This window comes from Acidipropionibacterium timonense (assembly GCF_900605005.1).
Lineage (GTDB): Bacteria > Actinomycetota > Actinomycetes > Propionibacteriales > Propionibacteriaceae > Cutibacterium > Cutibacterium timonense.
In genome coordinates, this window is record NZ_LR027558.1 from 777,078 (window position 1) to 819,128 (window position 42,051).

General features: G+C 68.7%; 36 protein-coding genes and 2 pseudogenes (1 of these 38 cut by a window edge). 16 read left to right on the plus strand and 22 right to left on the minus strand.

Annotated features, from left to right (window positions below; translation table 11 throughout):
- On the minus strand, window positions 1-1,349 hold the 5' portion of the coding sequence (locus E0E30_RS03725) for an alpha-amylase family protein (protein WP_130865152.1). Its footprint begins 565 nt before the window's first position; only the first 1,349 of its 1,914 coding nucleotides appear in the window; the start codon lies at window positions 1,347-1,349; the stop codon falls past the left edge of the window.
- An 83-nt stretch (window positions 1,350-1,432) separates the two neighbouring features.
- On the opposite strand from E0E30_RS03725, the gene lepA reads away from it, so the two are divergent.
- Genes lepA through menD form a run of 3 tightly spaced genes read left to right on the plus strand, consistent with a single transcriptional unit; the run spans window position 1,433 to window position 5,807 of the window.
- Window positions 1,433-3,274, plus strand: coding sequence for a translation elongation factor 4 (gene lepA, locus E0E30_RS03730; RefSeq protein ID WP_130865153.1), 1,842 nt, complete (start codon window positions 1,433-1,435; stop codon window positions 3,272-3,274).
- A complete protein-coding gene (locus E0E30_RS03735) occupies window positions 3,271-4,281 on the plus strand; it encodes an o-succinylbenzoate synthase (RefSeq protein ID WP_130865154.1) in 1,011 nt (336 codons plus the stop codon). Before lepA ends, E0E30_RS03735 begins: the two co-directional genes overlap by 4 nt.
- Complete coding sequence (gene menD / locus E0E30_RS03740) at window positions 4,278-5,807, plus strand: 2-succinyl-5-enolpyruvyl-6-hydroxy-3-cyclohexene-1-carboxylic-acid synthase (protein ID WP_245306489.1); 1,530 nt, start codon at window positions 4,278-4,280, stop codon at window positions 5,805-5,807. The genes E0E30_RS03735 and menD overlap by 4 nt, the downstream gene beginning before the upstream one ends.
- A 70-nt stretch (window positions 5,808-5,877) precedes the next feature.
- Here the strand turns inward: menD and E0E30_RS03745 are convergent, their stop codons facing one another.
- Together E0E30_RS03745 and E0E30_RS03750 are read right to left on the minus strand one after the other, a co-directional pair.
- On the minus strand, window positions 5,878-7,062 hold the full coding sequence (locus tag E0E30_RS03745; RefSeq protein ID WP_130865155.1) for an isochorismate synthase: 1,185 nt from the start codon (window positions 7,060-7,062) through the stop codon (window positions 5,878-5,880).
- 39 nt (window positions 7,063-7,101) lie between these two features.
- Window positions 7,102-8,346, minus strand: coding sequence for an MFS transporter (locus tag E0E30_RS03750; protein WP_130865156.1), 1,245 nt, complete (start codon window positions 8,344-8,346; stop codon window positions 7,102-7,104).
- A gap of 176 nt (window positions 8,347-8,522) precedes the next feature.
- Between E0E30_RS03750 and E0E30_RS03755 the strand changes: the two genes are divergently transcribed.
- A complete protein-coding gene (locus E0E30_RS03755) occupies window positions 8,523-9,830 on the plus strand; it encodes an ISL3 family transposase (RefSeq protein WP_130865157.1) in 1,308 nt (435 codons plus the stop codon).
- Between the two features lie 120 nt (window positions 9,831-9,950).
- Here the strand turns inward: E0E30_RS03755 and E0E30_RS03765 are convergent, their stop codons facing one another.
- Together E0E30_RS03765 and E0E30_RS03770 are read right to left on the minus strand one after the other, a co-directional pair.
- Window positions 9,951-10,991: a nucleotidyl transferase AbiEii/AbiGii toxin family protein gene (locus E0E30_RS03765; RefSeq protein ID WP_167853875.1), complete on the minus strand. Its 1,041-nt coding sequence runs from the start codon at window positions 10,989-10,991 to the stop codon at window positions 9,951-9,953.
- Window positions 10,988-11,602 (minus strand): type IV toxin-antitoxin system AbiEi family antitoxin domain-containing protein, encoded by a 615-nt coding sequence (locus E0E30_RS03770; RefSeq protein ID WP_130865001.1) that lies wholly within the window; start codon window positions 11,600-11,602, stop codon window positions 10,988-10,990. Before E0E30_RS03770 ends, E0E30_RS03765 begins: the two co-directional genes overlap by 4 nt.
- Window positions 11,603-11,731: 129 nt before the next feature.
- Here E0E30_RS03770 and E0E30_RS03775 point away from each other — a divergent pair, with 129 nt between their 5' ends.
- The 3 genes from E0E30_RS03775 to E0E30_RS03785 all read left to right on the plus strand — a co-directional run bounded on the left by E0E30_RS03775 (window position 11,732) and on the right by E0E30_RS03785 (window position 13,546).
- Window positions 11,732-12,658, plus strand: coding sequence for a hypothetical protein (locus tag E0E30_RS03775; protein ID WP_130865000.1), 927 nt, complete (start codon window positions 11,732-11,734; stop codon window positions 12,656-12,658).
- Between the two features lie 6 nt (window positions 12,659-12,664).
- Window positions 12,665-13,174: a hypothetical protein gene (locus tag E0E30_RS03780; RefSeq protein ID WP_130864999.1), complete on the plus strand. Its 510-nt coding sequence runs from the start codon at window positions 12,665-12,667 to the stop codon at window positions 13,172-13,174.
- 111 nt (window positions 13,175-13,285) lie between these two features.
- On the plus strand, window positions 13,286-13,546 hold the full coding sequence (locus E0E30_RS03785) for a nitrilase-related carbon-nitrogen hydrolase (RefSeq protein ID WP_130864998.1): 261 nt from the start codon (window positions 13,286-13,288) through the stop codon (window positions 13,544-13,546).
- Here E0E30_RS03785 and E0E30_RS03790 read toward each other — a convergent pair.
- The 4 genes from E0E30_RS03790 to E0E30_RS03805 form a co-directional block, all read right to left on the minus strand.
- Complete coding sequence (locus tag E0E30_RS03790; RefSeq protein ID WP_130864997.1) at window positions 13,524-14,825, minus strand: ISL3 family transposase; 1,302 nt, start codon at window positions 14,823-14,825, stop codon at window positions 13,524-13,526. The two genes, E0E30_RS03785 and E0E30_RS03790, sit on opposite strands and share 23 nt — an antisense overlap.
- A gap of 351 nt (window positions 14,826-15,176) precedes the next feature.
- Window positions 15,177-16,358: an AMP-binding protein gene (locus tag E0E30_RS03795; RefSeq protein WP_210115768.1), complete on the minus strand. Its 1,182-nt coding sequence runs from the start codon at window positions 16,356-16,358 to the stop codon at window positions 15,177-15,179.
- Between the two features lie 9 nt (window positions 16,359-16,367).
- The gene (locus E0E30_RS03800; protein ID WP_130865159.1) at window positions 16,368-17,348 is read right to left on the minus strand and encodes a 1,4-dihydroxy-2-naphthoyl-CoA synthase; all 981 of its coding nucleotides are present in this window, start codon (window positions 17,346-17,348) and stop codon (window positions 16,368-16,370) included.
- Between the two features lie 35 nt (window positions 17,349-17,383).
- Window positions 17,384-17,911 carry a rhomboid family intramembrane serine protease gene (locus E0E30_RS03805; RefSeq protein WP_130866725.1) on the minus strand — a complete coding sequence of 176 codons (528 nt, stop codon included), beginning with the start codon at window positions 17,909-17,911 and terminating at the stop codon, window positions 17,384-17,386.
- Window positions 17,912-18,108: 197 nt separating this feature from the next.
- Between E0E30_RS03805 and acs (E0E30_RS03810) the strand changes: the two genes are divergently transcribed.
- Together acs (E0E30_RS03810) and acs (E0E30_RS03815) are read left to right on the plus strand one after the other, a co-directional pair.
- Window positions 18,109-19,995: an acetate--CoA ligase gene (gene acs / locus E0E30_RS03810; protein WP_130865160.1), complete on the plus strand. Its 1,887-nt coding sequence runs from the start codon at window positions 18,109-18,111 to the stop codon at window positions 19,993-19,995.
- 42 nt (window positions 19,996-20,037) lie between these two features.
- Window positions 20,038-21,927 carry an acetate--CoA ligase gene (gene acs, locus E0E30_RS03815; protein WP_167853876.1) on the plus strand — a complete coding sequence of 630 codons (1,890 nt, stop codon included), beginning with the start codon at window positions 20,038-20,040 and terminating at the stop codon, window positions 21,925-21,927.
- A 32-nt stretch (window positions 21,928-21,959) separates the two neighbouring features.
- On the opposite strand, the gene E0E30_RS03820 is transcribed toward acs (E0E30_RS03815), so the two are convergent.
- From E0E30_RS03820 to E0E30_RS03840, 6 genes are read right to left on the minus strand one after another with little or no spacing between them, the layout of a single operon-like run.
- Window positions 21,960-23,552, minus strand: coding sequence for an ABC transporter permease (locus E0E30_RS03820; RefSeq protein ID WP_130865161.1), 1,593 nt, complete (start codon window positions 23,550-23,552; stop codon window positions 21,960-21,962).
- Window positions 23,549-23,716 carry a hypothetical protein gene (locus tag E0E30_RS13975; RefSeq protein ID WP_342588106.1) on the minus strand — a complete coding sequence of 56 codons (168 nt, stop codon included), beginning with the start codon at window positions 23,714-23,716 and terminating at the stop codon, window positions 23,549-23,551. The genes E0E30_RS03820 and E0E30_RS13975 overlap by 4 nt, the downstream gene beginning before the upstream one ends.
- Complete coding sequence (locus tag E0E30_RS03825) at window positions 23,713-24,444, minus strand: ABC transporter ATP-binding protein (protein ID WP_342588107.1); 732 nt, start codon at window positions 24,442-24,444, stop codon at window positions 23,713-23,715. The genes E0E30_RS13975 and E0E30_RS03825 overlap by 4 nt, the downstream gene beginning before the upstream one ends.
- Before the next feature lie 22 nt (window positions 24,445-24,466).
- On the minus strand, window positions 24,467-25,300 hold the full coding sequence (locus E0E30_RS03830) for a carbohydrate ABC transporter permease (protein ID WP_130866727.1): 834 nt from the start codon (window positions 25,298-25,300) through the stop codon (window positions 24,467-24,469).
- 2 nt (window positions 25,301-25,302) lie between these two features.
- A complete protein-coding gene (locus E0E30_RS03835; RefSeq protein ID WP_167853877.1) occupies window positions 25,303-26,259 on the minus strand; it encodes a carbohydrate ABC transporter permease in 957 nt (318 codons plus the stop codon).
- The gene (locus E0E30_RS03840; protein WP_130865162.1) at window positions 26,256-27,554 is read right to left on the minus strand and encodes an ABC transporter substrate-binding protein; all 1,299 of its coding nucleotides are present in this window, start codon (window positions 27,552-27,554) and stop codon (window positions 26,256-26,258) included. Before E0E30_RS03840 ends, E0E30_RS03835 begins: the two co-directional genes overlap by 4 nt.
- 84 nt (window positions 27,555-27,638) lie before the next feature.
- Here E0E30_RS03840 and hemW point away from each other — a divergent pair, with 84 nt between their 5' ends.
- The 4 genes and pseudogenes from hemW to E0E30_RS03860 all read left to right on the plus strand — a co-directional run bounded on the left by hemW (window position 27,639) and on the right by E0E30_RS03860 (window position 31,934).
- Entirely contained in the window at window positions 27,639-28,820 is a 1,182-nt protein-coding gene (hemW, locus tag E0E30_RS03845) for a radical SAM family heme chaperone HemW (protein ID WP_130865163.1), read from the plus strand.
- Window positions 28,817-30,259, plus strand: coding sequence for a DUF2079 domain-containing protein (locus tag E0E30_RS03850; RefSeq protein WP_130865164.1), 1,443 nt, complete (start codon window positions 28,817-28,819; stop codon window positions 30,257-30,259). The genes hemW and E0E30_RS03850 overlap by 4 nt, the downstream gene beginning before the upstream one ends.
- Before the next feature lie 19 nt (window positions 30,260-30,278).
- A complete protein-coding gene (locus E0E30_RS03855) occupies window positions 30,279-31,145 on the plus strand; it encodes a DUF3097 domain-containing protein (RefSeq protein WP_130866729.1) in 867 nt (288 codons plus the stop codon).
- A pseudogene (locus tag E0E30_RS03860) lies at window positions 31,142-31,934 on the plus strand (inositol monophosphatase family protein). Before E0E30_RS03855 ends, E0E30_RS03860 begins: the two are co-directional and overlap by 4 nt.
- Window positions 31,935-32,127: 193 nt before the next feature.
- On the opposite strand, the pseudogene E0E30_RS03865 reads toward E0E30_RS03860, so the two are convergent.
- Window positions 32,128-32,739, minus strand: a pseudogene (locus E0E30_RS03865) (MBL fold metallo-hydrolase); the annotation flags it as partial.
- Window positions 32,740-32,817: 78 nt separating this feature from the next.
- Here E0E30_RS03865 and hrcA point away from each other — a divergent pair.
- Genes hrcA through E0E30_RS03880 form a run of 3 tightly spaced genes read left to right on the plus strand, consistent with a single transcriptional unit; the run spans window position 32,818 to window position 35,751 of the window.
- Window positions 32,818-33,834: a heat-inducible transcriptional repressor HrcA gene (hrcA, locus tag E0E30_RS03870; RefSeq protein WP_130865166.1), complete on the plus strand. Its 1,017-nt coding sequence runs from the start codon at window positions 32,818-32,820 to the stop codon at window positions 33,832-33,834.
- 7 nt (window positions 33,835-33,841) lie between these two features.
- Window positions 33,842-35,011: a molecular chaperone DnaJ gene (gene dnaJ, locus E0E30_RS03875; protein ID WP_130865167.1), complete on the plus strand. Its 1,170-nt coding sequence runs from the start codon at window positions 33,842-33,844 to the stop codon at window positions 35,009-35,011.
- Window positions 35,008-35,751, plus strand: a complete 744-nt coding sequence (locus E0E30_RS03880) for a 16S rRNA (uracil(1498)-N(3))-methyltransferase (RefSeq protein ID WP_130865168.1) — start codon at window positions 35,008-35,010, stop codon at window positions 35,749-35,751. The genes dnaJ and E0E30_RS03880 overlap by 4 nt, the downstream gene beginning before the upstream one ends.
- Here E0E30_RS03880 and E0E30_RS03885 read toward each other — a convergent pair.
- From E0E30_RS03885 to E0E30_RS03910, 6 genes are all read right to left on the minus strand, one after another.
- On the minus strand, window positions 35,735-36,781 hold the full coding sequence (locus E0E30_RS03885; protein ID WP_130865169.1) for a zinc-dependent dehydrogenase: 1,047 nt from the start codon (window positions 36,779-36,781) through the stop codon (window positions 35,735-35,737). The genes E0E30_RS03880 and E0E30_RS03885 overlap by 17 nt on opposite strands.
- Window positions 36,782-36,784: 3 nt before the next feature.
- The gene (locus tag E0E30_RS03890; protein ID WP_130865170.1) at window positions 36,785-38,662 is read right to left on the minus strand and encodes a PTS mannitol transporter subunit IICBA; all 1,878 of its coding nucleotides are present in this window, start codon (window positions 38,660-38,662) and stop codon (window positions 36,785-36,787) included.
- 213 nt (window positions 38,663-38,875) lie between these two features.
- Entirely contained in the window at window positions 38,876-39,286 is a 411-nt protein-coding gene (locus E0E30_RS03895; RefSeq protein ID WP_130865171.1) for a DoxX family protein, read from the minus strand.
- A gap of 72 nt (window positions 39,287-39,358) precedes the next feature.
- Entirely contained in the window at window positions 39,359-40,552 is a 1,194-nt protein-coding gene (locus E0E30_RS03900) for a UDP-N-acetylglucosamine pyrophosphorylase (protein WP_130865172.1), read from the minus strand.
- 75 nt (window positions 40,553-40,627) lie between these two features.
- Window positions 40,628-41,191 carry a hypothetical protein gene (locus E0E30_RS03905; RefSeq protein ID WP_130865173.1) on the minus strand — a complete coding sequence of 188 codons (564 nt, stop codon included), beginning with the start codon at window positions 41,189-41,191 and terminating at the stop codon, window positions 40,628-40,630.
- 130 nt (window positions 41,192-41,321) lie between these two features.
- A partial coding sequence (locus E0E30_RS03910; RefSeq protein ID WP_130866730.1) for an ISL3 family transposase occupies window positions 41,322-42,051 on the minus strand: 730 nt, incomplete at its 5' end.

Below are 42,051 nucleotides of genomic sequence, written 5' to 3' on the forward strand. Positions count from 1 at the left end.
AGCCCGGCCAGGCTGGCCAGGGAGCCGGAGATCCGCCGGTCCCCGGTGGCCGGATTCGCCTGGAAGACGAGCCCGCGGGCGAACGAGCCGGGGAACTGCCCGGAGTAGAAGTCCGAGAGGAACCGGCGGTGGGCGTACGGGTCCATCCCCGCGTCCCAAGCGTCGGGGTCGTCGATGGCCCAACCGATGTCGTCGTGGCAACGCACGTAGGTGCCCCAGGTCGTCGACGTCGGCTTGTCGGGGAACTTGCGCAGCGCGGTCTCCATGAGGGTGCAGTCGCGCGAGGCCAGGGTGCTCCACAGGTGCACCATGAGGGCGTTGTGGTAGGCCATGTCGGACACCTTGCCGGCGTGCCGCCCGCGGCCGAGGTAGGAGATGAGGTCGCCGGGCCCGACGATGGCCTCGGCCTTGAAGGCGACCGCCGGGGCGAGGATGCGCAGGGCCTGGCGCAGCGACTGGGTGATGTCGTGCACCGGTGGCTCGTTCTGGCAGTCGGTGCCCATCTGCTTCCAGATGAAGGCGATGGCGTCGAGTCGGAACACCTCCACCCCCTGGTTGGCCAGGTAGGCGATGAGGTCGACGAACTCGCAGAAGACGTCCGGGTTGGCCCAGTTGAGGTCCCACTGGAAGGAGTTGAAGGTCGTCCACACCCAGCCGTCGAGCTCGTCGTTCCACGTGAAGTTCCCCGGCGCGAAGTCGGGGAAGACCTCCGGCAGCGACCTCTCCCAGGCGTCCACCTGGTCGCGGTCGTCGAGGATGTGGAAGTACTCGCGGTACCGCGGATCGCCGGCGCAGGCCCTGCGCGCCCACTCGTGCTCGGCTGCGACGTGGTTGAGGACCAGGTCCATGACGAGGCTGATGTGTCGGCGACGCAGCTTGCCGGTGAGCTCGGCCAGATCGTCCATCGTCCCCAGATCGGGGCGCACCCTCCGGTAGTCGGCGACGGCGTAGCCGCCGTCGGACTCGCCGGGGCGCGGTTGCAGCAGCGGCATGAGGTGCAGGTAGCTCACGCCGAGGTCAGCGAGGTGGTCGAGGTGCTCACCGACCCCGGACAGGGTGCCGGCGAACCGGTCGGCGTAGGCGACGTAACCGATCTGCTGGGGCTTCTGCAGCCAGTCGGGCTCGAGGAGCCGGGCCTCGTCCAGCCGCCGCAGCTCGGCCGACCGCTCGGCCAGTCTGGCGAGGATGATCGACCTCACCCGGGCGATCGTCTCATCGGCACGGTCGCGGTAGACCTTGCGGATGCCGACCTCGAGGTCGGGCAGGTAGCGTTCCCAGCGCAGGTCGAAGGACTGTCGGGTGGCGGCGTCCAGCTGTGGCTCGTCGTCGGGCACGGGGTGCGAGGACATGACCCCAGCGTAGATCACCGACCTCGTGAAAGACTGGGATGCCGAGTCGGCGATCCGACTCCACGACGACACCGAGGGAGCAGATGTCAGCGTCCAGCCCGCAGCCCGGAGCCACCGCCCAGTCGGTCATCCGCAATTTCTGCATCATCGCCCACATCGACCACGGCAAGTCCACCCTGGCCGACCGGATGCTGCAGATCACCGGCGTGCTGTCCGAGCGGGACGCCCGGGCCCAGTACCTCGACCGGATGGACATCGAGCGCGAACGCGGCATCACCATCAAGTCCCAGGCGGTGCGCATGCCGTGGGCGGCCGGCGGCGTCGACCACGTCCTCAACATGATCGACACCCCCGGGCACGTCGACTTCACCTACGAGGTGTCGCGGTCCCTCCAGGCCTGCGAGGGGGCCGTCCTCCTCGTCGACGCCGCCCAGGGCATCGAGGCGCAGACCCTGGCCAACCTCTACCTGGCGCTGGAGGCCGATCTCGAGATCATCCCCGTGCTCAACAAGATCGACCTGCCCGGGGCCGAGCCCGACAAGCATGCCGAGGAGATCGCCGGGATCATCGGCTGCGACCCGGCCGACGTCCTGCGGGTCTCGGCCAAGACCGGGGTCGGCGTCACCGAGCTGCTCGACGCCATCGTCGCCCGGGTCCCGGCGCCAACCGGCACCCCGGACGCCCCGGCCCGGGCCCTCATCTTCGACTCGGTCTACGACACCTACCGCGGCGTCGTCACCTATGTGCGGGTCGTCGACGGGAGGCTGGCGGCCCGCGACAGGATCCTCATGATGAGCACCCGGGCCACCCACGAGATCCTCGAGATCGGCGTCATCTCGCCCGAGATGGTGCCATCCGCCGGGATCGGCGCCGGGGAGGTCGGCTACCTCATCACCGGCGTCAAGGACGTCCGCCAGTCGCGGGTCGGCGACACCGTCACCCTGGCGTCCGCACCGGCCGCCAGCGACCTGGGCGGGTACCAGCACCCGCGGCCCATGGTGTACTCGGGACTGTTCCCCATCGACGCCCAGGACTTCCCCGAGCTGCGTGACGCCCTCGACAAGCTCCAGCTCAACGACGCCGCCCTCGTCTACGAACCGGAGACCTCCACCGCCCTGGGATTCGGCTTCCGGGTCGGCTTCCTCGGCCTGCTCCACATGGAGATCGTCCGGGAACGGCTCGAGCGGGAGTTCGACCTCGACCTCATCAGCACCGCACCCTCGGTCGTCTACCGCGTCGTCATGGAGGACGGCTCCGAGGCGACCGTGACGAACCCCTCCGAGTACCCGACCGAGGGACGGATCGCCGAGGTGTTCGAGCCGGTCGTCGACGCGACGATCCTGGCCCCGGCCGAGTTCATCGGCACCATCCTCGAGCTGTGTCAGCAGCGCCGTGGGGTGCAGCAGGGCATGGACTACCTGTCGGCCGACCGGGTCGAGATCCGGTACCGGCTGCCCCTGTCGGAGATCGTCTTCGACTTCTTCGACCAGCTCAAGTCGCGCACCAAGGGCTACGCCTCCCTCGACTACCACGAGTCCGGGGAGGAGGCGTCCGACCTCGTCAAGGTCGACATCCTCCTCAACGGCGACCCGGTCGACGCCTTCAGCTCCATCGTCCACCGCGACAAGGCCTACGCCTATGGCGTCGCCATGGCCGCCAAGCTCAAGGAACTCATCCCGCGCCAGCAGTTCGAGGTGCCCATCCAGGCGGCCATCGGGGCCCGGGTCATCGCCCGCGAGACCATCCGTGCGGTCCGCAAGGACGTCCTGGCCAAGTGCTACGGCGGCGACATCTCGCGCAAGCGCAAGCTGTTGGAGAAGCAGAAGGCCGGCAAGAAGCGGATGAAGATGGTCGGCTCGGTCGAGGTGCCCCAGGAGGCCTTCGTCGCCGCCCTGAGGACCGGCGAGGGTTCCGAGAAGAAATGAGCGGGGCGTTGCGGCTGCACCGGCTGGCCGTGCCCGCCGCCCTCGCCGACCGGGGGATCGACGAGCTTGGCGTCTGGTCGGTGCCGCTCACCGTACGGTTCCGGCGCATCGAGGTGCGCGAGGGGATGGTGCTGCACGGGCCGGCCGGCTGGGCGGAATGGTCACCCTTCTGGGACTACGACCCGGTCGAATCGGCCTCGTGGCTGCGCGCAGCCCTCGAGGGGGCGACCGAGGAGCTGCCCGACGCCGTCCGTGACGAGGTGCCGGTCAACGTCACCGTGCCCGTCGTGCCGGCTGCAGTGGCCCATGAGCTCGTCGCGGCGTCGGGATGCCGCACCGCCAAGGTCAAGGTCGCCGACCCGCGCAGCGACCTGGCCGACGACGTGGCCCGCGTCGAGGCGGTGGCCGACGCCCTGGGGCCGGGTGGGCGTGTGCGCGTCGACGCCAATGCGGCCTGGGACGTCGAGACGGCGGTGCGGGCCATCGGGCGGCTCGACCGTGCCGCCGGCGGGCTGGAGTACGTCGAGCAGCCCTGCCCGGGCGTCGACGAGCTCGCCCGGGTGCGGCGTCGGGTCGAGGTGCCCGTGGCCGCCGACGAGTCCGTGCGCCGCGCCGAGGACCCGGTGGCGGTCGCCCGCGCCGGGGCCGCCGACCTCATCGTCGTCAAGGTGCAGCCCCTGGGCGGGGTGCGGCGGGCGCTCGAGGTCGTCGAGGCGGCCGGGTTGCCGGCCGTCGTCTCCTCGGCCCTCGACACGAGCATCGGCATCGGGCTGGCCACCCGGCTGGCCGGAGCCCTGCCCCGTCTCGACCACGCCTGCGGACTGGGCACCGTGCGACTCTTCCGGGGGGACGTCGCCGCCTCCTCCCTGCTGCCCACCGGAGGGGTCCTGCCGGTGCGACGGGCCGACGTCGACCCGTCGGCCTTCACCGACGAACCCGACGCCGACCTGGCCAGGCGCTGGCTCGGCCGACTGGAGGCCAGCTGCGCTGCCCTGGAGGGACGATGAACGAATCGACCGAGCTGGCCCGACGCCTCGTGCTGGCCCTCGTGGCCGCCGGGGTCGAGCACGTCGTCCACTGCCCGGGATCGCGGGACGCCCCCGTGGCCTATGCCCTCCACGACGCCGCGGCGGCAGGCCTGCTGAGCCTGCACGTGCGCCTCGACGAGCGGGCGGCGGCCTTCGTCGCCCTGGGGCTGGGGCGTGGCGGTCATCCGGCCGCGATCGTGACGACCTCGGGCACCGCGGTGGCCAACCTTCACCCGGCCGTCCTCGAGGCCGACGCGGCCGGGGTGCCCCTCGTCGTCATCTCGGCCGACCGCCCGGCCGAGATGTGGCACACCGGAGCCAACCAGACGACGATCCAGACCGGGATCCTCGGTCCTTCGCCCCATCTGCGCACCGACGTGCCCGCCGGGTTCCCAGCCGACGAGCGGCTCGACGCGCTCGTCCTGCGCGCGGTGACCGCGGCGACCGGGGCGTTGAGCCGCGACCCCGGACCGGTGCACCTCAACGTGAGCTTCCGCGAACCACTCGTGCCCGATGACCCGTGGGCTCCCGCACCACCGGCACGGCGTCGGGTGGATCCAGCACGCACCGCGCCGACGCCGCTGGTCATGCCCGCCCGGACCGTCGTCGTCGCCGGGGACGGGGCCGGACCGCTCGCCCGCCAGCTCGCCGAGGAGGGCAGGTGGCCGCTGCTGGCCGAACCGACCTCCGGGGCGCGGGCCGGGAGCACCGCCCTCACCGACTACCAGGGGGTCCTGTCCGGCCGGCCCGATCTGGTCGACGCCGTCGAGGCCGTCCTCGTCCTGGGACATCCAACCCTGTCGCGGCCGGTGTCACGGCTGCTGGCCCGGCCCGGGGTGACGGTCGTCACGGATCGCTCCCGGTGGACCGACGTCGCCGGCGTCGCCCGCGTCGTGGCCGGTCCGGTCGAGCTCGCGTCCGTGCACGTCGAGGAGCCCTGGTTGCGCCGCTGGCAGGACGCCGACCGACCTGGCACTGCCACCGTGAAACAGCAGGTGTGCGACGCCATCTGGCAGGCCTCGACACGGGCGGATGCGCCGCTGCTCGTCATCGGCGCCTCCGATGTCATCCGCTCCTTCGACCGGCACGCCGTCCCCGCCGCGACGAGCCCGGACGCCCACGCCAACCGTGGCCTGGCCGGCATCGACGGGACGGTGAGCACCGGTATCGGTCTGGCCCTGGGGACAGGGCGGCCGGTGCGGGTCGTCGTGGGCGACCTCACCTTCACCCACGACGCCATGGCCCTGGTGCGCGGCGAGTGCGAGGACGACGTCGACCTCCAGGTCATCGTGCTGGACGACCACGGCGGGGCGATCTTCGGGGGACTGGAGCACGCGGCCGCGCCGCGGCCGGTCCTCGAGCGGATGTTCCTCACCCCGCAGGGGCTCGATCTGCCCTCGTTCGCCTCGGCGGTGGGGGCGTCCTGTCTGCCCTGGCGGCCGGGGCTCCTCGACGAGCCGATCGTCGGGCGTCAGATCGTGCCGGTCGAGCTGGCTGGCCGCTGAGAACCGGCGATCCGGCTCCCCACCGTCCGGGTGGACTCGGTATTCGGGCGGACCAGGCACTCGGGCGGCTTCAGCGTCCGGGTAGGCCCGAGGCGAAGGCCTCCATCTTCGCGCCGATCTCGATCCACTCCTTGGCAGGGTCGGAGCTCGGCATGATCCCGGCACCGGCGTACATCCGGACCTCGCGGGAGTCCGCGCTGAACTGTCCGCAGCGCAGGGCCAGGGCCCACTGCCCCGATCCGTCCGAGCCCATCCAGCCCACCGGGCCGGCGAAGCGTCCGCGGTCGAGTTGCTCGACCTGCCCGATGAGGTCGTACGCCTCCTCGCGCGGTGTGCCGCAGACGGCGGCGGTGGGGTGCATGGCGTCGACGATCCGGGCGGCGTTCGAGCCGCTCACCCGGGCGGTGACATCGGTCGCCAGGTGGACGACATTGGGCAGCTCGAGCCGGAACGGGCCACGGACGACCGGGTCGACGAGACCGGCCTCGACGAGACGACCGGTGACCGAGGTCACCGCCAACTCGTGCTCGTGACGTTCCTTGGGGTCATGGAGCAGCTCGTCCGCCCAGGCGGGCTTGCGGGTCCCGGCGAGCACCCGGCAGCGGAAGAGCCCGTCTCGGCAGTCGACGAGCAGTTCCGGGGTCGCCCCGACCAGCCCGTCGTGGCTGTAGGTCCAGCATCCCGGGAAGCGGGCGGCCAGCTGGGCCGCGACCTGGCCGCGGTCGATGACGGCGTTGGAGTGGACGTCGACGGCCCCGGCGAGGACGACCTTCTCGAGCCGCTCATCGGCGCCGAGGCGGCGCGTCGCCGCGCTCACCGACGCCGTCCATGTCGCCTCGTCGACCGCCGGACACCGAGTGAGGTGGGGCTCGACGGCCTCGGCGATGTCACGACGGACGGGGGAGTAGTCACCCAGCACGGTCGTCGGGCCGCCGAGGTGGCGGCGGATGATGAGCACCCGGGGGACGACGAGGAAGCCCTCCTGGGCCCGGGAGAAGGGGAAGGAGCCGAAGGCGATGACCGGTTCGCGTCCGGCCCAGGACGCCAGCCGGTGCCAGGCCGACTCGATGGCCCCGTGCCCGGAGGCGGTGAACCGGCACTGCTGTCCCCAGCCGACCATGGCCGGGGCGTCATCGGAGTCGGGGGCCAACCAGATCCACGGGTCGACGCCGTCGGGGACCCAGGCCAGCACCTCACGGAGCCAGGCGGCCCCGGGCAGTGTCGAGACGGCATCGGAGCAGGGAAGGTCGGGCACGAGTGGTCACTCTAGCCCGCAGGGGGAGGGGCCGGTTCGTCACGTCGGCACCGTGACGTCCTCGCCGTCGAGGGCGATCGGATCGCTGGTCCGATGTGCATGGATGCGGTCGAGGACGAGGAAGAGGGTCGTGGCTGCACAGGCCACGGCGCTGGCGACGTAGAGGATCTTGAAGGAGGCCACCGCGACGACGAGTGCGCCGATGACGATGGACACCACCGCCGGGGCCGACTGGATCGCGTTCGAGGCCGCCCTCACCCGGCCAATGACGGCCTCCGGAGTCATCGTCTGCACGGCATACCCTGCGCTGGTGAAGATGATCGAGGCGAGCAGACCGGCGATGACGATGAACGACAGCACCCACGGCACACTCGGGGTCGCCAGACAGATCCCCACGAGACATCCGGCCACCAGAACGAAACAGGTGGCGATGAGACTCGACGGACGGAACCATTGAACGAGTTTGGCGGTGACTGCGGCGCCGACGATCATCCCCACACCTTGGAAGGCGACGAGCGTGCCAGCGAAGGACGAGGGTCGATTGAGGCTGTCGATCAGCGCGTACATGGCTCCGTCGATGGAGCCGGCGACCATCTGCACCAGTCCGAGACCGAGCACGATCGACCGAAGCTCAGGGGTTCTCAGGATGTGCCGGAAACCTGCCCCCATCCCCGGAGGCACCGAGGTCAGGTCACTGACGACATGAGTTGGGAGCATCGCCAAGGCGCCGACGAGGAGAAGCCCCGACGACACCGCTGTGAAACCCTGAATGCCCACCTTGACAAGGAGGAAGGCGCCGGCCAGAGGGGCGACGATGGACAGCAGGCCGCTGAACCCATTGAGGGTCGACAAGACCTTCGGTAGGGATCGGTCGTCGCAGAGAACCTTGATGGCACCGGAAGTTGAGGCCCCCGAGATGACCCCGAGCAATCCCACGACGAACAGGACGAGGAAGACGATCCACAGGTCCTCGGGCCCGTGAACCAGGAGCAGCGCCAGCAGGACGATGGCGGAGACAAGATCGGACACCAGGACGCCAGTCTTCCTCGGGATGAGATCCAACCGGCTGCCGAACACGAGACCGACGATCTGTGGAGCCACCGCGGCGGCCATGGCGAGCCCGGCCATCGAGGACGACCCCGTCAAGGACCGGACCCACATGCCGACCGCGAGCGTCAGGGCCGAGTCGCCCGCCATGCTGAACAGTCTCGACAGCAGAAAGAGGCTCACATCTCGGTTCATTATCGTCAGAAGCTCCATTCTGGAAATGGGACGACGCCCCATTTCGTTGCTACTCTTCCCGGTCGTCCACGGGCTCTTCAGGATCCAGGGTGTAGTTGTGACTTGACTGTGTGAGAGTCTGCTGTAGTTGGCCTGTGGGGCCGGGGTGCGTGGGGGGAGGACCCTGCGCGAGGATCGGAGTGTCTTAAGTCCCGTCCTCGTGAATCGCAAGGCCCTCCATGAACCACGCTACCTTCAGCACCCCCGACCTGACCACATTCGCCCGTCTCGACGAACTCGGTCTGGAGGTCACCGGCCAGCTGATCAGTGACGAGGAGACGGTCCTGGCCTGCCGGGTCGTCGCCCCCGACGACTGGTGCCACTGGTGCGGATGCCAGGGGGTCCCTCGTGACACGGTGATCCGCCGGCTGGCCCATACCCCGATGGGCCACCGGCCCACGATCCTTCAGATCCGGGTGCGCCGGTACCGGTGCACCGGCTGCGGACACGTGTGGCGCCAGAACACCGACCAGGCCGCCCAGGCCAGGGCGAAACTGTCGCGGGGAGGGCTGGCCTGGGCACTGGAGGGCCTGGTGCTCGATCACCTGCCGGTCTCCCGTATCGCCGCTGGTCTGGGGGTGGACTGGACCACCGCCAACGATGCGGTGCTGGCCGAGGGCACCCGCCGGCTCATCGACGACCCGCACCGCTTCGAGGGCGTGGAGGTCATCGGGGTCGACGAGCACGTGTGGCGCCACACCAGCCGTGGTGACAAGTACGTCACCGTGATCATCGACCTGACACCGAGACGCGACGGCACCGGGGCCTCCCGGCTGCTCGACATGGTGGCGGGACGTTCCAAGAAGGTGTTCAAGACCTGGCTGGCCGGCCGCGACCAGGCCTGGCGCGACCGCATCCAGATCGTGGCGATGGACGGGTTCACCGGCTTCAAGACCGCAGCCGCCGAAGAACTCCCGGCCGCGGTCGAGGTCGTGGATCCGTTTCACGTCGTGCAGCTCGCCGGCGACCAGCTCGATGTCACCCGCCAACGCGTCCAGCAGGACACCACGGGCCATCGGGGCCGGGCGGGCGACCCCCTGTTCGGGGTCAGGCTGACCCTGCACACGGGCCGGGACCTGCTCACCGACCGGCAGGCCGCCCGCCTGGAACAGGTGTTCGCCGCCGACGCCCACGCCCCGGTCCAGGTCACCTGGGCGGTCTACCAGGAGATCGTGGCCGCCTACCGCGCCGAGAACCGTGCCGAGGGCAGACGCATCATGGCCCACCTCATCGACGCGATCGCCACCAAAGTCCCGAAGGCCCTGCCCGAAGTCACCACTCTGGGCCACACCCTGAAGAAGCGGGCCGACGACATCCTGGCCTACTTCGACCACCCCGGGACCTCGAACGGGCCCAGTGAAGCCATCAACGGCAGACTCGAACACCTCCGCGGCATCGCCCTGGGATTCCGCAACCTCACCCACTACATCACCAGATCACTCCTGGAGACCGGAGGATTCAGACCCCGACTACACCCTGGATCCTGAAGAGCCNGTGAAGCCATCAACGGCAGACTCGAACACCTCCGCGGCATCGCCCTGGGATTCCGCAACCTCACCCACTACATCACCAGATCACTCCTGGAGACCGGAGGATTCAGACCCCGACTACACCCTGGATCCTGAAGAGCCTGACAACCCCCGACCTCGGCGGCGGACGTGTGTAGGTGGCTGGGTACGTGCGGTGCCATCGATGGTTGGAGCTTCGGGTGTCAGGCGTGACCGATGGGGGTCCAGTGGTAGCGCTGCGACATCATCGGGGATCGTGAAGGTGTCCCCGGTGACGGTGTGGTGGGCGGCCAGGGCGGGTCCGATCATTGCTTCGATGAGGGGTTTGGTCTGATCCCATGGTCCTACCTGGGTGCTGGCGTTGTAGGCCGCCATCTCGATCTCGGGGACGACGAGCCGGTCCGGGACGGTGATGGTGTTGAAGCTGTAGCTGGGTCGAGCGAGGACCCGGCCGAGGGCGTCGGTGACGTCGTGGGGGTCAGGATGAAGCCACGTCGCAATGAGGGCGAGATCGATGAGGTCGCGGCGGCGGGTCGACATGTTCCCCGAGTGCAGGGTGTACATGGCGGTGGTTTTCTCGGCGGTGTGTTCAGCCAAGGGGATGAGGGGGATCCGAGGCCAGTCGTCGAAGCGTGTGAGGTCGAGGCGCGGACGGAGACCGAGGACGTCGGGCGAGAACTCGAAGGCCGGTGTGAGAGCCACATCCAGGCCGATGTTAGGCATCTTGCGCCACTGGCCACGCCTGTCGGTGATGAACGGGGTGATCTTGGCGCGCAGGAGGTGTCTTGTCGGACCCACGGCGCTCCACCCGTCTCGCAGTTGGAACCGGAGACAGTCATCAATGGGTGTCGGCTGGCCGATCAGGGAGCGGATGTGTTCGACGGCGGCGTCCACGCTAGTGGCGAGGATCGTGGCATCAATGTCCTTGGTGAGTCGGGATTGGTGAGGTAGCCGCGCCATCATGGCCTGGCCACCTTTGAGGACGAACTGGTCGTGTGCACACAGCCGTGCTACGAGTCGTTGCATGACCCAGACGTGGACGGCGAACTGGCGCTCTTCTACGTTGTCGAACGTACGGGCGGACGCATCGGCCAGGGCTGCTCGTATGGCGTCACCGTCGCCATACGCGGGTCGGTTCATGCCACTTTCTCCAGGTAGTAGGGCAGGGATTCTTTGACGGCGTCGGGGCCCATGACCTCGCAGACGCGGTCGATGGTCCAGCCGTGTTCTTCGACGAGTTCGAGCATCCATCGGGAGCGGTGTTCACCGTCCATGAGACGCATGTGGCCCAGATCGTAGGTGGTGCGTTCGAGGGTGGTGACCGGTAGTCCGTCGATCCAGCACATGTCGTCGGGGCTCAGGCGATCGACGTGGACGGTGTATCGCTGAACGTGGCGCGAGGTGGGCCGGGTCAGGTGCGACTCCATGGGAAGGTCCCACGCCCCGTGGAACTCGGCAGCGGTGTAGTGAGAGAACACCCCCACCGGAATCGGGTCGTTCAGCTTCTCCTGCGTGAACATGGCTGGCTCCAACGACTCCCAGATGACACGGTGCCACCCGTGCATGGTGTCGAACAGCGCCGGCACGTAATAGACCCCCCTCTGCGCGACGGCCAGAATGGTGTCGTCGGCGAGCATCCTGGGGATGCTGGAGGGGTTGATGCCGTAGCGCAGGAGCTGCTGGCGGGTGACGACTCCGTCCTGGCGGGCAGCCAGGTCGACGGTACGGGCGTAGTCCTTGAGCGCCGTCATGACACCCCCTCTTTTGTCGGATATGGTAATAGTGTAGCCGGTTGGGGGTTGCTGGGTGTCATCTGGCCTTCGCGACTTTTTCAGTGGGCTGGGCGATGATGGAGGTAGTACCTTGATCTAGGAGCAGCCATGGGCCGACGAGTCCTCACGGTCACGGAGATGACCTTCCACCAGGCGCGGGTTCACAACGGTGAGACTCGGGCGCCCTCAGACCTCGACGGCGCGGATCTCCTTGAGGTGTTTCACGACTGGGTCACCGCCATTCCCGAGGAGGATCAGTCGTTCGCCAAGCAGCAGACCTACGTGCGTGTGGAATCTGTCATCCGAGTAGGAGCTCGTGTCGAGTTCCTCGATCTTCGTGTCGGATCGTATGGCGAGCCCGGTGAGGTGCGAGACATCAAGACCGGCACGGTCGTCCACACGATCACCGACGACGAAGCCCCGGTCGGCTCAAACCGCGCGTTGTTGTTCGTTCCTCTGGTTGGCGAACGCGCGTATTTCTTGGCTGAGGAATCTTCGAGGGGGTCCGCGGGTGGTCGAATCATGGCGATGTTCAAGCACCACTTCTCGACGACAATGGACACCGTCACCTTGGTCACGAGCAAGGCCGTCGAGGCAGAGAGCTGGCTGGAATTGGCGAACCTGACAGAGGTGGAGGTGCGCACGACTGGCAAGAGCGTGGACGTGGCCGACGGCCCTGACGTGAAGGTCGGACGTGTTTCGTACCTCGCACGGCCTGAGCGTGGACTGAAGTTCTTCCCGCGTCGGCTCCTTGGGCGACTCACTGATCAGGATGTTCTCAAGCAGATAGTCTCCGTGCAGGACCTCGACCCTTCGCACGAGGTCTATGTGACGATGCAGCAGGGGGGCCGCTCAAGGAAGTTCCTTCTCGGCGATGAGTCTGGCCCCGCCATCCGCGAGTTGCTGTCCGCTGCCGGGGACCCGCCGCTGCCCGACAACGAACTTATCAGCCGCTGCACTGATCGCGTGTCGAGGCTTCTTGAACGGCAGGGCGGCCAGTGGAATCCAATCTGGAGCAATCGGCCGAGGGAGTGATGCAGCATGGGAAAGTCATCGCTGTGGCGAGTCCCCGCTGACCATTTCCGTACGCTTTACGACTCCAGGACCAACAAACCCGACTGTCGAGCGTGGATTGCCCAGACGCTGGTGCCGGTCATGCTCGGCGTCGTATCTGGGGTCAGGGGTGCGACGTTGAAGGATGTCGGCGGGCCGGTCGCCGGTGTCTCAATCGTGGCCGGTCTGCTGTTCTCGATGTCGATCTTCCTCTTCCAGCTCCGCACGACGCTGAGCCAGGACAAGCGGTTAACAGAGACTGATTTCCGTTTGGTCGACGAGTGCATGGCCAACACGTTGTGGGCTATCGTCTGGGGCCTGGCGCTCACGCTCTACCTCGTGGTCATGGGCGCAGGCGAGTGGATGGACCGAGGCGTGCTCCGCACGACATGGACAGGCGTCGCCATCGCCGCAGGTACACACTTCCTAATCGTGATCATGATGTGCCTCAAACGGCTCCGACGGGCGTATGAGCGCATCGCGATGAAACGCCAATAGGTTTCGCGCAAGAATGGAGCCCTTGTTGCAGGCTTCGCGCGGCGCAGCTCTCTCGACGCTCCTGACGATCTCCTGGGCCCGGGCCGGGCTCTGTGTCCCGATGAGGTGTTCATGAACCTGGTCTTGCGGGGCCGCCGCGCTCGTGACGCTGTCCCAACAACGCGACCTTGCGTCGTCAGTATTGATCGAGTGGCCGGCAGCCAAGAGAACCGGGTGTTTGCTGTCGCAACGGACAAGCAGCTCGAGGCGTTCTGCGGGCATTCGATGATCGTCGACCCCCAGGGCACGGTGCTAGCTCGTTCCAGCCTGGACACCCGTTTGTCATCAAAGCCGAAGGGGCTCTTCCCAATCAACGGTGTAGTTGCTGCTTGAAGCCGCCGGTCTCGAGGAGGCTGCGGGCGATGTAGTGGGTGAGGTTGCGGAAGCCCAACGCGATGCCGCGTAGGTGCTCGAGTCGTCCGTTGATGGCCTCGGTTGGGCCGTTGGACGTGCTGGGACGGTCGAAGTAGGCCAGCACGTCCGCGGCGCGCTTGTTCAGCGTCCGGCCCAGTCGAGCGACCTCGGCAAGACCGGCCGGAACACCACGGGCCACGGAGGCGATCAGCGCGCTCATGGTGGCCTTCCCGGCAGTGCGGTCGGGGTCGCGGTAGGCGGCGATCATGCGCTGGTAGACGCTCCAGGTGACCTCGACCGCGACATGACGCTCATCGGCGAACAAGTCAGCCAGCCGGACCTTCTGGCGGTCGGTGAGCAGGTCGGCGCCGGTGTGCAGAGTGCGTCGGGCCCTGTACAGCGGGTCACCGGCGCGGCCCCGTCGGCCGAAGATGTCCTGCTGAGCGCGTTGTCGGCATTCGTCCAAGGCGTCGGCGGCCAGGTGGATCACGTGGAAGGGATCCATCACGGCCGTGACGTGCGGGATCTCCTCGACCACGGCCGTCTTGAACCCGGTGAACCCATCCATCGCGACGACCTCGACCTGTTCCCGCCACGCCTCGTCGCGGCTGGCGAGCCACGTCTTGAAGGCGGCCTTGGAACGCCCTTCAATCATGTCCAACAGCCGCGCAGAACCGGTCCCATCCCGCACACCGGTGAGGTCGATGATGACGGTCACGTACTTGTCCCCGCGGCGAGTGTGACGCCAGACGTGTTCGTCCACGCCGAGCACCTTGACGCCATCGAAACGGGTGTTATCGCTGATCAGGCGCCTGCGTCCTTCGTCCAGGACGGCGGTGTTGGCGGTGCCCCACGCCACCCCGAGCGCTTGCGCTACGCGACTCATCGACAGGTGTGCCACCACGAGTCCTTCGAGCGCCCAGGCCAGAGCTGTCTTGGTGAGCTTGCACCGTGGCGCTGCCGCGGCGTTGATGTCTTGGCGCCACACGTGCCCGCAGCCAGTGCAGCGGTAGCGACGCAGCCGGACCTGCAGAATCGTCGGGCGCCATCCCAGCGGAGCATGGGCCAGTTCCCGCACCGCGCAGTCGCGCACGCGCCCTTCGCAACCGCACCGTCGGCACCAGCGGTCATCGGCGACGACGCGGCAGGCCAGCACTGCCTTGTGCGGAAACAAACACTGACCGACTGCTTGTAGGCCCAGGTCATCCAGGCCGGTGACGGTGGTCAGGTCGGGGTCGCTGAAGGTAGCATCGAACACGTCGAGGTCTTTCGGATGGCTGTGTGAGAACTTCCATCCTCGGAAGACCTCGACGCCTATCCCGGCAGCGACACACCCACCCCGGCCCGCTCAGGTGAACACGGCACCTACACCCTCGTCTGGGAAGAGCCGATTATCCCTTGTGGGGGGTCTCCTTGGTGTTGATTCCGCAGCGCGCGGGGCGACTCGCACTGACTCGTTGGATAATTGTCATGTGAATCCTCCTTGGTTCACCCACAGCTGATTGCTGTCTGACGACAGAGTCTGCCAATGAGTACTGGGTGTCAAGTGCGGATGATGACGTGTCCGGATTGTGGACACACTGCATCCGGTTGGCCCTGCCGACCGAGGTCACCTGACCCAGGCAGCCCCCGACCGACGGGCCTCCTCGGCGATCCGACGGGCCTCGAGGCGGTCGACCTTCCCGGAGGCGAGCATCGGCAGTTCTGCCACCTCGGCGATGACCCGCGGGGCATGGCTGCGTCCCAGACGCCGCCCCACGAGCTCGCGCAGCGCCTCCGGCCCGCGCCAGCCCCGCCCCGGCACGACGACGGCGGTGACGACCTGGCCCCAGACGGCGTCGTCCAGGCCGAGGACCACGCCGTCGCGGACCATCCCGGTGGCGCGGATCTGGGCGAGCACCTGACCGGCGGCGATCTTGAGCCCCCCGGAATTGATGACGTCATCGACACGCCCGTCGATGACGAGGTGACCGTCCTGCCAGTGGCCGAGGTCCTGGGTGGCCAGCCACGGGCCGACCGGGCCCTCGTCGAGGTAACCGCTCATGAGCATCGGTCCGGACAGGAGCACCCGCCCGTCATCGAGCCTCACCTGCACCCCGTCCAGCGGGACGCCGTCGTAGACGCAGCCGCCGCAGGTCTCGCTCATGCCGTACGTCACCCGCACCGCAATCCCCAGCGCCCGCGCCCGCTCCACCAGGTCGGTCGAGGGTGCGGCGCCGCCGAGAAGCACGGCCGCGCACCCGGCCAGGGCCGCTGCGCCGTCCGGGTCGTCGAGGATGCGTACCAGCTGTGTCGGCACCAGGGAGATGGCCACCCGACCGTCCTCGTGCCGACCCAGGGCCTCGGTGACCGCCGAGGCCACCGACGGGCCGTCGACGTGTCCCTCGACGGTGACGACGTCGCGGCCGTCCCCGACCGCCCGGGCCACGACCTGCAGGCCCGCGATGTGGTGAGGCGGCAGGGCCAGCACCCAGGTGCAGGGCCCGCCGAGGCGCTCACCGGTCGCCACCGCCGAGGCGCGCAGCTGGGCGGCCGAGAGCCCGACGAGCCGCCCGGTCCCGGTCGTCGACCCGGAGGTGCGCACGACGAGCGACACCTGCGCAGGCAGCCACCTCACGCGGTTCTCGACGTCCTGGAGGACCGCCGGGGGCAACTCGTCGCCGCCGGCCGGGACGAGCACCGACGTCGCCCCGGCGAAGACCTCGGCCAACCGACCTGCGAGCCACTCGACGTCCTGGGCGGTCCGCTCGACGCGCACCACCCGCACCCGTGAGACCTCCGGGATCGCCACGACGCCGCCTCAGAAGTAGTAGGGGTAGTCGGACCAGTCAGGGGAACGCCGTTCGAGGAAGGCGTCGCGTCCCTCCTGGGCCTCCGGGGTCATGTACGCCATCCGGGTCGCCTCCCCGGCGAAGGCCTGCTGGCCGGCGATGCCGTCGTCGACCATGTTGAAGGCGTACTTGAGCATCCGGATGGCCTGGGGCGACTTGCCGGCGATGGTCAGACCCCACTCGATGGCGGTCTCCTCGAGCTGGGCGTGCGGCACGGCGCGATTGACGACCCCCCACCGTTCGGCCTCGACGGCGTCGTAGGTCTGCGCCAGGAAGAAGATCTCCCGGGCCCTCTTGTCACCGATCTGCCGGGCCAGCAGCGCCGAGCCGTAGCCGGCGTCGAAGGACCCGACGTTGGCGTCGACCTGCTTGAACCGGGCGTTTTCCACGCTCGCCACGGCCAGGTCCGCGACGACCATGAGGGAGTGCCCGCCGCCGGTCGTCCACCCCGGGATGGCGGCGATGATCGGCTTGGGAGTGGCCCGCATGAGCCGCTGCACCTCGAGGATGTGCAGCCGCCCCAGCCGACCCTTCTCGATCCGTTCCCGGCGGGCATCGGTGGCCAGGTCCTCGTCGCCGGCCTGCTCGCTCGTCTCGTACTGGTAGCCGGCGGCCCCGCGAATGCGCTGGTCGCCGCCCGAGCAGAAGGAGTACCCGCCGTCGCGGGGGGAGGGGCCGTTGCCGGTGAGGATGATCGCGGCGACGTCGGGGGAGCAGCGGGCGACGTCGAGGCAGCGGTACAGCTCGTCGACGGTGTGCGGCCGGAAGGCGTTGCGGATGGCGGGTCGGTCGAAGGCGATCCGCATGACCGGCAGGTCCTCGCCGGCCGGGACGCCGTCGACCTCGCCACGGGAGACGAGGCGGTGGAAGGTCATGTCGGACAGCTCGAGACCCATCTCGCGCCAGCGCGCAGGGTCGAAGGTGTCCGAGACGAAGGGGAGGCTGCTCACCCCCGCGAAGCTACCACCGACGCGCCCGTGACCGACTACCGACGGCGCTGGTCGCGGGTGAGCACGGAGGCCGCGATGACCCCGCCGACGGCCCCGCCCAGGTGCCCCTGCCACGACACCCCGGCCGTCCCGGGCAGCACTCCCCACAGCACCGAGCCGTAGATGAGGAAGACTATGACGGCCAGGACGATGTCGCCCAGTCGCCTCGTGAAGAGGCCCTTGACGAGGAGATAGGCCAACCACCCGAAGACGATCCCGGAGGCCCCCAGGGTCACGGTGCCCGGGGCGCTGCCGGCCCACGCCGCCAGGCCCGAACAGACCGTGATGACGAAGGCCGAGACGAGCCAGGTGCGGGTGCCCTCGACGAGGACGAGCCAGCCGAGGATGAACAGCGGCACGGAGTTACCGGCCAGGTGTGCCCAGCCGTAGTGGAGCCACGGGGCGGTGAAGATCTCCCACAGTCCCGACAGGCTCCACGAGTGGATACCGAACTCGTCGAGGGAGTTCCCCAGGGCGACGTCGAGGGCCTCGATGACCCACATGATGCCGACCACGGCGGCCATGACGAGGGCGGATCGTCCGGCAGGGTTGGTCCTCGTCACGGGGGCGGGGCGTCGGCGGTCGAGGGTGCTCATGGATCCAGTGTGCGGCCGTGCACAAGCGGGGGAGGAACTTGCCATGAAATGTTGTGAACTTCTTCACATTGGTGTCGAAGTTGTGGTTGCATCGTCCTCAACAACCGTCAGGTCGAGGAGGACTCATGAGTGACAACGAGGTGTTCGAACCGGCCCAGGAGATCGTCGACGAGGCCTGGGTCAGTGACTGGCAGGCCCTGGAGGAACAGGCCAAGGCCGATCCGGCCGGCTACTGGCAGGACCGTGCGCACGAGCTCGAGTGGTCCCAGCCCTGGGACGCCGTCCTCGACGACTCGAAGGCCCCCTTCTTCCAGTGGTTCACGGGAGCGCGGACGAACATCGTCACGAACGCCATCGACCGTCACCTGAGCACCGCCCGTCGCAACAAGCTGGCCCTCATCTGGGTCGGTGAGGACACCTCGAAGGTGCGCACGTTCAGCTACTTCGCCCTCAACCGTGAGGTCGAGAGGATGGCGAACATCCTCAAGGCCATGGGTGTCGTCAAGGGTGACATCGTCACCATCTACCTGCCGCGGATCCCCGAGATCTTCTTCGCCATGCTCGCCTGCGCCAAGATCGGCGCCGTCCACTCGGTCGTCTTCGCCGGGTACTCCTCGGAGGCCCTCAACGCCCGGATCGACGGGGCCGAGTCGAAGCTCGTCATCACCGCCGACGGGTCCTGGGTCAACGGGAAGGTCTTCCCGCTCAAGCAGATCGTCGACGAGGCCGTGAAGTTCTCGCCGACCGTCGAGAACGTCGTCGTCGTGCGCAACACGGGCAGCGAGGTCACCATGGACCCGACCCGGGACCACTGGTACGACGCCCTGTGCAAGCTGCCCATCGCCAAGGGACACTGCGACACCGTTCAGGTGGACGCCGAGGACCCGCTCTTCATCCTCTACACCTCCGGCTCCACCGGCAATCCCAAGGCCATCGTCCACACCCACGGCGGCTACCAGGTCGGCACGTACACGACCCTCAAGTACTGCTTCGACATCAAGGAGTCCGACCGCTGGTGGTGCACCGCCGACCCCGGCTGGATCACCGGTCACTCCTACCTCGTCTACGGACCGCTGCTCAACGGTGCCACCGTCTTCATGCACGAGGGCGGCCCGACCTTCCCCTACCCCGACGGTTGGTGGGAGCTCATCGAGCACTACGGCATCACCTCCTTCTACACCGCCCCGACGGCCATCCGTACCCTCATGCGGTTCGGTGACGCCTGGGTGCGCAAGCACGACCTGTCGAGCCTGCGCATCCTCGGAACCGTCGGCGAGCCCATCAACCCGGAGGCCTGGCGCTGGTTCCACCGCGTCGTCGGCAACGACCGGTGCCCCATCACCGACACCTGGTGGCAGACCGAGACCGGCATGTTCCAGATCACCACCGTGCCGTCCATGCCGCTCAAGCCGGGCTCGGCGGGCCGTCCGGTCTTCGGCCAGGAGGCGGCCATCGTCGACGAGGAGGGCAACGAGGTGCCCGACGGCACCGAGGGCTACCTCGTCCTCAAGAACCCGTGGCCGGCCATGATGCGTACCCTCTTCCACGACCCGGACCGGTACCTCAACACCTACTGGAGCAAGTACCCCGGCCTCTACCTCACCGGTGACTCCGCCCGGCGTGACGAGGACGGCTACTTCTGGATCATCGGGCGCACCGACGACGTCATCAAGGTCTCCGGGCACCGTCTGGGCACCGCCGAGATCGAGTCGGCGCTCATCAGCCATCCCGCGGTCGCCGAGGCCGCCGCGATCGGTCTGCCGCACGAGGTCAAGGGCAACGCCGTCCACGTCGCCGTCGTCCTCAACCGCGGCTTCGAGCCGAGCAAGCAGCTCGAGGCCGATCTGCGATCCCATGTCGCCGAGACCCTGTCTCCCATCGCCAAGCCCGACACCTTCGACTTCACCGAGAAGCTCCCCAAGACGAGGTCCGGGAAGATCATGCGCCGCGTCCTGCGGGCCCGAGCCCTCGGCCAGGACGAGGGCGACCTGTCGACCCTCGACAACGACTGACCCCATCCAACCCGACCCGACACACCGTCAAGGAGGACGATCATGACCGACACCACCCCCGACATCGTCGAGGCGCCCGATCCCGTCAAGGACGCGGCGAACGCCCCCGACTGGTCCGGCCTGCTTGAGGGAGCGGCCGAGGACTTCACCGGCTTCTGGGCCAAGGAGGCCGCCGAACTCGAGTGGTCCCAGCCCTGGGACAGCGTTCTCGACGACTCGAACGCGCCCTTCTTCAAGTGGTTCGACGGCGCCCGGACGAACATCGTCACCAACGCCATCGACCGGCACCTCACGACCGCCCGACGCAACAAGCTGGCCCTCATCTGGGTCGGTGAGGACACCTCGAAGGTGCGCACCTTCAGCTACTTCTCGCTCAACCGTGAGGTGGAGCAGATGGCGAACATCCTCAAGGCCATGGGTGTCGTCAAGGGTGACATCGTCACCATCTACCTGCCGCGGATCCCCGAACTCTTCTTCGCCATGCTCGCCTGCGCGAAGATCGGTGCGATCCATTCGGTCGTCTTCGCCGGGTACTCCTCGGAGGCCCTCAACGCGCGGATCGACGGGGCCGAGTCGAAGGTCGTCATCACCGTCGACGGATCGTGGATCAACGGGAAGGTCTTCCCGATGAAGCAGATCGTCGATGACGCGGTGAAGTTCTCGCCGACCGTCGAGAACGTCATCGTCGTCAAGAACACCGGCACCGAGGTCAGCATGGACCCGACCCGGGACCACTGGTACGACGCCCTGTGCAAGCTGCCCATCGCCAAGGGTCGCTGTGAGACGGTGCAGGTGGAGGCCGAGGACCCGCTCTTCATCCTCTACACCTCCGGCTCCACCGGAAAGCCCAAGGCGGTCGTCCACACCCACGGCGGCTACCAGGTGCACCTGTCGGCGACGATGAAGTACTGCATGGACATCCACGAGGAGGACCGGTGGTGGTGCACCGCCGACCCCGGCTGGATCACCGGCACCTCGTACGTCATCTACGCCCCGCTGCTGCGTGGTGCGACGACCTTCATGGCCGAGGGCAGCCCGGTCTACCCCTACCCGGACGTGTGGTGGGAGCTCATCGAGCACTACGGGATCAACGGCGTCTTCACCGCCCCGACCGCCATCCGTACCCTCATGCGGTTCGGTGACGCCTGGGTGCGCAAGCACGACCTGTCGAGCCTGCGGATCCTCATCAGCGCCGGTGAGCCGCTCAACCCGGAGGCCTGGCGCTGGTTCCACGACGTCGTCGGGGACGGCAGGTGCGCGGTCATCGACACGTGGTTCCAGACCGAGACCGGCGCGATGCAGCTCACCAGCGGCCCGACGATGCCCAAGAAGCCCGGTTCGGCCGGCCGGCCCATCCCCGGCCAGCAGGTTGCGGTCTTCGACGAGGAGGGCAAGGAGGTTCCTCCGGGCAAGGACGGCTTCCTCGTCCTCAAGAACCCGTGGCCCTCGATGCTGCGCACCCTCTTCCAGGAGCCGCAGCGCTACGTCGACACCTACTGGAGCAAGTACCCGGGGGTCTACCTCACCGGCGACTCCGCGAAGATCGACGAGGACGGCTACGTGTGGATCATCGGGCGCACCGACGACGTCATCAAGGTCTCCGGCCACCGCATCGGCACCGCCGAGGTCGAGGCCGCGGTGAACTCCCACCCGGCCGTCGCCGAGAGCGCGGCGATCGGCCTGCCGCACGAGGTCAAGGGCAATGCCATCCATATGGTCGTCGTCCTCAACCGCGGCTTCGAGCCGAGCAAGGACCTCATTGGTGACATCCGGGCGCACGTCGCCGAGACCCTCTCGCCGATCGCCAAGCCCGACACCATCGAGTTCGTCGAGAAGCTGCCGAAGACCCGGTCGGGCAAGATCATGCGCCGCGTCCTCAAGGCGCGGGCGCTGGGACAGGACGAAGGTGACCTCTCGACCCTCGAGGACTGAGCGACGGCGGACGGCCGGGGCGCTCCGGGTGCTCAGGCGGGCACGTCCCGCCGACGCCACCCGAGCACCCCGGCCGCCCCGAGCACGAGCGCCACGGCGGACTCGACGAGGAACGGCCTCCAGTCCATGACGTCCCGCGGCGGCACGGCCAGGTGACCGAAGGGCTGGAGCCGTTGCGCCCATCCCGGCAGCCCGAGGACCGGACCGAGCCAGGCGGCGGCGATGGTCCACCCGACGACGACCCAGGCCAGCGGCACGAGTCGTGGGGCGCAGCCCACGAGGAAGGCCGTCAACCCGACGAGCAGCCACACCCCCGGCAGCAGCGCCGCGGCCGCACCGAGGTAGCGCGCCACGGAGCCCCAGTCGCCGGAGGACGACGCACTGCTGAGCGGCACGGCAGCCCCGGCGGCCACCAGGGTGATGCTCGTGGCGACGAGGGCGACGCCGAGCTGGCCGAGGATGAGCCGGGTGCGGGGCAGTGTCGTCGCCAGGAGCGGCTCCACCCGCCCGGCCGTCTCCTCGGACCGCAGTCGGGCGACGAGGGTCACCGCCATGACGAGGAGGATCGATCCGATGATCGACAACATGGCGATGTCCGAGGCGATGGTGACGTCGTCGGACCCGCCCATGGCCTCGAGCATCCGGGCCATCGCCGGGTTGGACCTCATCGTCGAGGAGGCCTGCTCGAGGATCGACCCGGTGCCCAGGGCAGCCACCGTCGTGCCGAGGAACCAGCCGAGCACCAAACCACGCTCCAGCCGCCAGCTCAGGGCCGGCCCGACCGTCAGCCGGGACCGGTCCGGGCCGGGACGGGGCTGACGCAGACCCGAGCCGTGGTCGCGTCGGGACTCCAGGACGACGGCCAGGCCGGCCAGGGCGACGAACCACAGCAGCGGCACGAGGAACACCCACCACCGGTCGCCGGCCCACGGCCGGGCGAGGAGCGGCCACTCCAGGGGGATGACCCAGCGCAGGCGGTCGACCGAGGACGTCGTCCCCTGCGCGTCGACCCCCATCCGGGCCAGGAAGAGACCGCCGTAGACGAGCCCGAGGCACCAGCCGCGGGCCGAGCGGGCGGTGCCGAAGAGCTGCGCGCACACGAGGGCCGGGCCGGCCATGACGAGACCGCCCGCGGCGATCGATGCTCCCGCCGCCCACGACCCGGCCCAGCCCAGCCCGGCGGCACCGGCCAGGACGGCACTGAGCACGCCGATGGCCAGGCTGCCGATGACGGCCTCGAGGGCGGCGGCGAGCAGCGGTGCGTGCGGCGACACGACGCCGGCCCGCAGCATCTCGGCGCGCCCGGCGTCCTCCTCGACGCGGGTGGCGCGGATGACGAGGAAGCCGACGGCCAGGGCTGCCATGAGCGCGGTGAACCCGCCGACCCGCCAGTAGACGAACCCGCCCGTGGAGGCCACCGAGAAGGCCGGGCCGAGCAGGCCGAGCATCGACGGGCTCGACGTGATGGGAGCCAGGGTGACCTGCGGGTCGGCCCCGACCGGGACGAGGTCGTGATACTTCGAGGCGGTCAACGGCATGAGGAACACCAGGGCCAGGGCCCACAGCGCCCACACGAGCCCGTCACGACGCCGTGCCAACCGCAGCACGACGCCCACTCCGGTCATCGAGGGGCCCGGTCGTACTGCTCGAGGAAGAGGTCCTCGAGGCTCGGCGGATTCGAGGTGAGCGAGCGCACCCCGCGGGCCGTGAGGGCCTCGAGGAACTCACCGAGGTGCTCGGGCGTCACGTGGGCGCTCACCCGGGTGCCGTCGACGAGGACCTCGCTCACGCCGGGAATCTCGAGGTGACCCAGGGTCGGTCGAGGACGGCGTCGACCCGCAGGCTGTGCAGGGACCGCAGGTGCTCGAGCGATCCGGACTCGACCGCTCGGCCGTCGCGGATGATCGTCACCTCGTCGCAGAGCTGCTCGACCTCCGAGAGGATGTGGCTCGACAACAGGACGCTGCGGCCGGGCCGCTCGGCGATGAAGCGGCGCACCTGCTCGGCGAAGACCCGCTCCATGAGGGGGTCGAGGCCGCTCGTCGGCTCGTCGAGGACGAGCAGGTCGACGTCGGCCGCCAGGGCCGCGACGAGGGCCACCTTCTGCCGGTTGCCCTTGGAGTAGCTGCGGGCGCGCTTGCGGGTGTCGAGGTCGAAGAGCTCGACCAACTCGGCCCGTCGGGTCTCGTCGATGCCGCCGTGGGCGCGCGCCAACAGATCGATGACCTGGCCCCCGGTGAGTCCGGGCCACAGGGTGACGTCCCCGGGAACGTAGGCCAGACGCCGGTGCAACTCGGCGGCGTCGGCCCACGGGTCGGCCCCGAAGAGCCGCGCGGTTCCCGCATCGGGTCGCAGCAGCCCGAGCAGGATGCGGATCGTCGTCGACTTGCCGGCACCGTTGGGGCCGAGGAAACCGTGGACGGAACCCTCCTCGACGCGCAGGTCGAGGTGGTCGAGGGCGCGGGTGCGCCCGAAGGTCTTGACGAGCCCGCTGATGTCGATGAGGGCGTCACTCATCGTCGTCTCCTTCGGTGGAGGATCAGTCGAGCCCCGAGGTCTCGACTCCCTGCACAAGGTACCGCTGGAGGAAGAGGAAGACGATGACGACCGGCACGACGGCGACGAGCGCGCCGGCGAAGAGCTGGGCGTAGTCGACACCCTGGCTCGTCATGAACCGGCTCAAGGTGAGCTGGACCGTCCGGGTGTTGTCGCGGGCCACGAGCAGCGGCCAGAGGAAGGCGTTCCAGGCGCCGATGAAGGTGATCGTCGAGACCGCCCCGATGATGCCCATGGAGTTCGGCACGACGATCCGCCACATCGTCGTCCACGGGTTGGCCCCGTCGAGGTTGGCGGCCTCCTCGAGTTCCCTGGGGAACTCCAGGAGCGAGGCCCGGAAGAGATAGGTGGCGAAGGCCGAGAAGGCCATGGGGATGATCAGCCCGCGATAGCTGTCGATCCAGCCGAGCTGGCTGGTCATGATGAAGCTCGGCACGAAGGTCACGGCGGTCGGCACCATGAGGGTGAGCACGGTGAGCTTGAGGATGACGTTGGCCAGTCGGTTCCTGAACCGGGCCAGACCGTAGCCGGCCATGAAGCTCACGAGGACCGTGAGGAGTGTCTGGCCGATCGACTGGATCGCCGAGTGGACCATGGCGCCGGCCAGGTCGAGGTCCGGGTCGGCGAAGAGGTCGCGGAGCACCGACAGGTGCAGGTTGTCGGGGATCCACGTCCAGGTCGCGGCGACGAAGGCCTCGTCGCTGGTGAACGCGTCGCGGAAGATGACGTAGAAGGGCAGGAGGAACAGCAGCGCCAGCATGAACAGCCCGGCGACCTTGACAGCGTGCAGGGGGCGGCCACGTCGGCCCTGGACCATGCTCATGAGGCGCTCCGATCGCCACGGTTCGTCAGCCAGTTCTGCGCCAGCCCGAAGACGACGATGACGGCGGTGAGGATGACGGTGCCGGCTCCGCCGACGCCGAGGTCCTGCTGGGAGCCGCCGACGCTCACCATGTACAGGTGGACCAGCGGTGGCCGGGCGTAGGGCGGGTACCCGCCGGCCGTCGAGAGCATGTTGAAGAACTCGTCGAAGGCCTGGAAGGCGCCGATGAGCAGGAGCATGAGGACGGCGGCGCTCGTGCCGCGCAGCTGGGGGAGGGTGACGTACCGCAGGGTCCGCCAGCGCCCGGCGCCGTCGATCGCGGCGGCCTCGTAGGTGTCGGTGGGGATGCGGTTGAGCCCGGCGATGAGGAGGATCATGTAGTAGCCCACCTGGAGCCACAACCGCAGCGAGACGATGGCCACCCAGTACCAGGACCCGACTCCGCCGAGCCAGTTGACGTCCTGCCCGCCGAACCGGCGCAGCAGCGAGTTGATGAGACCGAACCGGGCACCGTTGAAGAAGCTCAGCCGCCACACCATCGACGCGACGACGTAGGAACAGGCGGTCGGGATGAAGAAGGCCGACCGGAAGAACGCCCTCAGGTGCGTGACGTTGTCGAGGGCCAGCGCCAGGGCCAGGGAGCACACATAGGTGAGCGGAACGATGAGGGCGGCGAAGGCGACGAAGGTGAGCATCGAGTTGCGGAACAACTGGTCCGACAGGAGGTACTCGTAGTTCGCCAGGCCGACGAATCTCGTCGGGCGCAGGGTGGCGCGGGCGTCGAAGAACGACAGGTACGCGCTCCAGATGATGGGGACGTAGACGAAGACGAGGAGCCCCACGAGGAACGGGGCGACGAAGAGGGCGAACCACAGGTTGCGACCCTGGTGCCCGCGGACCCGGCGCCACAGCGTCGGGCTCGCGCTCGTCCTCGCGGGGCTCGTCGTGCTCACTTCTTGATGCGCTTCAGCTCGGTCTGGGCGGTCTTCTGGAAGGCGGTGAACGCCGTCTTGGGGTCGGCACCCTTGGCGACGACGTTGGTGAGGGCCGCCGTGTAGGCGTCCGAGATGGTGCTGGTCCAGAAGAGGTCGGTGGCCTTGCCGTACTTGTCGACGAACTCGGCGGCCTCCTTGCCCGCGCCGTCGGCGATCTGGGTGCACTGGGGCACCAGGGACGACTGGGACGGGATGTGGGTGCCGTACGAGTTGGCGAAGTCGATCTGCTTGTCGGTCTGGTCGACCCACAGCCACTTGTTGTACGCCTTCGCGGCATCGACGGCGTTGTTCGCCCCCTTGGCGGCGACGCAGGAGCCGTAAGCGCCGAAGGGGACGGCCTGCTTGCCGGAGGTGCCGATGGCCGGGAAGGGGAGGACGTCGAAGTCGTCGGACCACTTCTTCTTGATGTCATTGAGCGACCACAGGCCGCCCCACTGCATCGCCGTCTCGCCGTTGACGAAGGCCGAGCCGTCGTACCAGTCCTTCGAGGCGCTCTGGAGGAGGTTGCCCGACTTGTAGAAGTCACGGAAGGAGGTGACAGCGGTGAAGAACGCGTCCTCGAGGAAGCCGATGTCGGTGCGGTCGGAGTTCAACTGGTCGAGGCCGGAGGCCCAGATGAGCATGTTGCTCAGCACCCCGATGCCGCCGTCGTTGCCGGCGAAGAAACCGCCCATGTCCTTGGTCTTGACGGCCTTGGCGGCCTCGACGAGCTCGGCGAAGGTCTTCGGCGGGTTGACCTTGGCCTTCTCGAGGAGCGACTTGCGGTAGTAGAGGAGCTGCATGTCGACGACCTGCGGGATGGCGTAGATCTTGCCCTCGTAGGTCATCCGGTCGAGGACCGGCTTGGAGAACTTGTCCTTGGCGTCGCCGAGGGTGTCGGTGAGGTCGACGACCTGGCCCTGCTGGATCATGTCGAGGGTCGCGCCGTACTCGGACTCGAAGACGTCGGGAATGCCGCTGCCCGACAGGAGGGTCGTGGCCAGCAGCTTCATGTAGTCGGTGCCCGGGGTCCACTTGACGGTGACCTGGGCGTCCTTGTAGTCCTTCGCGTAGCGGTTGACGGCCTGCTGGACCCCCTTCTCGCCATACTCGTGGTACCACTGGGTGATCTTGGCCGAGGCGCCGGCCGAACCGGAGGCCGAGGACTTCGATCCGGTGTCGACACCGCCGGAGTTGGAGCCGCAGGCGCTGAGGACGGCGGCAGCGGCGATGCCGGTCATGCCGCCCATGAGGTGACGTCGAGAGATGTTCATGACCGAAAGACTATGGTGTCGGCGCGTGTTCCGGAGCGGGTCCGGCCGCCTGTGACCGAATCGTGACCGGTTGAGGGGAGTTCCATGACCGTCGAGTTCGCCCGGGGCGTGCTGCCGGACGACCTCCCGGCTTGCGCCGGGGGCCCATGGGGGGTGTACGTCCACGTCCCGTTCTGCGCCAGCCGGTGCGGCTACTGCGATTTCAACACCTATGTGCTGGCCTCCATGGGGCCTGACGCCGTCGCCGACTACCTCCGTTCCGCGCATCGCGAACTCGACCTCGCGGCGTCCAGGATGGGAGACGCCGTACCGCAAGTTGGGACGATCTTCGTCGGTGGGGGGACGCCGACGATGCTCACCCCAGCCCAGCTCGGGTCGCTCGTCGGCCACATCGCGGACCTGTGGGGCCTGGCCCCGGGAGCCGAGGTGACGACCGAGGCCAACCCCGAGACCCTTTCCGAGCCGGTCCTGGTCGGGCTCCTCGAGGCCGGCGTCAACCGGCTGTCGATGGGGATGCAGTCGGCCGACCGGTCCGTGCTGCGGGTCCTCGATCGCGTCCACACCCCGGGACGGGCCGTGGAGATGGCGCTGGCAGCCCGGAAGGTCGGCTTCGACGACGTCTCCCTCGACCTCATCTTCGGCGCTCCCGGGGAGACCCTCGACTCCTGGCGGAGGACCCTGGGGACGACCCTCGAGGCCGAGCCCGACCATGTGAGCGCCTACTCGCTCATCGTCGAGGAGGGCACCCGGCTGGCCGCCCGGATTCGACGCGGGGAGCTGCCGATGACCGACGAGGACGACCTGGCCGACAAGTACCTCCTGGCCGAGGAGGTGCTCACCGACGCCGGGCTGGCCAACTACGAGGTCTCGAACTGGGCGCGGCCGGGCCATCGCAGCGAGCACAACCTCGGCTACTGGCTCGGTCGGGACTGGTGGGGCGTGGGTCCCGGAGCGCACTCCCACGTCAACGGTCTGCGCTGGTGGAACCACAAGCGTCCGGCACGCTACGCCGAGCTCCTTGACGCCGGCCTCCTGCCGGTCGAGGACGGGGAGCGGCTCACCGCCGAGCAGCGCCATGAGGAGACGGTGCTGCTGGCGCTGCGACTGGCCGAGGGGCTGCCCCTGGCCGAGCTCACCGACGTCGAGCAGAACCGTGCCGCCCGCGTCGTCACCGATGGTCTGGGTGCCGTCCAGGGGGGACGGTTGCGGCTCAATCTGCGCGGGCGTCTGCTGGCCGACCGGATCATCACGGAGTTGCTGGCATGACCCGGCGAGTCGTCGACGTGCTGGGGACGGCGCTGCTGGCGACCCTCTACGCCGCCTACAGCGTGCAGCGACACGCGACGTTCGTGACCGGCGGCCACGACCTGGGCATCTTCGACCAGGCGCTGCGGCACGTCAGCCGCGGGCAACCGCCGCTGTCGCCGGTCAAGGGAGTCGGCTTCGACCTGCTGGGCGACCACTTCCACCCGCTGCTCGGTGTCCTCGCGCCGCTGTACTGGTGGTGGGACGACCCCCGGGTGCTGCTGGTCGCCCAGGCCGTCATCGTCGCCGCGGCCGCTCCCGTACTCGTCCGCATCGTGCAGCGACGACTGGACCCGACGGTGGCGAGGGTGCTGGTGGCCCTCGTCATGGTGTCGTGGCCGATCCAGGGGCTCATCGACTTCGACGTCCACGAGGTGTGCCTCGCGGTCCCACTGCTGTGCCTGGCCTTCGATGCCCTCGACACGCGAGCGGCAGGGCGGTTCCTCTGCTGGTGTGCCCTGCTGCTGGGGGTGCGCGAGGACATGGGTCTGGTGGTGGGCCTGCTGGGAGCGGTGTGGCTGGTGGAGGCCCGGCACTGTGGCCGCCGGAGACTGCTCCCGGGGGTGGCGGCACTGGTGCTCGGTCCGGTCGCCATGGTCGTCGTGACGACCGTCGTCATCCCCGCCCATTCGTCGTCGGGATTCGCCTACTGGAACTTCGGTGGCCTCGCCGACACTCCCCGAGCCCTCGTCATCACGGTGCTCACGCACCCTCTGCGCGCCCTGGGGCTGCTCGTCGACGCCCCCGCCAAGCGACTGACCCTGGCGCTCCTCACGGCACCGCTGGCGGGGGCGTTCCTGGCCTCTCCCCGGTTCCTCGTGTGCTTGCCGTTGGTCGTCGAACGGTTCTGGGCGAGCCGGACGACCCTGTGGCGGCCGCAGTTCCACTACAACAGTGCGGTCTTCGTCATCCTCGTCATCGCCGCGGTCGACGCTCTCGGTCGGGTGTCTGCGAGGTGGCGTCGCATCGGCGGACGGATCATCACGGCGACCCTGGCCGTCACCCTCGTCGTGGCGCCGGTCGTCTCGGCCGCGAGCTCGCCGTTCACCCTTGTTCCCGGACGGATGGGTGAACTCGGTTCGACACGAGTGCAGGCTCTGCGCCGGGCCGTCTCGCTGGTGCCGGCGCAGACCTGCGTCGTCGCCGACAACCGCGTCGTGCCCCACCTCACCGTCACGAACCGTGCCACGGTGCCGGGAACACCCAGCCCTCGGGCCGACTACGTCGTCCTCGACCTCGGCCGGGACGAGACCGGCAACTCCCTGGGCTCGCCCGGGGCCGTCCTCGGTTCCTACCTCGTGCAGGGGTACCGCATGGTCCTCGACGAGTCGGGAGTCGTCGTCCTGCAACGTCCGGGGGCGCGCCAGGACGCGACGCGCTGTGGGCCGCTCGCGCCCTGACCACGGGCGCGGTCCTAGGCTGTCCAAGGTGACCGACCGCTACTCCCACGACGTCCTGGCCAAGGGCTGGCAGCGAGCCAGCCGCCCGACGAGCACCGATGTGCCACTGGAACTCGGGATGGTCGTCGAGGACCCGAGTTCGGGCTTCGTCGGGGCCGTCGTCAGGTGGGAGAACGGGCTGGTCGTCCTCGAGGATCGCCATGACAGGCGTCGATCCTTCCCGGTGGGCCCCGGCTTCTGGCTCGACGGCAAGCCGGTGAGCCTGCGCATCCCGCCGCGGCAGGGGTCGGCCCGGGCCAGCCACACCGCCTCGGGATCGCGGGTGGGTGAGCAACCCGAGGAGGCGCGCACCGCCCTGCCCAGCCGGATCTATGTCGAGGGGCGGCACGACGCCGAGCTCGTCGAGAAGATCTGGGGCGACGACCTGCGTCACGTCGGCGTCGTCGTCGAGTACATGGGTGGCATGGACGACCTCGTCGGCATCGTCGCGCAGTTCCGGCCCGGCCCGGGGCACCGACTCGGGGTGCTCGTCGACCACCTCGTCGCCGGCACCAAGGAGTCGCGGGTGGCCGCCGAGGTACGTCGAGGTGGGTACGGCGACTTCGTCATGATCACCGGGCACCGCTTCATCGACGTCTGGCAAGCCATCAAGCCCGAGCGGATCGACCGCAAGGAGTGGCCGCAGGTACCCCTCGACGAGGACTTCAAGCTCGGCACCCTCAAGCGCCTCGGCCTGCCGCACGAGACCCAGGGTGACGTCGGTCGGGCCTGGCAGGCGATCCTCGCCCGGGTGCGCGACTGGCACGACCTCGACCCGAGGTTCAACACCGAGATGGAGAAACTCATCGACTTCGTCACCGCCGACCACCTCGAGGAGCTCTCATGAGCACGGCCGACATCCCGACCCGGCAGGTTTCCGCATTCATCCGCGACGTGTCGGCCCCGGGTCATCGACCCGCGGTTCCGTCGCCTCGAGGAGAGTCAGATCCACGAGAAGAAGCCCGGCGACCTCGTCACCGACGCCGACCGCCAGGCTGAAGCGGAGCTTGCCCGCCAGCTCACCGCAGCCGGCGGCGGGATCGTCGTCGGGGAGGAGTCGGTCTTCGTCGATGACGCGGTGCTCGCGCAGTTGCCGACCGCCGACCTGGTCTGGGTCATCGACCCCATCGACGGGACGAGGAACTTCGTCCGTGGATCGGCCGATCACGCCGTCATGGTGGCCGAGGTGCGCTCCGGGGTGACGACGAGGTCATGGATCTGGCAGCCCCAACTGGGGCACCTGTGGATCGCCGAGCGGGGGAGGGGCCTCACCTGCGACGGCGTGCCGGTGCGACACGGGTCGTCGTCCGGGGTGGTCCATGCCGTGACGACCCTGCCGCGGCGTCAGACCGATGGACCGGCGCTGTCCTGGGGGCCGGCGCACTCGTGCTGTGGGGTCGACTACCCGATGGTGTGTCGCGGTGAGCAGGAGGCTGTCGTGTGGTTCCACCCCAACCCGTGGGACCACCTGCCCGGGGCGCTCATGGTCGTCGAGAGTGGCGGGGTCGTGCGCGGGGTCGACGGCGTCGACTACACCGCCTCGCACCGGCGGGACGACGGCCCGGTCATCGCCGCGGTCGACGAACGGGCCTGGCAGCTCGTCGCCTCCGCCCTGTTCTCGGCCACCGCCTTCTAACTCACCGCTGGGACAGTGGCAGCAGGCCCTTGCGGGTGATCCCGCGGGCGGTGAGCTGGTCGGCGATCGCCGGCACCCAGTCGGTGACCGTCGCCGGGGAGAAGGGCAGGTCGTCGGCGTCGAGCACGGTGGTCGGGACCTGGCCGCGCTCCATGGCGTCACGGACCCGGCTGACGACGTCCCAGATGGCATTGCGCTGGGCCATGACCCCCTGGGCATCGGTCGGATCACCATGCCCGGGGACGAAGAGCCCCTTGCCGTCGGTGAGGTTCATGACGGTGTCCAGCGCCCCGGCCCAGCTCCAGAAGTCCGTCGTGTCGTCGGCCTGCGGGTCCCCGGAGGTTTCGAGCAGGTCACCGACGAGGATGACCTCGTCCGCGGCCACCCGCACGACGAGGTCACCGTCGGTGTGCCCGGCCCCGGGGTGGACGACCTCGGCTGCGACGTCACCCAGGTCGAGGTACGCCATGAGCGAGATGGGGTGGGTGACCTCGACCCCAGCGGCGTCGAGGGCGTCCGCGCAGTGCTCCGCGGCGCGTCGGTGCATCCAGGACGGGGCGTCGAGGCCGCCGAGTCCACCGACGTGGTCGTCGTGGTGATGGGTGAGGACGATCCGGTCGACCGGACGCCCCAGGGCCCGCGCGGCCGCCATGGCCAGCTCGGTGCCCTGCTGCGGCGTCGATCCGGTGTCGACGAGCAGGACGTGCTGCGACCCGATGACCAAGCCGCAGGTGACCCCGTGGGGCTCCACACGTGTGGTCCACACATGGGCGGTGAGCGGGGTCCAGTGCAGGGTGCTCGTCATGTCGGTCAGTCTGGCACACCCGACTTCGGGGTTACACTGGCACTCACACCGGTGGAGTGCCAGCCATGAGGAGGGACCGTGCTCGACGACCGCAAGCTCGACGTCCTCAAGGCCATCGTCACCGACTACGTCTCGAGCAAGGAACCGGTGGGCTCCAAGGCCCTCGTGGAACGTCACGGGCTCAAGGTGTCCCCGGCCACCGTCCGCAATGACATGGCCGTCCTCGAGGACGAGGGGTACATCACCCATCCGCACACCAGTGCCGGACGCATCCCCACCGACAAGGGCTATCGCCTCTTCGTCGACCGGATCGCCACCGTCAAGCCGCTGTCGGCACCCGAGAAGCGGGCCATCCAGGCCTTCATGACCGGTGCGGTCGACCTCGACGACATCGTCACCCGAACCGTGCGCCTGCTGGCCCAGGTCACCCACCAGGTCGCCATCATGCAGTACCCGGTGGCCTCCTCGGCGACGATCCGGCACCTCGAACTGGTGAGCCTGTCGGCCGATCGGGTGCTCGTCGTCCTCATCATGTCCTCCGGCACCGTCGAGCAGCGGTCCATCGACCTGCCCGCCCACGACGAGGCAGCCCTGGCGCGACTGCGCGACCTGCTGGCCCAGGCGACCTTCGGCCTCACCGCCGCTGACGCCGCCGAGCGTCTGTCGGCGCTCGTCGAGACCGTCGCGGCCCATGAGACCGACCGGACGGCGGCGGTCGTCGCGGTCGTCCTCGAGATGCTCGCCGCCGACCCGTCGTCGCGGGTCGTCGTCGCCGGGGTGCCCAACCTCACCGCCTTCGGTGCGCAGTTCCCCACGACGGTGCGCCCCATCCTCGAGGCCCTCGAGGAACAGGTCGTCCTGCTGAGGCTGCTCGGCGAGGCGACGACCGAGCTGGGCGACGTCACCGTGCGCATCGGCTCGGAGAACCGCGACCGGTCCTTCCAGGCGACGAGCCTGGTCGCCAGCGCGTACGGCGAGCCGGACGCCCTGGCCAGCCTCGGTGTCGTCGGACCCACCCGGATGGACTACCCCTCCACCATGGCCACGGTGCGCGCCGTGGCCCGCTATGTCGGCCGTTTCCTGGCAGAAGGATGATCCCGAATTGAGCACGGACTACTACGAGGTCCTCGGCGTCCCGCGTGACGCCACCGCCGAGCAGATCAAGAAGGCCTACCGCCGCAAGGCCATGAAGCTGCACCCGGACGTGGCCGGGCCCGGCTCCGAGGAGCAGTTCAAGCTCGTCCAGGAGGCCTACGAGGTGCTCCAGGACCCGCAGAAGAGGGCGGTCTTCGACCGCGGTGGCGATCCCACCGGCCACGGCGGCGGGTTCGACGGGTTCGGCGGTGCAGGCTTCGACTTCACCAACCTCGTCGACGCCATGTTCGGTGGGGCGAGCCCCTTCGGGTCCACCTCGCGCGGGCCGCGGTCACGGACCCGTCGTGGCCAGGACGCCCTGGTACGGCTGCGTCTGAGCCTGTCCGAGGCGGTCTTCGGGGTGACCAAGCCGCTCGACGTCGACACCGCCGTTGTCTGCCCGAAGTGTCACGGCACCGGGGCCCAGGACGGCTCGGAGCCGGTCACCTGCGCGACCTGCCACGGCAGCGGCGAGGTCGTCACGGTCCAGCGCTCCTTCCTCGGCGACATCCGCACCACGCAGGCCTGCCCGGCCTGCCGCGGTTACGGCACGGTCATCCCCAAGCCCTGCCAGGAGTGCTCGGGTGAGGGCCGGGTGCGCACGACGCGGACGATCAACGTGCGCATCCCCGCGGGTGTGGCCGACGGCAACCGCATCCACCTGGACTCCCAGGGCGAGGTCGGCCCCGGCGGCGGCCCCGCCGGGGACCTCTACGTCGAGCTCTCGGTGGCCCCGCACGAGGTGTTCCGACGCGACGGCGAGAGCCTCGAGATGACGATCAGCCTGCCCATGACGGCCGCCGCCCTGGGCACGACGGTTCCGGTGCGCACCCTCGAGGCCGACCGGGAGGACCTCGGCGAGGAGGCCGCCCGGCTCGACGTCGAGATCCCCGCCGGTACCCAGTCGGGCACGAGGATCGTCGTTCCCGGACGCGGCGTGCCCCGCCTGCGTGGGGCCGGGCGCGGCGACCTGGGCGTCACCGTCGTCGTGCGGACGCCGACCAAACTCGACCACCAGCAGAAGGACCTGCTGCGCCAACTCGCCGAGGTCCGCGGCGAGTCCGAGGCCGCGGCATCGGTGCAGACGGCCGGCGGCAAGGGCATGTTCAGCCGGCTGCGCGAGGCCTTCGGCGGATGAGCGACCCCTGCTTCATCGGCGATCTGGCCGACGACGTCGCAGTCGGGCACATCGTCACCCTCACCGGCTCCGAGGCCCATCATGCCGCAGCGGTGCGCCGGATCGAGGTGGGGGAGTCGGTGCTCGTCACCGACGGCGCGGGACGTGCCGTGCGCGGCCCGGCCACGGCCGTCGATCGGCGTGCGGTCGAGGTCGAGGTGGTCGAGGTGCTGCAGGCCCCCGTCCGGGCCCACCGGTGGGTGGCGGTGCAGGCCCTGGCCAAGGGCGACCGCGCCGACCTGGCCGTGGAGACGCTCACCGAGCTGGGGGTCGACGAGATCCTCGCCTGGCAGGCCGCCCGATCGATCTCGAGGTGGACGGCCGACAAGCGCGACAAGGGTGTGGCCCGCTGGCAGTCGACGGCTCGCGAGGCCACCAAGCAGTCGCGTCGGTTCACGGTGCCGTCGGTGGGCTTCGCGACGACCAAGGACGTCGTCGCGCGCATCGTTGCAGCCGATCGGGCGTTCGTGCTCCATGAGTCGGCGACGGCCTTCCTGGCCCCCGAGGACCTGCCCGAGGCAGGGGAGGTGCTCTTCGTCGTCGGCCCCGAAGGGGGTGTGGGTCCCGAGGAACTCGCGGCCTTCACGGACGCCGGAGCCCGACCGACACTGGTGTCGGACGGCGTCCTGCGCACGTCGACAGCGGGTGTGGTCGGGCTCGCGCAGCTCCAGATGTTGGCCGCAGTCAGGGCTCGACAGTGACCTTGATGGCCTCCCCCTTCGCGACGATCTGGAAGGCCTCGAGGGCGTCTTCCAGCTTGATGTGACGGGTGATGAGGTCCTTGACGGGAACCTGGCCGGTGGCGATGTACTGCAGGGCGCGCTTGTTGTGCTCGGGGGCCGAACCGTTGGCACCGTGGATGTGCAGCTGTCGGTAGTGGACGAGGTTTGAGTCACAGGTGATCGTCGGATTCGTCTTGGGTAGGCCACCGAAGAAGGAGATCCGACCATTGCGGGCCGCCATCCGCAGAGCCTGCTCCTGAGTGACGTTCGCCGGGGTCGCGGTGATGATGACGTCGGCCCCGCGGCCGTTCGTCAGTTCCATGACCCTGGCCACTGGGTCCTCGGTGGAGGCGTCGATGGTTACGTCGGGGTGGACTGCATCGGCCGACATGGCGAGTCGCTCGGCGTTGATGTCGATGAGCACCACCGTGCCCACCTTGTGCACGCCACGGGCGATGCGGGTGTGCATGCATCCGATGGGGCCGGCCCCGAAGATGACCGCAAAGTCACCCTCCTCGATGCCGAGTTGCTCCTGGGCGTTGATGGCGCAGGCGAAGGGCTCGGCCGCAGAGGCTTCGTCGTAGCCGACTCCCTCGGGGATACGGTTGAGTCCGTCGACCGCCAGCACCTGCTGGGGGACGATCATGTACTCGGCGAACCCGCCGTCGTACTGGTAACCGACACTCGTCTGGTTCTCGCAGACCTGCATCCAGCCGTGCTTGCACTCGTAGCACTCGCCGCACGGCACGGCTGCAATGGACTGGACGCGGTCGCCCACCTTCCAGTCGCCTCCGACGTTGGCACCGATCTCCACGATCTCGCCGGCGACCTCGTGGCCCATGGTCGTCTCGCGGGTGATGTTCTGGTGCCCGTTGTGGAGGATCTTGACGTCCGTACCGCAGGTTGAGCAGTTGTGGACCTTGATCTTGATCTCATCGGGTCCGCACTCGGGTTCGGGGATGTCCTCGAGTCGAACGTCCTCCGGGGCATGGAATCGAATGGCCTTCATGAATCAGTCCTTTCCCGGTGCCAGGATGGCTAGCACCTCGTCGGCGGTGGAGGCGGTGCGAAGGCGCTCCGCCTGGTCCTTGTCAGTGAGCACCCTTGCCAAGGAGGCGATGATGTCGAGGTGCTCGTCGGTCTTGGAAGCGATGGGGATGGCGACGTAGCAGGTCTGTCCGTTCCAGTCGACGCCGTCCGGGAACTGGAGGAAGCCCAGTGCTGCGCCATGGATGTGGACGCGGGAGGCGTTGGTGCCATGGGGGATGGTGAAGCCCTCGCCCATGTAGGTCGAGATCTCGCCCTCACGGGCCAGCATGCCCTCAATGTACTCAGGCGACGCCGCGCCGGCGTCGACGAGGACCTGACCGGCCATCCGGATGGCCTCCTCCTTCGAGGAGGCGTGAAGGCCGAGACGCACCGAGGAGTGGTCAAGGACGGCCTGGACCTTGTCGGGTGCGGTGACGGTCACGGCGGTCGTGGGGGCTGGGGCGCCGTGGGCCTGGCGCAGCATGGCCTCGACCCGGTCGAAGGCCGGGTCACCGGTGTAGTTGGTGAAGGGGATGACCCGCGCTCCGGTGGCTTTGCCGCGGACGCGGTCGACGAGGCCGTCCTGGGTGAGGACGAGTTGGGCGTCTCCGGGCAGATTGTCGACAGAGCTGTGGACGACCTGGATTCCCAGCGGCGCGAGGCGCTTCTTCATGGTCGAGGCGACCATGGCGGACGATCCCATGCCGGCATCGCAGGCGATGATGACCTTGGACACGGAGGCGGCGTCGAAGCCGGACTCGGCGACGGGGACGGTAGCGGCCGCGGCCTCGTCGGCGGCGTCATCACGGGCCCGGTCGGGGCGGATGAGCAGCGCGGCGACGACGAAGGACACGGTGGTCGCGACGAGGAAGTCGAGGATCATCGGCAGGTAGGCATTGCGGGGACACATGGCGAACCAGGCGAGGATCGACCCGGGGGAAGCCGGGGCGACCAGACCGGCATTGAGCCAGACGCCGACTGCCAGGCCGCTCATGCCCCCGGCCATCGTGGCGAGGATCGTCTTGGGCTTCATGAGGACGTAGGGGAAGAAGATCTCGTGGATGCCGCCGAAGAGGTGGATGATGATGGCGCCGGGAACCGACTCGCGGATCTTGCGGGAGCCGAAGACGAGGTAGGCGAGCAGCAGGCCGAAACCGGGGCCGGGATTCGACTCGACCATGAAGAGGATGGAGCGGCCGGCGGTGCGGGCCTGCTCGGTGCCCAGTGGGGTGAGGATGCCGTGGTTGACGGCGTTGTTGAGGAACAGGACCTTGGCAGGTTCTACGAAGATCGAGGCGAGCGGCAGCAGGTGGTGGGTGATGAGGACGTTCACGCCCGAGGCCATCCAGCCCATCAGTGTCGTGACGAGGGGTTCGACACCGAGGTGACCGGCGATGGCGAGGACCATGCCCGCGATGCCGATGGTGAAGTTGTCGACGAGCATCTCGAAGCCCGCTTTGATGCGGTCACCGTAGAGTCGGTCGAGCAGCTTGAGGATCCATGCGGCGAAGGGGCCCATGACCATGGCGCCGAGGAACATCGGGATGGACGCGCCCACTGCGACGCCGATGGTGGCGATGGCTCCGATGACTCCACCGCGAGTTCCGTTGACCATCTTGCCGCCGGTGTATCCGATGAGCAGCGGAAGGAGATAGGTGATCATCGGGCTGATGAGCTTGGCAATGGTGGCATTCGGCCACCAGCCGACGTCCAGGAAGATGGCGGTGAGCAAGCCCCAGGCAATGAAGGCACCGATGTTCGGCATGATCATGCCGGCAAGGAAGCTGCCGAACCTCTGGATACCTGCGCGGGCGCTTCGGCCCTCGAGGTTCTTGTTGACTGTTGTGTCAGGTAGTGACATCTCAACTCCAAGTGTGGATCCATCCTCGCGGACGGGATCGTCGTTGATCTGTGACTAAGTCTGATTCTGTTTGGATCAGTTGTCAAGATGTCTGTTCATGTGTCCTTACGGGCAGTGTTTGTCGCGTGGGCAGATGACGAAGGGCGGTCGGGGCACCTCGTCCTCGACCGCCCTTGCTGGCGGGTATGTCCTCGGGCTCGACGGCCCTGAGCCTCACCTCGACCGGGTGGCGCCGCCCAGGGCGACGGCGGCCAGGCCGCCGAAGAGACCGATGTTGCTCACGAAGGCGGTGCGCGACTGGTAGTAGGCGCTGCCCTCCTTCTCCCAGAACCGGTGCCCGGCGGCCGTCGTCGGGATGAGCTGGAGCCCGAGGACCGACGCCGACAGGCGGGGCGCGATGCCCAGGGCCAGTGCGGTGCCGGCGGCCATCATGACGGCGCCGTTGGCCTTGATGAGGAGTTGGGAGTCAGCCGACTCGGCGGGCCCGCGGACGGCGTCGGGCAGCACGGCCTTGAGGCCGTCGACCAGTCCGACGAGCTTGTCGGCGTTCTGGAACGAGTTGAGGCCGCCGGTGATGAAGGGCGCGGCCAGGGCGGTGCGGGCGACGAATCGGCACAGGGACATGGTTCTCCTCACGTGTGGGACGCCGTCCATCGTGCCATGCCCGGTCCGGGCGCTTGTCAGGAGGTCAGGCGGTCACGCGGCGAGCACCTGCGGGACGACCTGCCGTGCGGCCTCGAGTTGGGCGTCGACGACGCCCTGCAACCACGCGGTGACGTCGCGCCGCTCGGCGGGTTCGAGGTTGCCGATGGCCTCGAGGTAGTCCTGCCCCTCTCCGGCCGCCGAGCCGAGGTGTCGGATGACGTGGGCGGGAGCCGGTCCGTCGACGACCTCGAGGGAGGCGAGGAACTCCTCGGCGTGGTCGATGAGGTGGGTCCGGCCGGCATCGGTGGGTTCCACACGGCCGACGAGCCGCTTGAGTCGCTTGATCCGCTCGGCGCGCGCGCTGGTGAGGGCGGCCAGGGCCCCGTCGAGCAGAAGCGGCCCGAACTCGACCCGCTCGAGGAAGAGCCGGCGCACCTGCCGGTACCAGGAGGCCAGGGCCGACAGATTGCCCAGGTAGGTGACGTTCTTGGCGAGAACGGCCGGGAGCTTGCGATAGGACGCCGGCTCGACGGGGCGCAGGATGCCGCTTGTCGGTTCGGGCAGGACGAGCATCCCGTCGTCGGTCACGTCGTCGCGCAGCACCGACCCGGCCCCGACGACGGTGCCGAAACCGGTGACGACCGGCCCGACCGCCCCGCCCTGGCCGCCGAGGAAGATCGGCGGCTGGTCGAGCAGGACGCCGCGCGGCACGTCGCCGAAGAGTGAGGCCGTCGTCTTGTTGCCGTCGGGGGTGAAGTTGAAGTGGATGTACGAGGACCCGACCTCCGAGTGATCGGAGCGGGACGTGCCGCCGGTGAGCATGGCGTCACAGAAGTTGATGAGGCTGCCCAGGGTGACGAACGGGAAGAGGATGGTCTGTTTGAGTCCGACCGTGTGGGCTCCGTTGGCCTGCTCCTCGAGGATCGTCCCGGCGCGCACGTGCGCCCCGGACCCGAGGTTGGCCCCGTCGAGGAACACGGCACCCTGGGCGTAGCCGCCCTTGAGCTCGACGTTGCGTCCGAGTTGGCAGTCGTCGACGGTCATCGGCGTCTCGGCTCCCAGGACGCAGCCGGCGGAGATGACGAGATGGGCCCCGCGCAGGCGGCATCCGGGGTGGATGACGACGCCGTCCCCGCTGATCCGGTCGGGGTCGACGTCCTCGGTGATGTCGACGCTGGCCGGGTTGGGGATCTGCACCCCCTTGGCCACGAGAGCCTCGACGGTCGCTGCTCCACGCTGGTTCATCGGTCGACCTCCACTTCGACGGACGCGGTGGGGCCAGCCTATCGAGGCAGGTGGGCCGATGACCGGTTAGTACACCTAGTGCTCGGGCAGCAAGGCGAAACCCGACGGCGTCAGCGATGAGAACCATCCCCCGGCATCCTCATGGACCTTGTGAGTCGCCTTGGCCTCGAGGGTCGTGCGCAGCTTGCCCGTCGTGAAGTCGTAGAGGCGAATGCGGGGATTGCCGTCCGGTTGGTCGTAGACGCCGACCGTGTTGCCCCGGATCCTCACGGCGTGGCACGTCGAGTAGGCGGCCCAACCGTTGAACAGCATCCGGGTGACGCCGGTGGTCATCGAGGTCGCCCAGATACGGCCGGTTCGGGACGCCCAGATGGCGTCATCACCCCTGATGACCATGTCCGATGTGCCGGCGCTGCTCTCATCTCGACTGCTCACGCCGGGATTGGCGTGCACCACCTGCCCGCCGGCATCCTTCATGTCGAGTTGTCGAGCGGCGCCTGTGCGGACGTCGATGACCGCCAGGGTCATCGGCGACCACGTGGACTTCTTGTTCCACGAGTTGGCGATGAACCGCGCGACGAGGGTGTGCCCCTGGCACACCAAGCCGTGCACCGGGGCCAGGCCGCCCGGACCGCTCATGGGTGAACCGACCTCCGTGATGGTTCGGCGCGTCCTGTCGACTCGCAGCAACCGCACGGTTCGCGAGTTGTCCCGGGACGTGTCGCCCCAGGACAGGCCGTAGAGAGCTCCGTCGCACTCTGTCGGCTCTTCAGGATCCAGGGTGTAGTCGGGGTCTGAATCCTCCGGTCTCCAGGAGTGATCTGGTGATGTAGTGGGTGAGGTTGCGGAATCCCAGGGCGATGCCGCGGAGGTGTTCGAGTCTGCCGTTGATGGCTTCACTGGGCCCGTTCGAGGTCCCGGGGTGGTCGAAGTAGGCCAGGATGTCGTCGGCCCGCTTCTTCAGGGTGTGGCCCAGAGTGGTGACTTCGGGCAGGGCCTTCGGGACTTTGGTGGCGATCGCGTCGATGAGGTGGGCCATGATGCGTCTGCCCTCGGCACGGTTCTCGGCGCGGTAGGCGGCCACGATCTCCTGGTAGACCGCCCAGGTGACCTGGACCGGGGCGTGGGCGTCGGCGGCGAACACCTGTTCCAGGCGGGCGGCCTGCCGGTCGGTGAGCAGGTCCCGGCCCGTGTGCAGGGTCAGCCTGACCCCGAACAGGGGGTCGCCCGCCCGGCCCCGATGGCCCGTGGTGTCCTGCTGGACGCGTTGGCGGGTGACATCGAGCTGGTCGCCGGCGAGCTGCACGACGTGAAACGGATCCACGACCTCGACCGCGGCCGGGAGTTCTTCGGCGGCTGCGGTCTTGAAGCCGGTGAACCCGTCCATCGCCACGATCTGGATGCGGTCGCGCCAGGCCTGGTCGCGGCCGGCCAGCCAGGTCTTGAACACCTTCTTGGAACGTCCCGCCACCATGTCGAGCAGCCGGGAGGCCCCGGTG

Coding starts and splice junctions, on each gene's coding strand:
- E0E30_RS03750 (WP_130865156.1), bottom strand. CDS start 8,346: ATGGGGCGTCGTCCCATTTCCAGAATGGAGCTTCTGACGATAATGAAC.
- E0E30_RS03765 (WP_167853875.1), bottom strand. CDS start 10,991: ATGAACCGACCCGCGTATGGCGACGGTGACGCCATACGAGCAGCCCTG.
- E0E30_RS03840 (WP_130865162.1), bottom strand. CDS start 27,554: ATGAACATCTCTCGACGTCACCTCATGGGCGGCATGACCGGCATCGCC.
- E0E30_RS03830 (WP_130866727.1), bottom strand. CDS start 25,300: ATGGTCCAGGGCCGACGTGGCCGCCCCCTGCACGCTGTCAAGGTCGCC.
- E0E30_RS03775 (WP_130865000.1), top strand. CDS start 11,732: ATGGGCCGACGAGTCCTCACGGTCACGGAGATGACCTTCCACCAGGCG.
- E0E30_RS03905 (WP_130865173.1), bottom strand. CDS start 41,191: ATGAGCGGTCCGGGCGGCCTGGCCCCGGTGCACGGCTTGGTGTGCCAG.
- E0E30_RS03735 (WP_130865154.1), top strand. CDS start 3,271: ATGAGCGGGGCGTTGCGGCTGCACCGGCTGGCCGTGCCCGCCGCCCTC.
- E0E30_RS03885 (WP_130865169.1), bottom strand. CDS start 36,781: ATGAAGGCCATTCGATTCCATGCCCCGGAGGACGTTCGACTCGAGGAC.
- E0E30_RS03825 (WP_342588107.1), bottom strand. CDS start 24,444: ATGAGTGACGCCCTCATCGACATCAGCGGGCTCGTCAAGACCTTCGGG.
- E0E30_RS03895 (WP_130865171.1), bottom strand. CDS start 39,286: ATGTCCCTGTGCCGATTCGTCGCCCGCACCGCCCTGGCCGCGCCCTTC.
- E0E30_RS03780 (WP_130864999.1), top strand. CDS start 12,665: ATGGGAAAGTCATCGCTGTGGCGAGTCCCCGCTGACCATTTCCGTACG.
- acs (WP_130865160.1), top strand. CDS start 18,109: ATGAGTGACAACGAGGTGTTCGAACCGGCCCAGGAGATCGTCGACGAG.
- lepA (WP_130865153.1), top strand. CDS start 1,433: ATGTCAGCGTCCAGCCCGCAGCCCGGAGCCACCGCCCAGTCGGTCATC.
- E0E30_RS03820 (WP_130865161.1), bottom strand. CDS start 23,552: ATGACCGGAGTGGGCGTCGTGCTGCGGTTGGCACGGCGTCGTGACGGG.
- E0E30_RS03805 (WP_130866725.1), bottom strand. CDS start 17,911: ATGGCCGCCGTGGTCGGCATCATGTGGGTCATCGAGGCCCTCGACGTC.
- acs (WP_167853876.1), top strand. CDS start 20,038: ATGACCGACACCACCCCCGACATCGTCGAGGCGCCCGATCCCGTCAAG.
- menD (WP_245306489.1), top strand. CDS start 4,278: ATGAACGAATCGACCGAGCTGGCCCGACGCCTCGTGCTGGCCCTCGTG.
- hemW (WP_130865163.1), top strand. CDS start 27,639: ATGACCGTCGAGTTCGCCCGGGGCGTGCTGCCGGACGACCTCCCGGCT.
- E0E30_RS03850 (WP_130865164.1), top strand. CDS start 28,817: ATGACCCGGCGAGTCGTCGACGTGCTGGGGACGGCGCTGCTGGCGACC.
- E0E30_RS03890 (WP_130865170.1), bottom strand. CDS start 38,662: ATGTCACTACCTGACACAACAGTCAACAAGAACCTCGAGGGCCGAAGC.
- E0E30_RS03900 (WP_130865172.1), bottom strand. CDS start 40,552: ATGAACCAGCGTGGAGCAGCGACCGTCGAGGCTCTCGTGGCCAAGGGG.
- E0E30_RS03880 (WP_130865168.1), top strand. CDS start 35,008: ATGAGCGACCCCTGCTTCATCGGCGATCTGGCCGACGACGTCGCAGTC.
- E0E30_RS03755 (WP_130865157.1), top strand. CDS start 8,523: ATGAACCACGCTACCTTCAGCACCCCCGACCTGACCACATTCGCCCGT.
- E0E30_RS03785 (WP_130864998.1), top strand. CDS start 13,286: ATGAACCTGGTCTTGCGGGGCCGCCGCGCTCGTGACGCTGTCCCAACA.
- E0E30_RS03770 (WP_130865001.1), bottom strand. CDS start 11,602: ATGACGGCGCTCAAGGACTACGCCCGTACCGTCGACCTGGCTGCCCGC.